The organism is Streptomyces gossypii (assembly GCF_025165795.1).
In the GTDB taxonomy this organism is placed as follows: domain Bacteria; phylum Actinomycetota; class Actinomycetes; order Streptomycetales; family Streptomycetaceae; genus Streptomyces; species Streptomyces gossypii.
Genome location: NZ_JAJAGO010000005.1, coordinates 1 through 57,671, shown reverse-complemented (window position 1 = coordinate 57,671; position 57,671 = coordinate 1). Strand labels below are relative to the sequence as shown.

Genomic DNA, 57,671 nt, shown 5'->3' with positions numbered 1-57,671 from the left:
ACAGTGAGTTCTCCACCAGGACGCCCGCGTCGGTGAGGCGGTTGAGCAGCGAGGACTTGCCCGCGTTGGTGTAGCCGGCGATGGCGACCGAGGGCACCTTGTGACGCTTGCGGTCCTGGCGCTGGATGTCGCGGCTGGTCTTCATCTCCGCGATCTCCCGGCGCATCTTCGCCATCTTCTCGCGGATACGCCGCCGGTCCGTCTCGATCTTGGTCTCGCCAGGTCCGCGGGTGGCCATCCCGCCACCGCCCGCGGCGCCGGAACCACCGCCGCCCATCTGCCGGGAGAGTGACTGACCCCAGCCTCGCAGCCTCGGCAGCATGTACTGCATCTGGGCGAGGGCCACCTGGGCCTTGCCCTCACGGGACTTGGCGTGCTGCGCGAAGATGTCCAGGATCAGCGCGGTGCGGTCCACCACCTTGACCTTGACGACATCCTCGAGATGGATCAGCTGGCCCGGGCTCAGCTCGCCGTCGCAGATCACGGTGTCGGCACCGGACTCCAGCACGATGTCCCGCAGCTCCCGCGCCTTGCCGGAACCGATGTACGTCGCCGGGTCCGCCTTGTCCCGGCGCTGGATGACGCCGTCGAGCACCTCGGCGCCCGCCGTCTCGGCGAGGGCGGCAAGCTCCGCGAGGGAGTTGTCCGCGTCCTGCGCCGTGCCCGTGGTCCAGACACCGACGAGCACCACGCGCTCCAGGCGGAGCTGCCGGTACTCGACCTCGGTGACGTCCTGAAGCTCGGTGGAGAGCCCGCCCACCCTGCGCAGGGCCGCGCGGTCGGACCGGTCGTACTGATCGCCGTCCCGCGCAACGTCGGCCTCGTCACTCCAAGCAACGTCCTCTTCCATCAGGGCGTCGGCTCGGCGGTTCGTCTCGGCGATGCGCTGGCCGTTGTACGGAAGGGAAGAAGAGGAGGTCATTGGATCCTTACTCGAGAGAGACAGGTGGCTGCTTACAGGCGAACGCCTGATACGACGGGATGATTCCCCCCGAAGCGGGTGCTGATTCGCCGTCGCCACAGATGGTGGCACGGCCGACGCGGCGCGTCATCCGGATTTGCGGTGCGAAAGCGTGGGGTTCAGCTCGCCGAGAGATGGTGTGCGGCGCGGGTGACGTCGTAGACGCCGGGCACGCGGAGCATGGCGCGCATCAGCGCGGGCAGACCGGTCGGGTCGGGAAGCTCCAGCGTGTACGTGTGGCGAACGCGTTGTTCCCTCGGCGGTTCGACGTCGGCGGAGACCACGGCGGCGCCCTCGGCGGCGATGGTCTCGGTGAGGTCGGCGAGCAGCTGGGGGCGGCCGAACGCCTCCGCGAGCAGGGTCACGCGGGAGTCCGCCACCTTCTCCTCCGCCTCGCTGCCCGCGCCCCGGGGCACGGGAGGTACGGACGGCGGCCCGGGAGTTGCAGGCGGCGCCGGGGTGAGCGGAGCGGCTTCGTCCCCGCCGGGGCTCTCCGGACCGCCGGAGGAGGTCCCCACCGCGGACGGGGCCGCCGGATGTGCCGCGAGCCACTTGCGGATGGCGATGCGGGCGGCGGGGGTACGGGCGTGGTCGAGCCACTCGGGGGCGGGTGCGTACGCGGTGGCGGCCGTCGCCGGGGCGAGGAATAGCTGCACCGTGTCCGCGTCGCGCAGGACCGTGCTCAGAGCCGTCAGCCGTCCGTTCACCCTAGCGCCGATGCACCGGTGGGCGGCCTCGCCGTGCTGGGCGTAGGCGGCGTCCACACAGCTGGCGCCCGCAGGGAGGGGCAGGGTGGCGCTGTCGGCGCCGGGGCTGCCGTCGGTGCAGTACACGGTGATCTCGTGGTCCTCGGCCAGCTCGTCACGCAGCTCGCTCCAGAAGGTGTCGGAGTCGGCGGTGTGGCTCTGCCACTCCAGGAGTCGGGACAGCCAGCCGGGCCGGGTGGGGTCGGCCCGCTCGCCGTCCGGGACCGTCGCGGCCTCCCCCGCACCGCCTGCCGGTGCGGTGTGCGGATCGCCCAGGGCGATCACTCCGGCCTCGGCGACGTGGTGCATCTGCTGGGTGCGCACCAGCACCTCGGCGACCCGGCCCCCGGTGTCGGCGACAGCGGTGTGCAGCGACTGGTAGAGGTTGAACTTGGGCACCGCGATGAAATCCTTGAACTCGGACATCACCGGCACAAAGCAGGTGTGCAGTTCGCCGAGGGCCGCATAGCAGTCGGCGTCCTCCTCGACCAGGATCAGCAGCCTGCCGAAGTCACAGGGCCCCAGATCGCCCCGTTTGCGCCCGAGGCGGTGCACGGAGACGAGGTGCCGTGGCCTGATGAGCACCTGGGCGTCGATCTCCGCCTCGCGCAGCACCGCCCGTACCGAGGCGGCGACCTGGGTGAGCGGGTCCGAACGGGTGGTGTGCTCGCGGATCAGCTGCTGGGTGCGGGCATGCTCGTCCGGCCGCAGGATGGCGAAGACCAAGTCCTCCAGCTCGCGCTTGAGCGCCTGCACTCCCAGCCGCTCGGCCAGGGGGATGAGCACGTCGCGGGTGACCTGGGCGATCCGGGCCTGCTTCTCGGGGCGCATCACCTTGAGGGTGCGCATGTTGTGCAGCCGGTCGGCGAGCTTGATGGACATCACCCGCACGTCGCTGCCGGTGGCGACGAGCATCTTGCGGAAGGTCTCGGGCTCCGCGGCGGCGCCGTAGTCGACCTTCTCCAGCTTGGTGACGCCGTCGACGAGGTGGCAGACCTCGGTACCGAACTCCGATCGGACCTGGTCGAGGGTGACATCGGTGTCCTCGACGGTGTCGTGCAGGAGGGACGCGGTGAGCGTGGTGTGCTCGGCGCCGAGCTGGGCCAGGATCAGCGTGACGGCGAGCGGATGAGTGATGTACGGCTCGCCGCTCTTGCGCGTCTGCCCTCGGTGCGAGGACTCGGCAAGGAGGTAGGCGCGGCACAGCGCGTCCAGGTCGGCGCCGGGGTGGTGGGCCCGGTGTGCCTGCGCGACATGCTCGATGGCGTCCGGCAGCGCGCCGCGTGACGCGGGCCGGAGCAGGGCGGCCCGACTGAGCTTCCGAAGGTTACGCACCGCACCCATGGGCACCTCCCGCTCCTGGACACCCCGGGTCCCGGGACTCCGATGCTACCGACCCCACCGCGGTCGGCCGACCGGCTCTTGCCCACCGTGAGATGGATCACCCAATCGAGGGATGTTTAGCGAGCCGCCGCCGGTGGTTCAGTCGACCGTGAGCGGCAGCGCGGCCGGGTCCAGAACACCCTCCGCGACGATGACGGCGGGGCCGGTCATCTCGATCCGCCCGTCGGTGTCCTCCGTGATCAAGAGCCTGCCACCGAGCACGTCCACGGTGTAGGTGACCGGGACTCCGTCGACCACGGGGTCGGCGCCGTCCCGCCGGGCGGCGGCGACCATCACGGCGCAGGCGCCCGTACCGCACGAGCGGGTCTCGCCCGAACCTCGCTCGTGGACCCGGAACGCGACGTGGCGCGGCCCGCGGTCGACGACGAATTCGACGTTCGCCCCGTCCGGGTAGGCGGCGGCGGGCGCCACGGAGGGCGCGTCCAGGAGCCGCCCCGCATGCGCGAGGTCCTCGACGAAGGCGACGGCGTGCGGATTGCCCATGCTGACCCGGCGCGCGGGCCAGTGGCGTTCACCGACGGTGACGGTGACCTCGCCCGCCGGGAGATCCGCCCGGCCCATGGCCACGGTGATCTCTCCGCCGATGCCTCCGGCGGGGCCGTCAGATGTGTCAGAGCCGGTGGCTGCGCGCTCTCCGGCCAGCCGCACCCGCCGCAGACCCGCACGGGTGGCCACCGTCAGCTCACCCGGCTTCACCAGCCCGGCGCGTTCCAGATAGCGGGCGAAGACGCGCACCCCGTTCCCGCACATCTCGGCGACGCTGCCATCGCTGTTGCGGTAGTCCATGAACCATTCGGCCTCGGCGGCCATGCTCCGGCCTTCCGGATGCCGGGCGGACCGGACGACCCGCAGCAGCCCGTCGGCACCGACCCCGGCGTGGCGGTCGCACAGCCGTGCCACCGCCTCGGGGGACAGCCGGAGCGTGCCCTCCGGGTCGGGGAGGATCACAAAGTCGTTCTCGGTGCCGTGCCCCCTGAGGAAGGGCACCGGATGCGCGCTGGTCACCCCACCGATGGTACGGGAGCCACCGGCTCCGGCCGCAAACGGCCGGAGCCGGACTCAGGTCGTCAGCGGAGTCGGGGGTCGTCAGCTGAGTCGGGCGACGCGCCAGACTGCCAGCACGGCGAGGGTGCCGAGGACCACCGTGTAGAGCAGGATCACCCGCCAGTCGGCGCGCTGCCCGGTGCCGGGCGACGGCAGTCCGGGCCAGGTGTGGCCCACCCGCCGGGCGGCCATCACGCCCCAGCCCGCGGCACAGCCGCAGATCAGCAGCCCGAGCATGGAGACGACCGCACCCGAGCGGCCGCCCGGCTCGAAGGCCAGCGGAAAGGCGAACATCAGCGAACCCAGCGCCCCGAGAATCACGATGGGCACCAGCTGCCACAACCTCAGCCGCCGCTGGGGACGCAGCTCCTGAGGTTCCACAGGCGGCTCGCCGTCGGGTCCGTCCGCGCCGTCGAGGCTGCCGACGCCGTCCAGGTCGCCCGCGGCGTGGACGTAGTCGACCCGGGACTCTTCGTTGTCGCGAGGGCTGGCCTCCATCGCCACCCACCCTCCCAACTCCGGCTACTCGGCTCGAACGAGGTTGATGATGGCACGGCCGGACAGCACCCCAGGACGCCCAAGACGTCCCGATGCCATCACGTGATCAGGCTGTGACCGCTCGTTCGAGCAACGTCAGCGCCCGGTCCGTGAGTTCCGCCCGGTCCGCGGCGGCGCCGCTGAGCCAGTGCACCCGCGGATCGCGGCGGAACCAGGAGTCCTGGCGGCGGGCGAAGCGCTTGGTGGCCCGGATGGTCTCGGCCCGCGCCTCATCCTCCGTGCAGTCGCCCGCGAGCGCCGTGAGCACCTGCTGATAGCCGAGCGCACGCGAGGCCGTACGGCCCTCGCGCAGGCCCGCCGCCTCCAGCTCCCGCACCTCATCGACCAGGCCCGCCGCCCACATTCCGTCGACACGGTCGGCGATCCGCCGGTGCAGTTCGGGGCGGCCGACGTCGACACCGATCTGCAACGTCGGGTACATCGACTCGTGTCCGGGCAGGTTCGCGGTGAACGGGCGTCCGGTGATCTCGATCACCTCGAGGGCGCGTACGACACGCCGCCCGTTGCTGGGCAGGATGGCGTGTGCGGCAGCCGGATCGGCGTGCGCGAGACGGCCGTGCAGCCACCCGGAGCCGCGCTCGGCCAGTTCGCCCTCGAGCCGGGTCCGTACCGCCGGGTCCGTACCGGGGAATTCCATGACGTCGATGGCCCCGCGCACATAGAGCCCGGAGCCCCCGACGAGCACCGGGGTGCGGTCACGGGCGAGCAACCGGTCGATCTCCTCGCGGGCGAGCCGCTGGTACTCGGCGACGCTGGCCGCGACCGTGACGTCCCAGACATCCAGGAGGTGGTGCGGAACGCCGCGCCGCTCGGCCGGCGACAGTTTCGCGGTGCCGATGTCCATGCCTTGATAGAGCTGCATGGAGTCGGCGTTGATGACCTCACCCCCCAGCTGCTGGGCGAGGGCGACGCCCAGATCTGACTTTCCGGCCGCGGTGGGGCCGACGACTGCGATGACCCGGGGGGTGGGCGTGGGGGTTTTCACGGCGCAAGTCTCCCAAACCTCCCCCGCCATCTGAGCCGACCTGGATTTATGGCGGAGACTCACCCGTCACGGAGAGTGAATTCACGGTTCCGACGGGGCGTCGCGCCCTTGGAACGTTGCGTACGGGACTGCTGGGCGGCGGCGAAAATTCACCCACACGGGTATCGTCAGAAGTGGATATGGGCGTATTTGCCATGTCCTGCCGGTTTCTTGACGAGAGAAGCGGCGGACAGCGGGAGACCCAGCGAAGCGCCCGCAGTAGCAGCCACGACGGAAGGTGACCGCCATGGGCTTCATGGACAAGGTCAAGGGCATGCTCGGTCAGCACGGCGAGAAGGTCGAACGGGGGGTCGACAAGGGGTCGGACACGTTGGACGCCAAGACCGGCGGCAAGCACTCCGACAAGATCCAGAAGGGTACCGGGAAGGCCAAGGGCGCCATGGAACGCGCGCGTGACGAGCGCCGCGGCGGAGAAACGGGTGGCGGAGCGTCGCACGGCGGAGAGCACCGCGGCGGAGAGCACCGCAGCGGAGAGCACCGCAGCGGCCCAGGCGGCGGCGACGCCGCCTGAACCAGGCGCCCGGGCGGGCTACGGCCGCGTCGGACGCGGCCCCCGCCGCCTCTGACGCGGCCGACCCGCCTGCCTGGGAGGAAGAGCGCGCCCAGCCGCCGCCAGCTTTGCCCTCCGGGAGGACGGAGCTACTTCGACGCCCCCCTAGTCCGCGTGAACAACCCAGCGGGTCAACACACCTAGGCCCAGCTCGCGACCATGTAGCCGACGCCGTACGGGGCCGCGTCGTAGAGCAGCCGCCCGCTGAGCCCGGCACCCTCCGCCGCGCCCGCGAGGACCTGCCAGGACGCACGGCCCGCAGCCTTGAGCTCGTACGCCAGTTCCTCGTCCAGCGCGAGCAGCCCGGCGAGGTCCGCCGCGCCGAGTGCCGTGCCCGCTGCGGCGTCGAAGGCGGCTGCGCGCTCGTCGAAGTAACCGGGAGCCTTCAGCGTCCGGCATGCGCTGCCGTCGCCCATGACCAGCAGCGCCACCCGGGGCGCGCTCTGGGCGACCTCCCGCCCGGTCGCGGCGCACCGCTCGCGGGCCAGCAGCTCCCCCACGCCCAGCCCCTCCACGGGGGCAAAGTTCCAGCCGGTACGCGCGAGCAGCCAGGCGCCCACGGCCAGCGACGGCGGCAGCTCGCGTACGCCGCCGCCAGGGGCCGGGCTGCCACCCGTGCCCGGACCGGCCGGGCCTTTGGCAGGCCCCGGACCGAGGGTCACCTGGAGATCGGTGCCGAAACCACGGAAGGAACCTCCAGCCCCCTGCGGATGCGGCCCACGGCCCGGCTGGTCGGCGGGGCCCACGACGACCAGCCGGTCCACCCTCGCGGCCGTGAGGACGCCGATCGCGTCGAAACAGGCCGCGCGGGCGTCGTCCATCTCATGAGCGGCGCCCCCGGCGACTTCGGGCACCAGCAGCGGCGGGCAGGGGCATACGGCGGCGGCGACGAGCATGGCGCGCAGCTTAGACGAAGCGGCGGACGGCCGCGCCGGGCCGCTACTTGGCGGCCGAGTCCCACTCCAGCTCACACACCCGGAAGTGGTACGGATACGACCTGCCGAAGGCTCCGTCGCCGACGAGCAGCCATCCGTCCGCGGTGCGGTAGAGGCGCTTCCGCTTCGGTGACGTGGGATGCCGCGGGTTGTAGTAGCGGATGTGATGGCGCATCCGCTCCTCCGCCTCCTCCCGCGTCCCGTCCACCTCGTCCAGGACCTCGACCAGCCCGGGCACGTTCCCCCCGAGGTCCTTGTGCACAAGCAGTCCCCAGCGCGCCATCCCCGCCCCCTTGTCCGTCACATTCTTCGGATCCGCCGCGTCCCTCGCTTCCCGTCCGCCTCAGCGCGGCTCAGTGCGGCTCAGCAGACGCTGCAGCCCCCGGTCGCGGCCGGCTGCTCCGGCGGAGCGCCTACGGTCGGCAGACCGAGCAGGACGCCCGTCAGCCCGTCCTCGGGGGCAGCGGTGCGCGCCTCCCAGGCGTCACCGGCACGGGTGCGCCGCACCGAGTGCGCGGGCGCTTCCGCGAGCAGATGGTGCGGCGCGGCGTAACTGATCCCGACCGTGGCGACGTCTCCCGGGCGCACGGCCTGCTCGGGACGCCCGAAGTGCACCAGCCGGTTGTCCGGCGCCCGCCCGGAGAGGCGCCGCGTCGCGCCGTCCTTACGGCCCTCGCCCTCGGCGACCAGCACCTCCACGGTGCGGCCGACCTGCTTCTTGTTCTCCTCCCAGGAGATCTCCTCCTGCAGGGCCACCAGCCGCTCGTAACGCTCCTGGACGACCGCCTTGGGCAGCTGTCCGGGCATCTCGGCGGCCGGGGTGCCGGGCCGCTTGCTGTACTGGAAGGTGAACGCCTGCGCGAACCGTGCCTCACGCACCACGTGCAGGGTCTCCTGGAAGTCCTCCTCGGTCTCGCCGGGGAAGCCCACGATGATGTCGGTGGAGATCGCGGCGTCCGGCATCGCCGCGCGCACGCTCTCGATGATGCCCAGGAAGCGCTCCTGCCGGTAGGACCGGCGCATCGCCTTGAGCACCCGGGACGAGCCGGACTGCAGCGGCATGTGCAGCTGGGGCATCACGTTCGGCGTCTCGGCCATGGCCGCGATCACGTCGTCCGTGAAGTCGCGGGGGTGCGGCGAGGTGAAGCGGACCCGCTCCAGGCCCTCGATCCGGCCGCAGGCACGCAGCAGCTTGCCGAACGCCTGGCGGTCGCCGATGTCGCTGCCGTACGCGTTGACGTTCTGACCGAGCAGGGTGATCTCGCTGACGCCCTCCGCGACCAGCGCCTCCACCTCCGCGAGGATGTCCCCGGGACGGCGGTCCTTCTCCTTGCCGCGCAGCTGCGGCACGATGCAGAAGGTGCAGGTGTTGTTGCACCCGACGGAGACCGAGACCCAGGCCGCGTACGCGCTCTCGCGCCGCGTCGGCAGTGTGGAGGGGAATGCCTCCAGCGACTCGGCGATCTCGACCTGCGCCTCCTCCTGGACGCGGGCGCGCTCCAGCAGCACGGGCAGCTTGCCGACGTTGTGGGTGCCGAAGACGACATCGACCCAGGGCGCCTTCCGCACGATGGTGTCGCGGTCCTTCTGCGCCAGGCAGCCGCCCACGGCGATCTGCATGCCGGGGCGGGCCGCCTTGCGGGGGGCGAGCTGGCCCAGGTTGCCGTACAACCGGTTGTCGGCGTTCTCCCGCACCGCGCAGGTGTTGAACACGACGACGTCGGCTCCGTCGGCGCCCTCGGGCGCCCGGACATAGCCGGCGTCCTCCAGCAGGCCCGCCATCCGTTCGCTGTCGTGGACATTCATCTGGCAGCCGAACGTGCGGATCTCGTAGCTTCGGTGAAGGCTGTCCTGCGCGGTCATGGCACCAGGGTAGGCGGTGCCTGTGACAGTCCCCGACCCCGGCGTACGCCGCGGGCTCGGTGCGCGGAGCGCGACGCACGCCGCGCTGCCTTGTTCGCTCCCGTCGGCGCCCCTGCCGTCGGGCCGCGCACAGGGGTGCTGGCAGGATCGGGACATGGTCCGCCTCCCGGTACGCAACGGCACGGCCCTGCGCGGTGTGCCCGGAAGATGGCGGGCCGCGGGCGCCGTGGCCCTCGTGCTCGGAATGCTGCTGTGGTGGCTGCTGCCGGATGGCGGCACGGCGCCCTCCGGGAAGATCACGTTCGCCACCGGCGCGCCGACCGGGGTGTACGCGCGGTACGGCACGCTCCTCCAGCAGCGAATGGCCCGCGATGTGCCCAAGCTGCGGATGGAACTCGCCTCCAGCCAGGGTTCCGTGCAGAACATCGACATGGTGGTGGCCGGCCGTGCGGACTTCACCATCGCCCAGTCCGACGCCGTCGCGGCCTATCTGGACGCAGGGGGCGAGGACGCGGAGCGGCTGTCCGCGTGTGCTCGGCTGTACGACGACTACATGCAGCTGATCGTGCCCGCCGGATCCCCGGTGCGCAGCGCGAAGGACCTGGGCGGGCTGCGGGTCGGGCTGGGATCGGAGCGGTCCGGGGTGAGCCTGGTCGCCGGGCGGCTGCTGAAGGCAGCCGGACTGGACCGGGACAAGGACATCGAGGAGGTGCCTGCGGGCATCGACCGGCTGCCGGGAATGCTGGAGCGCGGCGAGCTGGACGCGTTCTTCTGGTCGGGCGGCCTGCCGACGACCGCGATCGAGCGGCTGGCCGAGAAGACCGGCATACGGTTGGTCCAGCTCGGCGACCTGATGCCGCGGCTGCACGCGATGGAGCCGGAGACCCGCTACTACCGCGCCGCCGTGATGCCCGCGGACGCGTACCCGAGTGTGCAGCAGGGCGAGCCGGTCAACACGGTGGCGGTGGCGAATCTGCTGGTCACCACGGACCGTACGGACCCGGAGGTGGCCGAGGCGCTCACCCGCTCGCTGATCAACAGCCGGGACCAGATCGGCAACGAGGTGCACGCGGCGCAGAAGGTCGATCTGCGCACGGCCATTTACACCGACCCGCTGCCGCTGCACCAGGGTGCCGAGCGCTACTACCGGGCGGTCAAGCCCTGACGCGGGTCGGCGGGCCGTCCGGGTGCCGGGGGCCGTCCAGTTGCTGCGGTCCGTCCGGGAGATCGCGCAGCGACCGGAGCGGTGAGAGCAGCACCGGCAACCAGACCAGCGCCAGGCATATCCCGCCGGCCCACAGCGCGGCGCGCACCGAGACGTATGCGCCGAGGAGCCCGGCCAGCCCCGAGCCCACCGCCAGCGCGCCGGTCAGCAGGAACCGGAAGGTGGCGTTCATCCGGCCGAGCAGTCCGTCCGGGGTCATGCGCTGCCGCAGGCTCACGGCGAGGACGTTGTCGACACCCACCTTGGCGGTGGTCAGCAACCAGCCTGCCCCCGCGGCCCACAGCCACCCTCCGGTGTCGAGCAGAGGCAGCAGCAGGCCCGCCGGGGCGACGACGAGGCCCACCACGCCCAGCGTGCGGCCGTAGCCGAACCGTCGGGCCAGCGGCCGGGCACAGCGCGAGCCGAGCAGGACACCGACTCCTCCGGCACTCCAGAACAGACCCAACGCCGTCGCGGAGAGGCCCAGTTCCCGGGTGAACAGCACCGGCAGCATGGTGTTGACCAGCTGCGCGCCCAGGTTGGTGAGTGCGCCCCCGAGCGCGAGGGCGCGCAGCCGCGGGCTGCCGAGCACGTGGGAGAGCCCCTCCCGGATCTGCGGCCACAGCCCCGGTCCGCCGCCCTCCACCGCCGAGCGGGGCGGTGGCGCCGGTTCGGGCTTCCGGATCCGGGCGAGGGACAGCGCGGAGACCAGGTAGCTGACGGCGTCGGCGGCGACCGCAGCGGGGGCCGAGACCAGCTGCACGAGAGAGCCACCGGCGCCGCGCCCCGCCACGCTGCCCGCGGCGTCGAGCCCGACCATGCCCGCGTTGGCGGCGACCAGCGCGTCCCGGTGCACCAGTTGCGGAAGGTGGCTGAGCGCCGCGACGTCGAAGAAGACGGTGGCGCAGCCGCTGAGCAGCACGACCACGTAGAGCTGGGTGAGAGTGAGCAGGTCGAGCGCCCAGCAGGCCGGTACGGACGCCAGCAGGGCCGCTCGCAGAAGATCGGCCAGGATCATCAGCCGGCGCCGCCGGAGCCGGTCCACCCAGGCGCCGGCGGGCAGGCCGATCAGCAGGAAGGCAACGGTGCTGAGCGTCGCCAGCATGCCGACCTCGCCGGGCCCGGCGTCCAGCACGAGCACCGCGACCAGCGGAAGGGCAACGTAGCCGATCTGGGTGCCCAGCTTGCTGACCGCCGCCGCGGCGAAGAGCCGGCGGAAGTCGGGGTCGCGCCAGGGCGACGGGGCGGGCGGGGCGGGCGTTACGGGCGGGGCCGAGGGGGCGGGTGGTGGGGTGGGAGGGTCCACAGACATGGCCGCGACAATGCCGACGCCATGCCCCTTCACCGAATGATTTAGCCTCAGCTGAATGCTGGAACTCGAGTTCACGGCCGCCGATCTGGCCCGCACGCGCTTCGCGCTCTCCCCGCTGTGGGAGGTGGTGGCGAGCGTGCGGGTGCTCAAGCGTCCCGCCGAGCATCCCCTCCTCCGGCCGTGGAGCGCTCTCGCCGGACCGGCGCTGGCGGCCTCGGGAGTGGACTGGGGGCTGTTGTCCGGGCTGGTGCCGGTCCCCACCCGGCTGATCCCCGGCTTCGTGTGCCCGCCGCCGTCGACCCCCGTGCCCGATCTCGGGGTGGAGCTGGCCACCCTGCGGGCGACACCGCCCGAGGCCGTGCGCGAGGGCGTCGACGCCCTCCCCGCACCGCGCACCGCCGAGATCGCCGCGCTGCGCGAGAACCCCGGGCGGGAACTCGGCAGGCTCGCCGACGGCATCGCGCACTACTGGGACGTGGCCCTCGCCCCGCACTGGCCGCGGATCCGCACTCTGCTGGAGTCCGATGTGCTGCACCGGGCCCGGCGGCTCGCCGAGGGCGGCACGCAACGTCTGTTCGACGACCTCGATCCACAGGTCAGCTGGGAGGAGGGCACGCTGCGGCTCGCACACCGGCACGTCTCGGGCGTCCGCGGCTTGGGCGGACGCGGCCTGCTGCTGGTGCCCTCGGCCTTCATCTGGCCGCGCATCTTCTCCGTCACCTCCCTCGCCGGCTCCGGAGGGCAGCCCGCGCTGCGCTACCCGCCGCGCGCCGTCGGCACGCTGTGGCAGCCGGCGCACACCACCCCTTCGGAGGCCCTTGCCCAGGTACTGGGCCGGTCGCGGGCGACGCTGCTGGCCGAGTTGGAGTCCCCGGAATGCACCACCGAGCTCGCGCGCCGCTCCGGCCTGTCCCCGGGCGGCGTCTCCCAGCATCTGAAGCTGCTGCACGCGGCGGGCCTGGTGTCCGCGCACCGTGCGGGGCACCGGGTGCTGTACGCCCGCACCGTACGGGGCGAGGCACTGCTCACCGGGTGACGCAGGCGGAGGCCGTACGCCTGCCGTACGCGCCCCGCGTACGGCCCTGCGCACCCGGGTAGATCTGCCCCGGCGGGCCCGCACGGGTGCGCCGGGCCCTACGTCAGCCGTGGGCACGGAGGGGGACGGCGGGCCGGCCACGGTGATACGGATGCCCGGGGATGCCCCACCGAAGGAGCCGCCGAAATGCACGACGACCGCAGCATTGTCGAAGCCCGACTGCGCCGCGTCCTGGACGAGCGGGTGCGGCCCGCCGTCTACAGCTCCCCGCTGCCACTGACCGTCCAGCGCTGGGACGCTCCCGGTGAGCCGGTGCCCGTCGGTGAGGGGATCGCCGCGCCGTACGGGCCCGCGGCGGCCGGGGAGGAGTGGGGCCCCGCGTGGGGGACCACCTGGTTCAGGGTCACCGGGCGGGTGCCGGAGCAGTGGGCAGGCCGGACCGTGGAGGCGGTTCTCGATCTGGGGTTCGAGCTCGACATGCCCGGCTTCCAGTGCGAGGGGCTGGTCCACCGGGCGGACGGCGGGGTGGTGAAGGCGCTCAACCCGCGCAACACGTGGGTGCCGGTCGGCCGTCCCGCCGCCGGGGGCGAGCCGGTGGAGCTGTACATCGAGGCGTCCGCCAACCCGGTGCTCAACCACCCGCAGACGCCAACCGCCGAGGGCGACCGGCTCACCTCGGGCAACCGCCCCCTGTACCGGCTGCGCCGGATGGACCTCGCCGTCTTCGAGACCGAGGTCTGGGAGCTGGTCCAGGACCTGGAGGTGACCGGCGGACTGATGCGTGAACTGCCGCTGGAGGACGCACGCCGCTGGGAGCTGCTGCGGGCGGTGGAACGGGCGCTGGACGCGGTCGATCTGACCGATGTGCCCGGTTCGGCCGCCGGCGCCCGCGCCCGCCTGTGCGGGGTGCTGTCCACCCCCGCGCGCCCCTCCGCGCACCGGATCAGCGCCGTGGGCCACGCCCATATCGACTCGGCCTGGCTGTGGCCGCTGCGCGAGACCGTACGGAAGGTCGCCCGTACCACCGCCAACATGGTCGGCCTCATGGACGACCACCCGGAGTTCGTCTTCGCCATGTCGCAGGCGCAGCAGTTCGCCTGGCTCAAGGAGCACCGGCCCGAGCTGTACGAGCGGGTGAAGCGGAAGGTTGCCGGCGGGCAGTTCGTGCCGGTGGGCGGTATGTGGGTGGAGTCGGACACCAACATGGTCGGTGGCGAGGCCATGGCCCGGCAGTTCCTGTACGGCAAGAAGTTCTTCCTGGAGGAGTTCGGCATCGACACCGGTGAGGTGTGGCTGCCGGACTCCTTCGGCTACACCGCCGCCATGCCGCAGATCGTCCAACTCGCGGGCGCCAACTGGTTCCTCACCCAGAAGATCTCCTGGAGCCAGACGAACAGGTTTCCGCACCACACCTTCTGGTGGGAGGGCATCGACGGCACCCGGGTCTTCACGCACTTCCCGCCCGTCGACACCTACAACGCGACGCTGAGCGGCCGGCAACTGGCCCACGCCGCCCGCAACTACCGGGAGAAGGGCGGCGGCTCCCGTTCCCTGGCGCCCTTCGGTCACGGAGACGGGGGCGGCGGGTCGACCCGCGAAATGCTGGCACGGGCGAAGCGGCTGCGGGACTTGGAGGGCTCGCCCCGCGTGACGGTGGAGAGGCCGGCCGCCTTCTTCGAGAAGGCGCACGCGGAGTACCCGGACGCGCCGGTGTGGGCGGGTGAGCTCTATCTGGAGCTGCACCGGGGCACGTACACCTCGCAGGCGAAGACCAAGCAGGGCAACCGGCACAGCGAGTCGCTGCTGCGGGAGGCGGAGCTGTGGGCGGCCACCGCGACGCTGCGCCGGGCGGATCAGCCCGCCCCGTACGCCTATCCGTACGAGCGGCTGGAGCGGCTCTGGAAGACGGTGCTGCTGCACCAGTTCCACGACATCCTGCCCGGCTCCTCGATCGCCTGGGTGCACCGCGAGGCGCGGGAGACGTACGCCCGGGTGCGCGAGGAGCTGGAGGAGGTCATCGGCTCCGCTCAGCGCGCGCTGGCGGGCGGAAGTGCCGAAGGCGGCGGCGTGGACATGGTGTTCAACGGCGCACCGCACGCCCGCGGCGGTGTTCCCGCGCACGGTGCCGGCCCCCGGACCCGTACGGGCGATCCCGTCAGCGTGGCGGAGCGGGAGGGCGGCGGCTGGGTGCTGGACAACGGTCTGCTGCGGGTGGGGATCGACGCGCGGGGTCTCGTGCTGTCCGCCTACGACATCGGCGGCGGGCGCGAGGCCATCGCGCCGGAGCAGGCCGCCAACCTTCTCCAGGTGCACCCGGACTTCCCGAACATGTGGGACGCCTGGGACATCGACGCCTTCTACCGCCGCAGCGTGACCGACCTGACCAGCACCGACGAGGTGACGCTCACCGAGCGGGCCGAGAACGCCGCCACGGTGCGGGCGACCCGCAGCTTCGGCAGGTCGACCGTCGTGCAGTCGCTGACACTGCGGGCGGGCGCACAGGCGCTGGACATCGTCACCGAGGTGGACTGGCGGGAGTCGGAGAAGCTCCTCAAGGCGGCTTTTCCGCTGGATGTGAAGGCGGAACGGTCGGCGGCCGAAACGCAGTTCGGGCACGTGTTCCGGCCCACGCACACCAACACCTCGTGGGACGCGGCGAAGTTCGAGATCTGCGCGCATCGCTGGATCCATGCCGAGGAGCCCGGCTGGGGCGTGGCCGTCGTCAACGACTCGACCTACGGGCACGACGTCACCCGCGACATCCGCGAGGACGGCGGCCAGACCACCACGATCCGGCTCTCCCTGCTGCGCGCCCCGCGCTACCCGGACCCGGAGACCGACCAGGGGCGCCACCGGCTGCGCTACGCGCTGGTGCCCGGTGCCACGGTGGGCGACGCGGTGCGGGAGGGCCACTGGATCAATCTGCCGGAGCGTACGGTGCGGGGCGGCGGCGCGCCGGTCGCGCCGCTGGTCTCGGTCAGCGGGGACCAGGTGGTGGTGGAGGCGGTCAAGCTGGCGGAGGACCGGAGCGGCGATGTGGTCGTACGCCTCTACGAGTCGCACGGCGGCCGGGCCCGTACGACGGTGACGGCGGGATTCCCGCTGGAGTCGGCGGCCGTGACGGACCTGCTGGAGCGTCCGCTGACGGAAGCCGGGACGGCACCCAAGTCCGCCGTGGTGCACGGCCCCTCTGCGGACGGCGCGCTGGAGATCCTGCTCCGCCCCTTCCAGATCCTCACCCTTCGGCTCACCCCCGCGGGCATCCGTACGGAGGCGGATCGGCACCCGGCCGGCTGAGCGGGCCGACTGAGTAGGTGTACTCATGCCGTCGCCGGTGTGCGGCGGCGATGCTGCCCGCATGACGCTTCAGAGTCGAACACAGGTACAGGCGATCCATTCCGGGTTCGCACCGGCACGGGCCGGGATCACCTCCGTCGGCACCCGGCTGCCCGGACAGTCGCATACCTCCGGCGAGCTGTGCCGGCGCATCGCCGGCAACACCGGCCTGCCGCTCCCCCACGACATCCTGGAGAGGGCGACCGGCATCCGTACCCGCAGGATCGCCGCCGACAGCGAGTACGCCTCCACACTCGCGGCGGACGCCGCCCGCGAGGCGCTGGCCACCGCCGGACTCGACGTTCTCGACATCGACCTGCTGCTGTTCGCCTCGGCCACCCGCGATGTCGCGGAACCGGCGACGGCGCACATCGTGCAGGAGGCACTGGGCTCCCGCGCACACTGCCTGGACGTCACCAACGCCTGCAACAGCTTCGTCAACGGCATCGACCTGGCGCGGGCGATGATCCTGGCGGGCCGGACCCGCCGCGCCCTCGTGGTGACCGGTGAGACCCCGTCACGGGCGACGAACCTCATGCCGGACGGCATCCGGCAGTTCCGGGAGGGATTCGCGGGCTACACCTTCGGCGACGCCGGCGCGGCGGTCGTCGTCGAAGCCGTCGGACGCGGCGGCATCCTCGACATCGACACCGAGACCCAGTCGGAGCACTGGCGGGTGGGCGGCATCTCCGGCGGCGGCTCGCGGAATCCACGCGGCGACGAGCACACCTACTTCCACGGCGACGGACACGAACTGCGCGCCGTCTTCGAGAAGGTCGGCACCGCGATACTCGACCGCGTCCGGCACCGGACGGGGCTGGAATGGGCCGACTTCACCCACGTACTCGTCCACCAGGTGACGGTGCCCTACCTGGAGCGCTTCGCCGAGGTCACCGGGGTACCCAGGGACAAACTGGTGCTCACCGTCGACGAGCTGGGCAATGTCGCGAGCGCGTCGCTGGGGATACAGCTGCACCGCGTGCGGCCGGAGCTGGAGCCGGGCGACCGGCTGCTGTTCGTCGGGCTCGGCGGAGGCGTCAGCATGATGACGATGGTCTGGGAGCAGTCGTGAACCAGCTGTGGGTCGTCATACCCGCCTACCAGGAAGCGGACCGGATCGGCGCCACCCTGGACGCCCTCGCCGCGCAGCAGGACCTCGACTTCACCCTCCTCGTCGTCGACAACGCCTCCACGGACGGCACCGCCGCGGTGGTACGCGCCTTCGCGGCCCGCGCCCCGTTCCCCGTACGGGTGCTGACGGAAGACGACAAGGGCGTGGGCTGCGCCGTCGACTCCGGGTTCCGCTGCGCGATCGGGCACGGTGCCACGCTCCTCGCCCGTACCGACGCGGACTGCCTGCCCCGGCCCGGGTGGACGGCTGCCGCCAGAGCAACGCTGGAGGCGGGCGCGGACATGGTGTGCGGGCACCTCGAAGCCCGCCACGACGAGCACGGGCCACTGGGCCGCGCCGGGTTCCGCGCCCTGGTGCGCGCCGCGGGCGCCTTCGGCCGTATCCGCCCCGCGCACCGGCGGCGGCACGGCTACCTGGCGCCCTACCGGATGCACGCGGGCAACAACATGGCGATCAGCGCCCCCGTCTATCTCGCGGCCGGCGGCATGCCCCGGCGCCCCTCCCCCACCGACCGGGCCTTCCTCAACCGGGTGCGACGGCACACCGCCGCCATCGCCCGGTGCCGCGACATGGTGGTGGAGAACTCCACCCGGCGGCTGCGTACGTACGGCCTGGTCCGGACCGCCCGCTGGTATCTCGACAAGGGCAGCGGCCGACTCGTGGAGGACCCTCGCTGATGCTCAACCGACTCCCTCACACGCTGCGCGCGAACGCCCACCGGCCCGCCGTGCTGACCACCCGCCGCGACGGGACCGTACGGGTGGCCGCCACCTGCGGCGAACTCGCCGCCCTCGCCGACACGTACGCCGCCGCGCTGCACCATCGCGGCCTCGCCGCCGGGGACACCGTCGGGCTCGCGGTACGGCCTGGCCCCCGCGCGCTGGCGGTGCTGCTCGCGGTGCACCGGCTGGGGCTGTGCGCCGCGGTGCTCGACCCGGCGGCGGGCCCCGACGTACTGCGCGCCCGGCTGGCGCTGGCCCGCCCAGCGCTGGTGCTGGCCGACGCGACAGCGCAGGCCGTGGCGGGCTGGGCGCGACCGCTGGCGCGGCGGGCCCGGCTCGCACTGCCCGAACTGGCCGGGCTGGGGCCGGTGGCGACACTGGGACGGCGACTGCCCGGCTGTGCCCCCGCCCTGGCCGCGGGCCCCACCGGCGCGCCGCTGCCCGCCGGGCCGGAGGCGGACGGTGACGCCGTCATCGTCTTCACCTCCGGCACCACCGCGAAGCCGCGCGCCGTGGTGCACTCCCGCTCCTCGCTCGCCGCCGGGATGGACGCCGTCTCGGATCTTGTCCGGCCACGTGCCGGCACCCCCGTCCTCGGGGGCACCTTCTTCGTACTGGTGCCCTCCCTCGCGGCCGGGGCGCCGGTGGCACTCCCGGCCCGTACGCCGCGGACCCTAGCCCGGCAACTGCGTCGGCTCGCCCCGCAGGCCACCTATCTGACACCGCCGCAACTGCGCGGCGCGCTGGCGGAGTCGGCACGCTTCACCGGACGGGTGTGGACCGGCTCCGCGCCCGCGAGCACCGGGCTGCTGACACGGGTGCGGGAGGCGGGCGCGGCGGAGGCGTGGGGGGTGTACGCGCTGACCGAGCTGTTCCCGGCGGCAGCGGTGGAGCAGGCGGAGAAGGCCGCGTACGAGGGGGCCGGCGATCTGGTGGGCACGCCCCTGCCCGGCGTGACGGCGCAGACGGACGGCGCAGACGTGGGCGGTGGCGGTGGCAGTGGCAGTGGCGGCGAACTGCTGCTGTCCGGGCCCGCCGCCCGGCACCGCTATCTCGGTGAGGAGCCCGACCCCTGGATACGCACGGGCGACCGCGGCCGTCTCGACGGCGGGCGGATCGTCCTGGCGGGACGGTGCAAGGACATGGTGCTGCGTGGGGCCGAGAACATCTATCCGGGCCTGTACGAGCCCTCCCTGGAGGTCCCCGGGGTCGAACTGGCGCTGCTGGTCGGGGTGGCGGACGCGGACGGCGACGAGCGCCTCGTCGCCGTCGTGCAGCCTCGGGCGGGCAGCGGCCCGAAGGCGGTTCGGGCGGCCCTGGCCGGTCCGCTGGGCCGGATGGGCGACGCCCGGCCGGACGTGGTGCTGCTGGGCGAAATACCGCTGGCGGGGCGGTCGCGCAAGCCCGACCGGGCCGCCGCCTGCCGCTGGGCCGCCGCCCGGCTCTCGACGGGAGGGAAGAGATGAGTGAGGCGCGGCAGGCGGAGACCGGCGTCGTGGTGCCCGCGTACAACGAACAGTCGCTGATCGGTGGCACGCTCGCCGCGCTCGCCGCACAGACCGACACCCGCTTCACCCTGGTCGTGGTGGAGAACGCGTGCACCGACGGGACCGCCGCCACGGTGCGCGCCTTCGCCCGCACCGCACCGTTCCCCGTACACCTGGTCAGCGAACCGGAACGGGGCGCCGGGACCGCCGCCGACACCGGTTTCCGGCACGCCATCGCCCTCGGCGCGGAGCGCCTCCTGCGCACCGACGCCGACTGCCTGCCCGCGCCGGACTGGGTGGCCACCGGCAAGGCCGAACTGGCCGCCGGCGCCGAGATGGTCTGCGGGCGCAGCGTGCCCCGCCGCGACGAGCGACCCACCCGGGCCGAGCGGCTGCTGCCGGTGGTGACGCGGCTGACCGCGGTGTACGGGCGCTTCCGCAGGGCGCACCGGGATGCGCGCTACCGCACCCCCTACGTGCTCTGTCACGGCCACAACCTCGCTCTGACAAGTGCGCTCTATGTCCGCTGCGGGGGCGCGCCCAGGGTGCCGCTGCGGGCGGGCTCCGAGGACGTCACGCTGCTCAACAGGGCGCGGGAGCACAGCGACCGGATCGTGCGCGCCGAGCATCTACTGGTGCACCACAGCCTGCGCCGAGTGCGCGCGTGGGGTGCCCGCCGCACCCTGCTGTGGCACTGGGACCGGCGGTACCTGCCCCGGCACGACGACGAAGCGCACGTCCGGTGAGCCGCGCCCGGCGTCGTGACCGGCGCGTGTATCTGCGCAGCCATCCCGTGCTGTTCGCTCTGCTCGCCGCCACCCGGCGCATCCCGGTGCTGCGCGTCGGCCGCACCGTGCTGGTGCACGGCACCGACGCGTACCGGGAGGCGCTGACCCGGCTCCCGCTGGACCGTACGGCGCCGGGGACCACGGGCGGGGCCGCCCGGCGGATCTCCTCCGGGGGCGAGCTGCTGTTCGACCAGGAGGGCGGTGCGCACCGCGCCGCTCGCCGGGCACTCGCCGAAAGCCTGGGGGCGGCCGGGGTGGAACGGCTGCGTCCGGTGTGGCGCGCCGTCCTCGCGCGGCGGCTGGCACCGCTCGCGCGGGGGGAGCACGTCGATCTCAGCACGCTCACGCGGGAACTGGCGGGCGCCACCACCTGTGCTCTGCTGCGCTGTCCGGCCGATCCGCTGGAGTTGGCGGAGGCGGCAGCGCAGGCCGCGGCGGCCGCCGTACGCGACCATCTGCCCGTACCCCTGCCTGGCGGACGCCGCCGGGCGGCGGCCGCGGGTGCGGCCGCCGCCCGGCTGGAAGCCCTGGTACGGGGCGGGCCGGACACGGCACAGCGCGCCATGCTCGCCGCGGCGGCCGTCAACACCACCGTCGCCGCGCTGCCCAGGGCAGCCGCCCTGTGCGCCGACGACGGGCTGTGGACTCAGGCCTCCTCGGGGCGGACGCGCCCGGCACTCGTGACCGAGCTGCTGCGGGTCACCGCCGCCTCGCCGCTGCTGCCCCGTACGGCGGCGTCCGACGGTGCGGTGGGCGGTTACCCGGTACGCGCGGGAGACCGTCTGCTGCTGGTCGCCCGTCATGCCGCCGAGGCACACCGCCGGGCCCCGGACGCGGGATGCCCGGCGGGGGCCGCCACCGCACAGCTCGTGTTCGGTGCGGGGTCGCACGCCTGTCCGGGCGCCCCGCTGGCCAGAGCGCAGCTGGACGACACCCTCGCGGCGCTGGCACCGCACCGGCCGGTGGTGGTGCGCGCCCGCGCGGACGGCGCCGCCGCGCTGCCCGGCTGGCGGACGCTCGTCGTCCGTGCCGGGACGTCCGCAGACGGCGCAGCGGGCGCGGCGTGGTGAGCGCAGAGGGGAGCGGGCCGGTGAGTGGGCCGGTGAGCGGGCCGGTGAGCGGGCTGGGCGGGGCACCGGCGGACGCCTCGTTCGTGCCGCCCGACCTGGCAGGGGTGCGGATCGCGGTGACCGGGGCGAGCGGCTTCTGCGGCACCCACATCGCCGTCGCCGCTGCCGCCGCCGGGGCCGAGGTGGTGTGCCTGGGACGGCGTCCGGGACCGGTCGGGCGGCAGCTGCGCTGGGACGCGGCCCGTACGGTGCCCGCACTCGGTGCGGCTGATCTGGTGGTGCACTGCGCGGCGGCCGTGGGCGACCCGGTGGGCGCCGCGGCGGAGGCCGCGATGCGGGCAGTCAACGTCGACGGCACCGCCCGGCTGCTGGAGGCCGCTGGGGGACGGCCTCTCGTATGGATCAGCAGCGCCAGCGTGTACGACCCCCGCGTGGACCGCCGTACGGTGCGCGAGGGGCATCCGGTTGCCGGTCAGCTGAACGCGTACGGCCGCACGAAGGCGGCGGGCGAGCGTCTCGCCCTGGCGGCCGGTGCGGTGGTGCTCCGGCCCCGCGCCGTGTACGGGCCGGGCGACCCGCATCTCGTCCCCCGGCTCCTCGCCCGGGTCCGGGCCGGTGCGCTGCTGCTGCCGGGCCCGGACGTGGAACTGAGCCTCACCGCCGTGGAGAACCTCACGGACGCCGCGCTGGCCGCCGGCGGCTGGCCCGCGGGGGCGTACAACATCGCGGACGGTAGCCCGTACCGGCGGGACAGCGCCGTGCGCGCCGTCCTGCGCGCCCATGGCAGCCGAGCCCGTGTGGGGCATCTGCCGCGCCCGTTCGCCATGGCGGCGGCCCGGGCGGCGGAGGCGTACGCACGGCGCGGCGCTTGGGGCGGCGGAAGGGGTGAGCCCGCCCTCAGCCGCTACGCCGTGGACCAGCTGGCTCATCCCGTGGTCCTGGACGTGTCGAAGGCGCGGGCCCGGGGCTGGGTGCCGCGCCGGACGCTGGCGGCCCATCTGGCCACGCTGGCGGGCGGGGCGGCATCGGAGGGGGCACAGACGGCACGGGACGCACATCACTGACGGGGCGCACCACGACAGCGCACGACAGAACACGCGATGCCCGGCTACCGCGTCCCGTCCGTCGCCGGTGCCACCGGTTCGCCGCGCGGCAGCGTCAGCGTGGCCCGTAGCCCGTGCGGCTCGTTCGGGGCGAAGGCGACAGCCGCCCCGCCTGCGGCCAGCAGGGCCCGGGTGATCGACAGGCCGAGCCCCGACCCGGACACGTTCTGATGACGGCTGCTACGCCAGAAGCGGTCGCCGACACGGGACAGTTCGTCCTCGGTCAGGCCCGGGCCCCCGTCGGCCACCTCGACCGTCACCCGTTCGCCCGCAGCAGCCACGGTGACGGTGACTGCTTCACCCGAAGGTGTGAACTTGACTGCGTTGTCGACGACCGCGTCCAGTGCACTGGAGAGTGCAATCGGGTCGGCCCAGCCAGTCACGGCCGTCGGCCCGGCGCATCCCAGCGCCACTCCCTCCCGCTCGGCGACCGGGCCCCAGGCCGCGACCCGCTCGGCCGCCAGCGCCGCGACATCCGTGAGCCGCAGATCGGCCGCGCTGTGCTCCGCCAGTGCGAGATCCAGCAGATCGTCGAGCACCTGGGCGAGCCGCTTGCCCTCCGCCCGTACGGAGGCGACCTCCGTGTTGCCCTCCGGAAGTTCGAGCCCGAGCAGCTCTATCCGCAGCAGCAGCGCGGAGAGCGGGTTGCGCAGCTGGTGGGAGGCGTCGGCGACGAAGGCCCGCTGCTGTTCCAGTACTTCCTGGACGTTGTCGGCCATCTCATTGAACGAGTGTGCGAGCCGCTGGAGCTCCGGCGGCCCTCCTGACGCCGCGACCCGGGACTTGAGCTGGCCGGTGGCGATCTCGTGGGTGGCCCGGTCCAGGACACGTACCGGCCGCAGCACCCAGCGGGTCAACAGCAGCGCCGCCGCGACCGCGAGGAGCATGGCGGCCGCCTCGCCCGCGGCAAGCGGCAGCCAGCCCTGCAGGATCCGGGAGCGCAGTGCGCCGGTGGGCGAGTCGGTGAAGACGACGGCCGCCACATCGCCGTCCCGGATCACCGGCGAGGCGACGACGATCCGCCCCTGCTGCCACGGCCACACCTGCTCCGGATCATGGCTGCGCCGTCCGGCCAGCGCCTCCTGGAACGTCTTCTCGCCCGCCTCCGAGGGCGGCACCCGCCAGCCGCCGGGGGCGACGGCCATCGCCTGCCCGTCGCGGTAGAAGACCCCGGCACGGATCCCGTACAGGTCGTGGTAGCGCTGCAGCTCCCGGCGCAGCGTGCTGAGGCGTTCGCCGGGTTCGTTGCGTGCCGTCACGAACTGGGCGAGCGAGGCGAAGCGCGCCGTGTCGTCGATCCGGTCCACCACGAGGCGTTGCTGTTCGGCGGCGGCGAGGCTGGCGGCGAGCGGGAATCCGAGCGCGAGCAGGACCCCGGCGAACAGCAGGATCAGCAGCGGAAGAAGACGGGAGCGCATGTCGGTGGATCCGTGCCGCGGCTACGCGGCCGGCGCGACGAGGCGGTAGCCGACGCCGCGTACGGTCTCGATGAGCGCGGTCAGCCCGAGCTTGGAGCGGAGCGAGGCCACGTGCACCTCGAGAGTGCGGCCGGTGCCCTCCCAGCTCGTGCGCCAGACCTCGCTGATGATCTGTTCCCGCCGGAAGACGACGCCCGGCCGCTGCGCGAGCAGGGCGAGCAGGTCGAACTCCTTGCGGGTCAGCGCGACGGCCCGGCCGTCCACCGACACCTGGCGGGTGGACAGCTCGATGGCGAGGGTGCCCAGCCGCAGGTCGCCCACCGTCCCCTGCCCGGTCCGCTGCCCCGTCCGCCGGCCGCCCTCCTCCGCCGGGTGCTCCTCGGCGCCGCTGCGCCGGCTCACCGCATGGATGCGGGCGAGCAGCTCCCCGGTGTCGTACGGCTTGACAACGTAGTCGTCGGCGCCCAGGTGGAGCCCGTGAATCCGCGACCGCACGTCTGCTCGCGCCGTCACCATGATGACCGGAATCGCGCTCATCCTGCGGATGCGCCCGCAGATCTCGAAACCGTCCTGGCCCGGCAGCCCCAGATCGAGCAGCACCACGCCGAACGGCGGTCGGCCGTCCCCCGGCAGCAGCCGCTGCAGCGCGGTCTCGCCGTCGGGGGCGTGCACGACGGCGAAGCCGTGACGGGCGAGTACCGCCGAGAGCGCCGCGGCAACCCGTTCGTCATCCTCGACCAGCAGCAGCCTCATGCGGAGCCCTCCCTTCCAGCCTTCCGGATCCGCTCTGAGCTGTGTACGGTCCAGTTCCTGCGTACGTTTCGACTTCCCGATCACACGGGCCGGCCCGTGTGGACGGGCCGACTCTGCATCCACGCGGATCGGCGCAGGCCGAGTCAAGGCCTCGTGGTCACCGACCGGTTTCCGTTATGCAGCCGGTACGCCTCCGACATGCCACCCTGAGTCCACTTCACCGAGTGTGCCGGGCCGCGACCGGATCGTTATGCTCAATTTCCCCTCAGATGTAATGACGCTGGTGGCGACGGCTCACTAAGGTCCTCGCAACCGACGAGGACGGAGCTACAGGCCGATGAGCAAAGTATCGGTGACCAAGGACGCCGGACCGCCGGAATCGGCACCGAGCGGCCTGGTCGTCCTGGACAACGTCAACAAGCACTTCGGCGCGCTGCATGTGCTTCAGGACATCGACCTGACCATCGCGCGCGGAGAGGTTGTCGTCGTGATCGGACCTTCCGGGTCCGGTAAGTCCACGCTGTGCCGCACGATCAACCGGCTGGAGCCGATCGACTCCGGATACATCGCCATCGACGGCAAGCCCCTGCCCGCGGAGGGCAGGGAGCTGGCCGAGCTGCGCGCCGATGTCGGCATGGTGTTCCAGGCCTTCAATCTCTTCGCGCACAAGACGGTGCTGGAGAACGTGACGCTGGGCCAGCTGAAGGTCCGCAAGACCGAGAAGCAGGAGGCGATCGCGAACGCGCGCAAACTGCTCGACCGTGTCGGTGTCGCCAACCAGGCTGACAAGTATCCGGCGCAGCTCTCGGGCGGCCAGCAGCAGCGGGTGGCGATCGCCCGCGCACTGGCCATGGACCCCAAGGTAATGCTGTTCGACGAGCCGACCTCGGCGCTCGACCCCGAGATGATCAACGAGGTCCTCGAGGTGATGCAGCAGCTGGCACGGGACGGCATGACGATGGTCGTCGTCACCCACGAGATGGGGTTCGCCCGCTCGGCCGCTAACCGGGTGGTCTTCATGGCAGACGGCCGCATTGCCGAAGAAGCTACCCCTGATCAGTTCTTCAGCAATCCCCGCAGCGACCGTGCGAAGGACTTCCTGTCGAAGATCCTGCACCACTGAGCCCGGTTCAACGGACCACGTACCACGTACCACATCGATCGTAGGGATGCGCATCATGAACCTCCGCAAGGCCAGCATGTCGGCAGCCGCCGCTCTCGCCCTCGCTCTCACCGCCACCGCCTGTGGTGGTGACAGCGACAGCGGCAGTGACGGCGACAGTCTCACCATCGGCATCAAGTTCGACCAGCCGGGACTGGGCCTGAAGACCCCCGACGGCAAGTACGAGGGCTTCGACGTCGATGTCGCCACCTACATCGCCAAGGAAATGGGCGTGAAGGCGGGAGACATCACCTGGAAGGAAGCTCCCAGCGCCGACCGCGAGAACCTGATCTCCAACGGGGACGTCGACTTCATCGCGGCCACCTACTCCATCACGCCGGAGCGCAAGGAGAAGGTCAGCTTCGCCGGTCCGTACCTGATGGCGCACCAGGACCTGCTCGTCCGCAAGGACGACGACAGCGTCGGCAGCGAGAAGGCACTCCGCGACAGCAAGCTGAAGCTGTGTTCGGTCACCGGCTCCACCTCGGCGCAGAACGTCAAGAAGGACGTCGCCCCGAAGGCGGACCTGCTGGAGTACGGCGGCTACTCAGAGTGCCTCACCGGCCTGGAGAACAAGGCCGTTGACGCCCTGACCACCGACGACTCCATTCTGGCCGGCTATGCCGCGCAGAAGGCCCATCAGGGCAAGTTCAAGCTCGCCGGTCTCAGCCTGAGCGACGAGCCCTACGGCGTCGGCATCAAGAAGGGCGACACCAAGCTCCAGAAGCAGATCAACGACGCCATCACCAAGATGGTCGACGACGGCTCCTGGAAGAAGGCGGCCGACAAGCACTTCGGGCCCGCCAACTACGAGTACGACGACGCTCCGAAGATCACCGAGACCAGCTGACGGCTGCCGACCGCAGATGGCAGGGTGGTGCGCCGCCTGAATCAGGCGGCGCGCCACGCCATCCGACGAAGCGAGAGCGCGGGAGAGCGTGTTCGACTTTCTTGATCAGTACGACTTGTGGGACGCCTTCTGGGTGACGATCAAGCTCACCATCTATTCCGGAATTGGTTCTTTGATCTGGGGCACGGTCCTGGCCGCCATGCGGGTCAGTCCGGTTCCGGTGATGCGTGCCTTCGGCACCACCTACATCAACACCGTGCGGAACACCCCACTGACGGTCATCATGGTGGCCACTTCACTGGGGCTCTTCCAGACCATGCAGATCGAGCTGGGCGGCGGAGACTCGTCGGAGACCGGCTTCAGACTGGCGGTCCTGGCCCTGATCGCCTATCACGCGTGCTTCGTCTGCGAGTCGCTGCGCTCGGGGATCAACACGGTGCCGGTCGGACAGGCCGAGGCGGCGCGGGCGCTGGGGCTGAGCTTCTTCCAGGTACTCACCCTGATCGTCCTGCCGCAGGCGTTCCGTTCGGTGGTCGCGCCACTGGCGAACGTGCTGATCGCGCTGACCAAGAACACCACCGTGGCGGCTGCCATCGGGGTGACCGAGGCGGCGGCACTGATGTCGACCATGGTCGAGAATGAGAGCGACGTCATCCTCCTCGTCTTCGCGGTGTTCGCCTTCGGCTTCATCTGCCTCACCCTCCCGGTCGGGCTGCTGCTCGGCTGGGTGAGCAAGCGCGTGGCGGTGAAGCGATGAGCGACCTCTCTGTTCTCTACGACGCGCCAGGACCACGTGCGAGGGCCCGCAACTGGCTCTACACCGTCCTCTTCTTCGCCCTCCTCGCGCTCGTCCTGTGGTGGGTGCTGTCCGCCATGGCGGACAAGGACCAGCTGACCGCGGACAAGTGGCGTCCGTTCGTCGACGACTCCCGGGTGTGGACGACCTATCTGCTTCCCGGACTGCTCGAAACGCTGAAGGCCGCGGCGCTGTCCATCGGCATAGCGCTGCCGCTGGGTGCGGTGCTCGGTATCGGGCGCCTCTCCGAGCACCGCTGGGTGCGGATACCGGCCGGTGTGGTCGTGGAGTTCTTCCGCTCCATCCCGGTACTGCTGATGATGGTCTTCGCCAATCAGATATACGCGCAGAGCACCGACATCGAACCCGAGATCCGTCCGCTGTACGCCGTGGTGACCGGGCTCGTGCTCTACAACGCCTCCGTCATCGCGGAGATCGTCCGCTCCGGCATCCTGTCGCTGCCGCTGGGCCAGTCCGACGCGGCCAAGGCCATCGGTATGCGCAAGTGGCAGGTCATGTGCTTCGTGCTGCTGCCGCAGGCGGTCACGGCGATGCTGCCGGCTCTGGTGAGCCAGCTGGTGGTGATCGTGAAGGACACCGCGCTGGGCGGGGCGATGCTCGGCTTCGGTGAACTCCTCAACCAGCACCGGGAGATCACCGCGAACTACGGGGCGAACACCATCGCCACCTTCACGGTGATCGCAGTGATCTTCATCCTGCTGAACCTGCTCCTCACCACGTTCGCCAGCTGGCTGGAGGGCTATATCCGGCGCGGCAAGAAGACGACCGGAGCGGTCGTCCACACCGGGGCCACCGACGACATGGGGTTCGACGAGCCGCTCGGCAAGCACTGAGCGGCACGCGTAGCACGCTGCCCGTCCCCCCGTCGCTTGACGGGGGGACGGGCAGTGGGTTGCATACGATCTGTGATCGTGTACCAGGTTCCCTCCACACCAACTCCCAGCTCTCGTACGAACCATGAGAACTGCGAGGTCCCCCTGCCGTGGACCCGGTGATCATCGTCGGTGCGGGTCCCGTCGGCCTGGCACTGGCACTGGGGCTGGCACGCCACTTGGTCCCCTCCGTCGTGCTGGACTCCGGAGACGGCGCGGTCGTGCCGCGGGCGGCGCGCACCTGTGTACTGCGCCCCGAAACGGCGGCGCTGCTGCCGCCGATGGAAGGCGCGCGGTGGCACGGCTGGCGCACGCAGCGGCGGCACCAACTGCTCCAGCGGGTGGAGCTGGACGACGAGACCTCGCCGTTCCATGTCACGCAGCACGAGCTGGCCCGCGGGCTGCGCGCCGCGCTGGCCGACGAGAAGCTCGTACGCCTCATCCCCCACAGCCACCTGGACGAACTGGAGCAGGACCCAGGCGGCGTCAGCGCGCACACACGCGGCACCAAGGGCACCTGGTGGCGGGGCAGCTATCTGGTGGGCTGCGACGGCGCGCGGTCGACGGTGCGCAAACTGCTCAAGATCCGCTTCGCCGGGCGCACCGCGGTGGAACGGCACGCCGTCGCCACCCTGCGCACCCGGCTGCCGTGGCCTGATGACGCCCTGCTGCACCGCGATCCGGGCGGGCGGGGAGCGGGAGAGGTGACGGCACGTCCACTGCCGCACGGGGCCTGGCGGCTGGACTGGCTGCTGCCTCCGCGCGGCGAGCAGGTCACGCCCGAGCAACTGCGCGAACGCGTGCACGCCACGCTGAAGGGCTGGTACCAGGCCGGCGGCGACGGCTCCGCGCCGCCCTCGTACGAAATCCTCGACACCGGAGTGCACCTCACCCATCAGCGGCTCGCGCGGCACTGGCGGCGGGGGCGCGCCTTCCTGGCGGGCGACGCCGCTCATCTGGTCGGCGCGCTGGGGCTCCAGTCGGCCGACGAAGGGCTGCAGGACGCGGCCAACCTCGCCTGGAAGCTGTCGCTCGCCTGGCATCACGGTCACGAGACCGCCGCCGGGACGCTGCTGGACAGTTACGAGGCGGAACGGCGCACGGCGCTCGGCACGCGGCTGCGCGCCGTCGACCAGGCGATGCCGCTGGTGCGGCGTGGCGGCGGGGTGCGCTCGCTGCTGCCGGGCGGCGGGGCGCGGGCCCCGCTGGTGCTGCTGACGGACGGGCACCTGGGCCGGGGGCTGTTGGGAGCACCGCCCGCGTATGTGCGCTCGCCACTGGCACCGGCACGCGGCGAAGTGGTGACGGCGCCGGTCGGTACGGCTCCCGGAGCTGCCGTGCATGACGTGGCCGTGATCGCGCTGGACGGGGCCCGCTGCCGGCTGCGTGAGCGACTGGGCGGGATCGGCGGTGAACTCCTGGTGCTGCTGATCGCGCCCGGCACAGGGGTCTGGGACAGCCGCCACTGGCTGTCGGCCGGGCTCATGCCGACACTCGCGGCAGCCGTGGAGACGCTGCCGCTCCGCACCGAGTTGCTGGTCGCCGAGGGCTACCCCGGAGCGGCCGCCCATACCGTGCTGGTGATCCGGCCGGACGGCCGTCTGGTGGCTTCCCTGCCCGGTCTCCGGCCCAAGGAGCTGCGGCTGTGCGCGGAGAGCGTGCTCGGCAGAGGGGTACGGCAGCAGGGCCAGGACCCACCCAGCCGGTCCGCCCGCCAGACGCCCCGGAGCTGACGCGGGCCAGGGCCTGTCCGGTGGATCTTCTCGGGCCCCGTGACGCCCGGCATGATCCAAACGACAGGGCCTGAGGGCTGTCCCGTAGTCCCTGGTGGATCAGCGCGCGGCGTCAGATGCGGTGCTTCGCAAGGCGGAGGGGCGTCCTCTTACGGGACAGCCCTTAGTCGTCGGGCAGATGGTGCTCCAGCAGTTCCGGATCCTCGCCTTCCTCCGCCAGCGCCTGCCGGACCACCCGCAGGGCGAGCCCCTCGGCATACCCCTTGCGGGCCAGCATTCCGGCCAGCCGCCGGATCCGCTTGTCCCGGTCGAGCCCCCTGGTCGTGCGCAGCTTGCGCTCCACCAGGGCGCGGGCAGTCTCCGCTTCCTGCTCGGCGTCGAGCTGCCCGACCGCATTGTCGATGATGGAGGGCTCCACGCCTTTGGTGCGCAGCTCGCGGGCGAGCGCGCGACGGGCGAGGCCCCGGCTGTGGTGCCGGGACTCCACCCAGGCTCCGGCGAAGGCGACGTCGTCAATCAGCCCGACGTCCTGGAAACGGGCCAGCACCTCCTCGGCGACGTCCGGTGGTATCTCCCGCTTGCTGAGCGCGTCCGCGAGCTGCTGCCGGGTACGCGGGGTCCCGGTGAGCAGTCGCAGACAGATCGAGCGAGCCCGCTCGGCCGGGTCCTGCGGCTGGCGCGGTGGTCCCGCCTCGGCCCTCGACGGGGCGGGACCACCGCTGTCTACGCGCTGCTGGCCGGACGGGCCATCCGCGTCCGGCCAGTCACTGCGGCGGGTCATCCGCTAGCTCTTGGCGGCGGTGGCCCTGGCGGTCTTGGCTTTCGCCGCCGGCGCGGGCACCGTCTTCGCGTCCGGCGTCTTCGCCTCCGGCGCCTTGACCTCCGGCGTCTTGGCGTCCGCCGCCTTCGGGTCCGGCTTCACCTCGGGAGCCTTCACGCCCGCAGTCTTCGCCTCCGAGGTCTTCGGGTCTCCTGCCTTCGGGTCCCCCGCCTTCGGCTTCGCTCCGCCGGCCCCGTCCGCGCCGGGCTCGGCATCCGCCGCCTGCATTCCGCCGATCCCCAGCTTCTCCTTGATCTTCCGCTCGATCTCGTTGGCGAGATCCGGATTGTCGCGGAGGAAGTTGCGGGAGTTCTCCTTGCCCTGCCCCAGCTGATCGCCCTCGTACGTGTACCAGGCGCCGGACTTGCGGACGAAACCGTGCTCCACGCCCATGTCGATCAGACCACCCTCACGGCTGATGCCGCGGCCGTAGAGAATGTCGAACTCGGCCTGCTTGAAGGGCGGCGCGACCTTGTTCTTGACGACCTTGACGCGGGTGCGGTTGCCGACCGCCTCCGTGCCGTCCTTGAGGGTCTCGATCCGGCGGATGTCCAACCGCACCGAGGCGTAGAACTTCAGCGCCTTGCCACCGGTGGTGGTCTCCGGCGAGCCGAACATCACTCCGATCTTCTCGCGGAGCTGGTTGATGAAGATCGCGGTGGTCTTGGAGTGATTGAGCGCCCCCGCGATCTTCCGCAGCGCCTGGCTCATCAGCCGGGCCTGCAGACCGACATGGGAGTCGCCCATCTCACCCTCGATCTCCGCGCGCGGCACCAGGGCGGCGACGGAGTCGATGACGATCAAGTCCAGGGCACCGGAGCGGACCAGCATGTCGACGATCTCGAGCGCCTGCTCGCCGCTGTCCGGCTGGGAGAGGATCAGGGAATCCACGTCGACGCCGAGATTCTTCGCGTACTCGGGGTCGAGCGCGTGCTCGGCGTCCACGAAGGCGACGGTGCCGCCCCGCCGCTGTGCGTTGGCCACCGCGTGCAGCGTGAGGGTCGTCTTACCGGAGGACTCCGGCCCGAACACCTCCACCACACGGCCGCGCGGAAGGCCGCCGACACCGAGCGCCACATCGAGCGCGGTCGAGCCCGTGGGGATCACCTCGATGGGCTCGTTCGGCCGTTCGCCGAGCCGCATCACGGCGCCCTTGCCGAATTGCCGTTCAATCTGGGCGAGAGCGGCGTCGAGTGCCTTCTCGCGGTCGTTTCCTGCCATGGGTGCCACCCGGTTACTTGCTTGAGTCGATCGCTTCACGTCCATGACGCTAGCGCCTGCCACTGACAATCGGCCCGGACTTCATCCGCAGCGCCCCGGCTCCCCCATAAGAATGGCTGTTCGATTTTTATGTCAAGCCGCCCGCGCCAGCTGTGGACAAGCCAAGAACGCCCAGCTCAGGAACGCCTCCAGGGCCACCGCACCCGCCGTGACCGGCGCGGCTGCCCTTGGACCCGCGGGTCGGTCACGTCGTACCGCCTCACATACGCGCCGAGAAACGCCTGCAGCGTCGCCGTCGCCGGAACCGCGATCAGCGCGCCGGGCACCCCCATCAGCGCGGTGCCCGCGACCACCGAGCCGAAGGCGACCGCCGGATGGATGTCCACCGTCCTCGCGGTGATCCGCGGCTGCAGCAGGTAGTTCTCGAACTGCTGGTAGAGCACCACGAAGCAGAGCACCCACAGCGCCGACCACGGGTCCTGGGCGAAAGCGAGCAGCATCGGCAGTGCGCCCGCCAGGTAGGTGCCGACCGTCGGGACGAACTGGGAGACCACTCCCACCCAGAGCGCCAGCGCGGGCGCGTACGGCACCCCCAGCACCTCGAGGAAGACGAAGTGGGAAAGGCCGGAGACAAGAGCCATCACCCCGCGCGAATAGAGGTAACCGCCGGTCTTGAGCACGGCGATCTCCCAGGCACGCAGCACCTCGGCCTGCCGGGCCGGCGGCAGCACGGAGCACAGCGCACGGCGCAACCGGGGTCCGTCGGCGGTGAGGTAGAAGGCGAAGAGCAGGATGGTGAGCAGCTGGAAGACCCCGCCCAGCACGGTGGCGGACAGGCCCCAGACGTTGCCCGCGTTCTCCTGCAGATACTTCCTCACCCAGTCGGAGTGCAGCACCCCGTCCTGAAGTCGGCCCGCGCTCAGCTCGGTGTCGAAGTTCCTGTTGATCCAGTCCACCACGTCGTCCACATAGGACGGCAGGTTCTCGATGATGCGGGTGATCTGGTCGGCAAGCACCGACCCGAGCGCGGCGAGGAAGCCGACGACCGCCGCCAGCACACCGAGGAAGACCAGCCCGGTGGCGGGCCCGCGCCGCAGCCCGCGGACCGCCAGCCAGTCGACGGCGGGTTCCATCGCGAGGGCCAGGAAGAACGCGATCAGTACGTTCAGCAGAAGCGCCGTCAGCTGGCCGAAGGCCCAGCCCGCCAGCCTGAAACATCCCAGCAGCACGAAGGCGAGCACCATCGCCCGAGGCAGCCAGGGCGGCATTCCGCCGCCCCCCGCGGCGCCCCTCCCGGTGGCCCGCTCCGGTGGCGGGAGGGAACGGCCCCGGCCACCCGCCTCCGGCTCCTCTGCTGTCGGCGACACATGCGAAATTGTGACGCATAGCGGCAAAAGGGATGGGAACGGCTCACCTCTTGTCGGCCGGGACCTCCACCGCGGCACACACCTCGCGCCAGACGTCCCCCGCCGCCCAACCGGCGTCCAGCGCCTCCCGCACCGTATGGCCGCCGAGCCCGGACATCACATGGTCGCGGGCGAACGAGTCGGCGTAACCCTCGCCGAAGTGATCCGCCATCCGCTGCCAGAAATCCGTCAACCGCATGTGCCCCAGTATCCCGCTCCGCGCCCACGGCTCCGACCGGACTCCCCTCAGCGGACCCGAGGGCCCTGCGGGCGCCTCCCGAGCCGTCCCGGCCCCGCTACAGCGCCGAGCGGCTCAACCAGACAGCAGCCCACCGCCGTGATCCCGATGGCTCTCCCGAACCGCTGTCGAACTCATGCGCCATTCTTCCGCACACCCTCCGTGTCCGCCCGGTGCTCCGTGGTCAGCGCGCCCTCGGTGTACGCCGCGCGGCCCACAGTGCGCGGCCGTGGAACAGCAGGACCGCCCGGCGGCGTCCAGTCCCAGGCGCCGGCACCGTGCCCACTCCCCGGTCGCCGTCGCCCCCTTCTCGGCGTTGCGTCAGCCAGTGGCAGGCCACGACCACCGGGACCTGAGTATCAGCATCAATGTCAGTGGCGGGGTGCACGATAGGGGCATGGCTGAGGAAAAGGGCGCCGCAGCCCTGGGCATGTTCTCCCCCGCGACCCGTGCGTGGTTCTCGGGTGCCTTCCACGCGCCCACCTCCGCGCAGGAGGGCGCCTGGCGGGCGCTCGCAGCGGAGTCGGACGCCCTGGTCGTCGCGCCGACGGGCTCCGGCAAGACCCTCGCCGCCTTCCTGGCCTCGCTGGACCAACTCGCCTCAGCACCGCCCCCCGCCGACCCGCTCGCCCGCTGCCGCGTTCTGTACGTGTCGCCGATGAAGGCGCTGGGCTCCGATGTGGAGCGGAATCTGCGCAGCCCGCTCACCGGCATCCGGCAGGAGTCGGTGCGGCTCGGTCTGCCGGAGCCGGACATCCGGGTCGCCATCCGCTCCGGAGACACCCCGGCCAGCGAGCGGCGCTCGATCGCCCGGCGTCCGCCGGACATCCTGATCACCACTCCCGAGTCGCTGTTCCTGATGCTCACGTCATCCGCGCGGCAGGCCCTGGCGGGCGTGGAGACAGTGATCCTTGACGAGGTCCACGCCGTCGCCGGGACGAAGCGCGGCGCGCACCTCGCCCTCTCCCTGGAGCGGCTGGACGAACTGCTGCCGCGCCCCGCCCGCCGGATCGGCCTTTCGGCCACGGTGCGTCCGGTCGACGAAGTCGCGCGCTTCCTCTCCCCGCAGCGGAAGGCGACGATCGTGCAGCCGCCCTCGGGCAAGAGGTTCGATCTGTCGGTCGTCGTGCCGGTGGAGGACATGGGTGAGCTGGGAGGCTCCCCCGCCCGGGATTCCGGTGCCCCGGGGGAGCCTGGCGCAAAACCCTCGATCTGGCCCTCGGTCGAGGAGCGGATCGCCGATCTCGTGCAGGCCCACCGCTCCACGATCGTCTTCGCCAACTCCCGGCGCCTCGCGGAGCGGCTCTGCAACAGACTCAACGAGATCGCGTACGAGCGGGCGACGGGCGAGCCGTTGCCCGAGCACCACTCCCCCGCCGAACTCATGGCCGAGTCCGGCGCCGCGAAGGGCGCGCCGCCGGTCCTCGCCCGCGCCCACCACGGGTCGGTCTCCAAGGAGCAGCGCACCCAGGTGGAGGAGGAGCTCAAGGCAGGCCGCCTGCCATCCGTGGTGGCCACCTCCAGCCTGGAGCTCGGCATCGACATGGGTGCGGTGGATCTGGTCATCCAGGTCGAGTCACCGCCCTCCGTCGCCTCCGGTCTGCAGCGGGTGGGCCGTGCCGGGCACCAGGTCGGAGCCGTCTCGGCCGGGGTGGTCTTCCCCAAGTACCGAGGCGACCTGGTGCAGGCCGCCGTGGTCACCGAGCGGATGCGCGAGGGTGCGATCGAGTCCCTGCGCATCCCGGCCAACCCTTTGGACGTCCTCGCGCAGCAGCTGGTCGCCATGACCGCCATGGACACCTGGGACGTCGAGGAGCTGCTCACCCTCGTCCGCCGTGCCGCTCCCTTCTCCGCACTGCCGGAGTCCGCGTACTCGGCGGTGCTGGACATGCTCGCGGGCCGCTATCCCTCCGACGCCTTCGCCGAGCTGCGTCCGCGCGTCGTCTGGGACCGCGTCGCGCAGACGGTCAGCGCGCGGCCCGGCGCGCAGCGGCTGGCGGTCACCTCCGGGGGCACCATCCCGGACCGCGGCCTGTTCGGCGTCTTCCTCGCGGGAGCCGACGCGAAGGCCGGCGCCCGCCGGGTGGGCGAGCTGGACGAGGAGATGGTCTACGAGTCGCGGGTGGGCGACGTCTTCACCCTGGGCACCACCTCATGGCGGATCGAGGACATCACGCGGGACCGCGTCCTGGTCACCCCCGCCCCCGGGGTGCCCGGCAGGCTGCCCTTCTGGAAGGGCGACCAGCTGGGCCGGCCGCTGGAGCTGGGGCGCGCGCTCGGGGCCTTCCTGCGGCAGGTCGGCGCCCTCACTCCGGAGGCCGCCCGTACCCGCCTCACCGCCGCGGGGCTGGATGAACTGGCCGTCGGCAACGTCCTGTCCTATCTGGAGGAGCAGCGCGCCGCCTGCGGTCATGTCCCCGACGACCGCACGATCGTCGTGGAGCGCTTCCGGGACGAGATGGGCGACTGGCGGGTGGTCGTCCACTCGCCCTTCGGCGCCCAGGTGCACGCCCCGTGGGCACTTGCCCTGGGCGCCCGGCTGACGGAGCGCTACGGGATGGACGCTCAGGTCATGCACGCCGACGACGGCATCGTGCTGCGGCTTCCGGACGCCGGGATGGCGGGTCTCGGGCTGGACTTCGACCCCGGAGGCGCCCCCCTCCCCGAGCCGTCCGGCGATGACGCCGGATACGACACGGCGGCCGACGCGGAGGTGGCACCGGTAGGCATGGCCGACGTCCTCTTCGACAAGGGCGAGGTCGACGGCATCGTGACGGACCAGGTCGGCGGCTCGGCGCTGTTCGCCGCCCGCTTCCGGGAGTGCGCAGCGCGTGCGCTGCTCCTCCCGCGCCGCTCCCCGGGTAAGCGCACCCCGCTGTGGCAGCAGCGCCAGCGCGCCGCCCAGCTGCTCCAGGTGACCAGTGAGTTCGGTTCCTTCCCCATCATCCTGGAGGCGGTCCGGGAGTGCCTCCAGGACGTCTTCGACGTCCCCGGGCTGACGGAGCTGATGGGAGACATCGAGGCCCGCCGCGTGCGCCTGGTCGAGGTCACCACGACGGAGCCGTCCCCGTTCGCCCGGTCCCTGCTGTTCGGCTATGTGGCGCAGTATCTGTACGAGGGCGACTCACCGCTGGCGGAGCGCCGTGCCGCCGCGCTCTCCCTCGACTCCCGGCTGCTGGCGGAGCTGCTGGGCCAGGCCGAGCTGCGCGAACTGCTGGACCCGGAGGTGCTGGCCCAGCTGGAGAGCGAGCTGCAGTGGCGCACCGAGGAGCGCCGGGTCAAGGACATCGAGGGTGTCGCCGATCTGCTGCGCGTGCTTGGCCCGCTGACCTCCGCGGAGCTGACCGAGCGCGGTGCGGAGCCGGGCTGGGCGTCGGAGCTGGCGGATGCCCGCCGCGCCCTCCGCGTGCGCATCGCCGGTGAGGACCACTGGGCCGTCATCGAGGACGCCGGGCGCCTGCGCGACGCGCTGGGTGCCGCGCTGCCGGTCGGTGTGCCGGAAGCCTTCACCGAGCCGGTGGCCGACCCGCTGGGCGACCTCCTGGGCCGGTACGCCCGCACTCACGGCCCCTTCACCTCGGCGGCGGCCGCCAAGCGCTTCGGCCTCGGTACGGCGGTCGCGGACGGCACGCTGCACCGGCTCGCCGCCGCGGGCCGCCTGGTGCAGGGCGAGTTCCATCCGTCCGGAATCAGCCAGGAGTGGTGCGACGCCACTGTCCTGCGCCGGTTGCGCCGCCGCTCGCTGGCCGCGCTGCGCCAGGAGCTGGAGCCGGTGCCCCCCGCCGCGCTCGCCGCGTTCCTGCCACGCTGGCAGCATGTGGACACCGGCAGCCTGACGGGGGTCGACGGGCTGCTGCGTGCGATCGAGCAGCTGCAAGGAGCGCCGGTGCCGGCCTCCGCGCTGGAGAAGCTGGTGCTGCCCAGCCGCGTACGGCACTACTCACCGGAAATGCTGGACCAGCTCACCGTCTCCGGCGAGGTGGTCTGGGCCGGGGCAGGTTCGCTGCCAGGCAAGGACGGCTGGGTGTCGCTGCATCCGGCCGACTCGGCGCCGCTGCTGCTCCCGCCGCCGCTGCCGCTCGAGATCTCCCCGCTGCACCAGTCCGTCCTGGACGCCCTGCGCGGCGGATACGGCCTCTTCTTCCGCCAGATCGCCGACCAGGTGCGCGCCGCACATCCCCAGTGCACGGAGCCGCAGCTCGCCGACGCCGTCTGGGAGCTGGCCTGGTCGGGCCGGTTGACCAATGACACGGTGGCGCCGCTGCGTGCGCTGCTCGGCTCGGGCCGGACTGCGGGCTCCACCGCGCACCGCGCCAAGCGTGCGGTGCCACGCGGCCGGTACGGTTCGCTGACGGGCGCGGCACGGCCCACCGCCTCCCGGAACGGCCCGCCCACCGTGGCCGGCCGCTGGTCTCTGCTCCCGGCTTCCGAGCCCGATCCCACGCACCGCGCGCACGCACTGGCCCGTACCCTGCTCGACCGGCACGGCGTGGTCACGCGGGGTGCGGTCGTCGCCGAAGGGGTGGTGGGCGGGTTCGCGGCCGCCTACCGGGTACTGGCCGCCTTCGAGGAAAGCGGCAAGGCCCGGCGCGGCTATGTGGTCGAAGGACTGGGCGCGGCCCAGTTCGCGATGGACGGAGCGGTGGACCGGCTGCGGGCGGTGAGTCAGGCGAGGGAGCGCGGCGCGCCGGCCTATCCGGGCGGGGAGAGCGCGGCGGGCCGGCCCGTGGTCATGGCCGCGGCCGATCCGGCGAACGCCTTCGGCGCCGCGCTTCCCTGGCCCGAGCCGCCCCCGGGTGCGACACACAAACCCGGCCGCAAAGCGGGCTCGGTGGTGGTCCTGGCCGATGGTGAGCTGGTCCTCTATCTGGAGCGTGGCGGCAAGACCCTGCTGGCCTGGCCCGGTGATGGAGAGGCCGGACCGGAGGAGGACGCAGGCGTGCTGCGCGCGGCCGCTGACGCGCTCGGGCGGGCGGCGCAGGCCGGCACGCTGGGCGCACTGACCGTGGAGCGGGTGAACGGCGCTCCCGCCCTGTCGTCCCCGCTGGGCGCCGAGCTGGAGGCGGCGGGCTTCCACGCCACGCCACGCGGCCTGCGCGTCCGCGCCTGACCGAAGTGGCCGGGTGGCCGGGCCGCCGGGTGGCTCCCGCTGCACCGTCCGGTGCCGCATCATGGAATGCATGCCCGAAGGAGACACGGTGTGGCGGACGGCGCACCGGCTGCACGCCGTACTGGCGGACGCGGTGCTGACCCGCAGCGATCTGCGGGTGCCGAAGCTCGCCACCTCCGACCTCACCGGACGCCGCGTCCTCGCCGTCATCCCACGCGGCAAGCACCTGCTCACCCGCGTCGAGGGAGAGCTGACCCTCCACTCCCATCTGGGCATGGAGGGGTCCTGGCGCGTCCATGCCTCCGGCGAGCGCGGCCGCGGCGGCCCGTCCCACCAGGTGCGCGCCATCCTGGGCACCGAGGCGCACACGGCGGTCGGCCTCCGGCTGCGGGTGCTCGAACTGTTGCGCACCCCGGATGAGGACCGAGCCGTCGGGCATCTCGGCCCCGACCTGCTGGGCGCCGACTGGGACGGAGCGGAGGCCGTACGGAGGCTGCTGGCCGACCCGGCCCGTCCCCTCGGCGAAGCCCTGCTGGACCAGCGCAACCTCGCGGGGATCGGCAATGTCTACCGCTCCGAGCTCTGCTTTCTGGCCCGGGTTCCGCCCTGGACGCCCGTCGGCGAGATGCCCTCCCCGGAGCGGCTGGCCGCGCGGCTGGTCACACTGGCTCAGCGGCTGCTGGAAGCCAACAAGGCCCGCGCCGGCCGCAGCACCACGGGTGAGCTGCACCGCGACCGGCTGCTGTGGGTGTACGGGCGCGGACACCGCCCCTGTCGCCGCTGCGGCACCGCCGTACGGGCCGCCGAGCTCGGTCCGGCGGGCGAGAAGCGGATCACCTACTGGTGCCCGCGCTGCCAGCCTGCCTCCGGCTGACATCGCCCCGCACCAGAGAGACCCCGCCCAGGCGTCGTGCCGGACGGGGTCTCATCAGGTCAGGTATTCGGCTGGCTCAGGCGGCGACGACGTCCACCGCTTCGCTCGGCGTCTTGATCGTGACGCGCTCCTCGGGAACCCCTGTGACTGATGTCACGGGAGTCATCCGCTCGATCGGGTTCAGCATCGGACGCATCGGCCCAGGCACCGTATCCCTCGCCGCGGACTCGGCCAGCTCAGCGAGCGCCAGTTCGTCACTGACCTCGCGCATGACCTCTGACATCCGCACTTCCAGCGCGTCGCAGATCGAGGAGAGCAGCTCCGAGGAGGCTTCCTTCTGGCCGCGCTCGACCTCGGACAGATAGCCGAGCGACACCCGTGCCGACGAAGAGACTTCGCGCAGGGTACGCCCCTGGCGTTGGCGCTGCCGACGCAGCACGTCACCCAACAGGCGACGGAGCAGAATCATCGGTGCTCCTCCCTCTACAACGCGCGGCGTCTTCTGCGTGCCCCGATACTGCGTGGTCTGCGGCTGGGCCGGGTGACCCGCATCCTTCATGCTCCACCGTACAGCCTCAGGCACTGCCCGTGCGGGGAGCGATGTCGTGTTCACTCAGGGCTGCAAACATCCATTCTCCCCGTGTTGTTCCGTATCATTTGCCCGCGCGTTGCCGAGGAGTTCGTCCCGCAGCAAGGCGAGCACGGCCTTGACCGTCTCTTCCCGGATGCCCGCCCGGTCGCCGTTCAACCTCAGTCCGCGTGACGACGCCGGACGATCACCGGGGCCGGCCACCGCGATGAACACCGTCCCCACGGGCCGGCCGTCCTGCGGCTGCGGTCCGGCCACTCCCGTCGTGGCGAGGCCCCAGTCGGCACCCAGTGCGCCGCGTACGCCCCCCGCCATCTGGCGCGCGACCCCTTCGTCCACCGCGCCCCTGGCATGCAGCAGCGCGCCGTCCACGCCGAGCAGCTCCCGTTTGAGCTCGCTCGCGTAGGCGGTCACCGAACCGCGGAAGACCCGCGAGGCGCCGGGCACCTCGGTGAGCCGTGCCGCCACGAGCCCGCCGGTGAGTGATTCGGCCACCGCGAGCGTCTCCCCCCGGTCCGTGAGCAGCTCCAGTACCCGTGTGGCGAACGCGTCCTCGCTCACGACTGCTCCGCCGTACGGCCGGCCTTCCGCAGCACGATGGCCTGCCGTACGTAGTCCAGGCCGGTGCCCAGCGTCAGCACCACCGCCAGGCCCATCACCCACCAGCGGAGCGAGGCCAGCGGTCCGGTCAGTGCCAGCACGTACATGCCCACCGCGATGCCCTGGGCGAGCGTCTTCATCTTGCCGCCCCGGCTGGCCGGGATGACGCCCAGCCGGATCACCCAGAAACGCATCAGCGTGATCCCGAGCTCCCGCGCGAGGATCACTCCGGTCACCCACCAGGCGAGGTCGCCCAGCGAGGAGAGGCAGATCAGCGCGGCGCCCATGATCGCCTTGTCGGCGATCGGGTCGGCCAGCTTCCCGAAGTCGGTGATGAGGTTGTTGCGCCGCGCCAGCTCGCCGTCGAACAGGTCGGTGATCATGGCGACCGTGAAGGCGGCCCAGGCGAAGGAACGCCACGCGGGATCGTGCCCGCCCTCAGCGAGCATGAGCGCCACGAAGCACGGCACCAGCAGCAGCCGCACCATCGTCAGGATGTTGGCGATGTTCCACAGGCTCACCTGCGGTGCCCCGGCGGGGGCCTTCTGCTTGGCCACCGGACCGCCACCGGCCGCAGAGGCCGGCGCTCCGCTCATCTGGCCGCCTCCTCACTCCCGGTGCCGAACGGCGCGGCGACGAGGTCCACTCCCTCGGATGCCATCACCCTCGCCTCGACAATACTTCCGACCACCCACTCCGGGGAGCCCGTGCCGGTGAGCCGCACCTGCCCGTCCGTCTCGGGGGCCTGGTGGGCTCCCCGGCCCAGCGGCCCTTCGCCCTCGGCGTCCGTCCCCTCCTCCGCGCCGGTCGACTCCATCAGCACCCGTACGACCTCGCCGATACGCTCCTCGGCGCGCTGCGCGGTCAGCTCTTCGGCGAGTCGCGACATCCTCTCCAGCCGCTCGGCCACCGCCTCAGGTGCGTTCTTCCCGTCATAGCCGGCCGCCTCCGTGCCGTCCTCGTCCGAGTACCCGAAGACGCCGATCGCGTCCAGTCGCGCCGCGCTGAGGAAGCGCTCCAGCTCCGCCACGTCCGCCTCGGTCTCGCCCGGGAAGCCCACGATGAAGTTGGACCGGACACCGGCGTGCGGCGCCTTGACCCGGATCGACTCCAGTAGCGCGAGAAAGCTGTCCGTGTCGCCGAACCGGCGCATCGCGCGCAGCACGCCGGGCGCGGAGTGCTGGAAGGAAAGATCGAAGTACGGCGCCACCTTGTCCGTGCCGGTCAGGACCTCGATCAGCCCCGGCCGCATCTCGGCGGGCTGCAGATAGCTGACGCGCACCCGCTCTATTCCGTCGACCGAGGCCAGTTCGGGCAGCAGCGTCTCCAGCAGCCGGACGTCACCCAGGTCCTTGCCGTAGGAGGTGTTGTTCTCCGAGACCAGCATGATCTCGGAGACGCCCTGCTCGGCGAGCCAGCGGGTCTCGCCCAGCACGTCGGAGGGGCGGCGGGAGATGAAGGAACCGCGGAAGGAGGGGATGGCGCAGAAGGTGCAGCGGCGGTCGCAGCCGGATGCGAGCTTCACGGAAGCGACCGGGCTGTGGCCGATCCGCCGCCGCAGCGGTGCCCGCGGCCCGGAGACGGGGGCGACACCCTCGGGCAGGTCCGCGGGGGCCACGTCGGCTCCGCCCTCCGCGACTCCCGCACCCGCCGGCTCGGCACCGTGGCCCGGCAGTGCCACGGCGGCCCCGGCACCCTGCCGTGCGGCGGGGCTGACGGGGAGCAGTTTACGCCGGTCGCGCGGGGTGTGCGGCGCGTGCACGCCGCCGGAGAGGATGGTGTTGAGCCGGTCGGAGATGTGCGAGTAGTCGTCGAAACCCAGCACGCCGTCGGCCTCGGGCAGCGCTTGGGCCAGCTCCTTGCCGTACCGTTCCGCCATGCAGCCGACGGCCACCACGGCCTGGGTTCTGCCGTGCTCCTTCAGGTCGTTGGCCTCGAGCAGCGCGTCGACCGAATCCTTCTTGGCGGCCTCGACGAAACCGCAGGTGTTGACCACGGCGACATCGGCTGCGGCTGCGTCCTCGACGAGATCCCAGCCGTCGGCGGCCAAACGGCCGGCGAGTTCCTCGGAGTCCACCTCATTGCGGGCACATCCGAGCGTGACAAGGGCGACGGTACGCGGTTCGGGCATGGGTTCAGCCTACGTTGTCCCACGCCGCCGCCCGCCCGGAGGAGGCACACGCCGCCCAGGCGGCGGGCCCAGGCGGGTGCCGCGAACGCGGTCGGCGGCTTCCGGAGAAGGTCAGCCCTGCTCCGGGTCGCCCCGCGTGTAGCTGACCCGCTCCACGTTGTCTACCTCGCCGAGCCGCTCGACCTCCTTGCCGTTGACCCAGAGCTTGACCGCTCCGGCGTTGCCGAGCACCAGGTCGAGCCGCTTGTCGTCGGTGAACGTCTTGGTCGCGCCCTCCCTCAGCTGCCCCTCGAAGACCAGCTTGCCGCTGTGGTCGAGGGCGGAGACCCAGCTGTTGCCTCCGTCCGCCTCCATCCGGACCGTGACCTTGTCGGCGGGCACGCCCGCGACGGCGCTCTCGGAGGGGTCGGGCTTGGGGTCGGCGGGCTTCGACTGCTCGGGATCGGGCTTCTCGGTGGCCGGGCTGCTGGACGCCGCGTCCTCGGCGACCTTCGTACCGGAATCGTTGTCCTCGCCGTTGAACAGCGTGAAACCCACGAAGCCCACCACCGCGACGATTGCCGCGACCATGGCCGCCGTCCAGTTCGGCCGGCGGGGCTCGGACCGGATCCGCTCGGCCTCGAAGAGGGTGGCCGCAGGAGTGGGCTCGGGACGCCCCCCGTGCTCCGCATCGAACTGCTCGACGAGTACGTCGGCATCGAGCCCGACCGCGCGTGCGAGCGTGCGGATGTGGCCGCGGGCGTAGACATCTCCACCGCACCGCGAGAAGTCGTCTGCTTCGATCCCGTGCACGATGGGGACGCGGACGCGGGTCGACGTACTGACCTCGTCCACGGTCAGGCGGGCGTCGATCCGGGCCTTCTGGAGGGCTCGACCGACCGAGGGCCGGTCCTCTTCGGGGGAGTTGCCGATGGACACGGGAGCGCCTTTCGAGCGTGCAGCCACCTGCTGGAGGTTCAGTCTAGGGGGGTAGCAAAAGGGTGGGGCAACCGGGCGGACGAACTTTGTCCGCCATCAGGATTGCCATACCGACTGACAGTGAGACATCCATCCCTCCCGCTTATCCAGTTGACGTGACGACAGGCAGAACGGTTGCCCGATTCACCCTTACGGCTCAGTCTCCCCTCGGATCACGGCAAGCACGCCATCCAGTTCGTCCGGTTTGATCAGCACGTCCCGCGCCTTGGATCCCTCACTCGGACCGACAACCGCGCGTGACTCCATCAGATCCATCAGCCGCCCCGCCTTCGCGAAGCCGACCCGCAGTTTGCGCTGGAGCATGGAGGTGGAGCCGAACTGGGTCGAGACGACGAGTTCGGCCGCCTGGCACAGCAGATCCAGATCGTCGCCGATCTCCTCGTCGATCTCCTTCTTCTTCGTCTGACCGACAGTGACGTCCTGCCGGAAGACCGGCGCCATCTGCGCCTTGCAGTGGTCGACGACCCCGCCGACCTCCTCCTCGGAGACATAGGCCCCCTGCATCCGGACCGGCTTGTTCGCCCCCATGGGCAGGAACAGGCCGTCCCCCTTGCCGATCAGCTTCTCGGCACCGGGCTGGTCCAGGATGACCCGGCTGTCGGCGAGGGAGGAGGTGGAGAAGGCGAGCCGCGAGGGCACGTTCGCCTTGATCAGGCCGGTGACGACATCGACGGACGGCCGCTGCGTCGCCAGCACGAGATGGATGCCCGCAGCCCGTGCCAGCTGGGTGATCCGGACGATCGCGTCCTCGACATCACGGGGTGCCACCATCATGAGATCCGCCAGCTCGTCCACGATGACCAGCAGATACGGGTACGGCGACAGCTCTCGCTCGCTGCCCTCCGGAGTCCGGGCCTTGCCGCTGCGCACGGCGGCGTTGAAGTCGTCGATGTGCCGGTAGCCGAACGCCGCGAGGTCGTCGTAGCGCAGGTCCATCTCGCGGACCACCCACTGGAGCGCCTCGGCCGCCCGCTTGGGATTGGTGATGATCGGCGTGATCAGGTGCGGGATGCCCTCGTAGGCGGTCAGCTCCACCCGCTTGGGGTCGACGAGCACCATCCGCACGTCCTCCGGGGTGGCGCGCGCCATGACCGAGGTGATCAGACAGTTGATGCAGGACGACTTGCCCGACCCGGTCGCACCGGCGACCAGCAGGTGCGGCATCTTCGTCAGGTCGGTGGAGACATAACCACCCTCCACGTCCTTGCCGAGCCCGACCAGCAAGGGGTGGTCGTCGCCCCCCGCCTCGGCCGAACGCAGCACGTCGCCGAGGTTGACCATCTCCCGGTCGCTGTTCGGAATCTCGATTCCGACGGCTGACTTGCCGGGGATGGGGCTGATGATCCGGATGTCCGGGCTCGCCACCGCATAGGCGATGTTCTTGGCCAGCGCGGTGATCTTCTCCACCTTGACGGCGGGGCCGAGCTCGATCTCGTAGCGGGTCACGGTGGGGCCACGGGTGAATCCGGTGACCGCGGCGTCGACCTTGAACTCACCGAAGACGGTGGTCAGCGAAGCGACGACCTGGTCGTTGGCGGCGCTCCTGGTCCGCCCCGGGCCGCCGCGCTCCAGCAGGTCCAGCGAGGGCAGCGCGTAGCTGATGTCACCGGCGAGCTGGAGCTGCTCCGCACGCGACGGGAGCGGCTCCGCCGGCGGGCCCGCGGACGCCTTGGTGAGGTCGGGTACCGGCGTCGGGGTCCGCTCCGTCAGCTCGTCGTCGCCGCGTGCGCCGGGCACGGTCACACCGCCGGATTTCTCCTTCCTCCGGCGTTCCGCCGAGACCCCGCTGGTGAGGTCCGCGACCAGCGGCGAGGGCTGCACACCGTGCAGCACCGCACCGTCCAGCGAGGCCGCAGCCGCTGCGGCCACGTCCACCGCGTCCGGTTCGCGCCCCTGGCTGCGCCTGCGCGAGCGGCGGTTCGCCAGCGCCTCCCGCTCCGCGCGCTCGGGGCCGGGGTCGAGATCAGGATCGGGGTCGGCTCGGGCTCCGTACCTCTTGCGCATGCTGTGCCGGCGGCGGGGGTACGCGCCCTCGTCCTCGCTCCCCTCCTCGCCGTCCGTGTCGGCGGCACCGTGCGCATCCGCGTACGGACCGTCGTAGAACTCCTGCGACGGCGCAGTCAGCACACCGAGGCGTACGAGGAGCCCGCGCAGCCGCTGAGGGATGGCATTGACCGGGGTCGCTGTGACGACCAGCAGCCCGAAGACCGTGAGCAGGGCCAGCAGCGGCACCGCCAGCACCTCACCGACCGTGAAGGTCAACGGCGCGGAGAAACCCCAGCCGATGAGCCCGCCCGCGTCGCGTATCGGCTCGGTGCCCTCGTCACGACCGGGCGCGCCACAGGCGAGGTGCACCAGCCCGAGCACGCCGATGACCAGAGCCGACAGTCCGATGATGATCCGCCCGTTGGCCTCCGGTTTCTCGGGGTGCAGGAGCAGCCGTACGGCCATTCCGCCGAGCAGGACCGGAACCAGCAGGTCGAGTCGTCCGAAAGTGCCGGTGACCAGCATCTCGACGAGTTCCCCGACGGGACCGCGCAGATTGGACCAGGTGCCCGCCCCGACGACCAGCGACAGACCCAGCAGGAGCAGGGCGATGCCGTCCTTGCGATGCGCCGGGTCCAGCCCCCGGGCACCCCGGCCTATCCCGCGGAACATCGCGCCGAGCGCGTGCGCCGTACCGAGCCAGCAGGCACGCGCCAGCCGGTACACGCCGTTCGTCGGTGAGGGTGCGGGCTTGGGGGCGGGCTTTCCCACCGGCTTCTTCGCGGCGGCCTTCTTCGCCGGTGCCTTCTTGGGCGCGGCCTTCTTGGCCGGGGCCTTCTTGGCCACGGCCTTCTTCGCGGGCGCCTTCTTGGCCGCCTTGCCGGGCGTTCGTGAGGCCATGTGCTGAGATTACCGAAGTTGTTTCCCGGGGGCACGGACGACCAGCGTGACAGCTGGGCCCAGCGGCGCCCGTGACGCACCCTCAGCGAGCTCGCGAGGGTGACTCCCCCGCAGCTGCTTCGTTCCGGTCAGTTCTGGGACGGGAGTTGCGCCGCCGAACCGTCCGCACCCGGCTCCAGCGCGTCAAGTGCCCTGCGCAGGCCGGTGAGTTTGCGCTCCAGATGCGCGGCAGTGGCCACCGCCGCAGCGTCCGTTGAGTCGTTCAGATGCTTGGAGAGGGCCTCAGCCTGCTCCTCCACCGCCGCCAGCCGCGCGGACAGTTCAGCGAGCAGCCCGGCAGGCTCGCTTCCCGCGGCCACCTCCGGCTGTCTGCTTCCCTCCAGCTGCAGCCGCAGCAGCGAAGCCTGCTCGCGCAGCTGGACGTTCTTCATGTACAGCTCGACGAAGACGGACACCTTCGCGCGCAGCACCCAGGGATCGAACGGCTTGGAGATGTAATCCACCGCACCCGCCGCATAGCCGCGGAAGGTGTGATGCGGACCGTGGTTGATGGCCGTGAGAAAGATGATGGGGATGTCGCGAGTCCGCTCGCGGCGCTTGATGTGCGCAGCGGTCTCGAATCCATCCATACCCGGCATCTGCACATCCAGCAGAATCACCGCGAAATCATCCGTCAACAGCGCCTTGAGCGCTTCCTCCCCTGACGATGCCCGCACCAGCGTCTGATCGAGCGCCGAGAGGATGGCCTCCAGCGCCAGCAGATTCTCCGGCCGGTCATCGACCAGGAGGATCTTGGCCTTCTGCACCATGGCCCGTCCTCCTCGCCCCGGCGGCCCACCGGACGCCGCCCCTGGGAGCGGCTCCGGAACGCCGCCGCCCGTCCTTGTGCCGGTCATGGTAGCCGCACCCAGCGGTCCACCACACCCTGTCACCGAAATGTCACTGTGCACACAGAAAAAACGCCCCGGGACACCGGATCGTTCCCGGTATCCTACGTTTTCACACGCGCCCGACCACACTGCGTCGCCGGGCCCGTTTCTTGAGACATCCTCACCGTTTCACATCAACGCGCCTCCATCCACTGCCCCATGACGGACAGCAGGTGATCAGTGTCCACCGGTTTGGCGACGTAGTCGGAGGCTCCGGACTCGATGCTCTTCTCCCGGTCGCCCTTCATCGCCTTCGCCGTCAGTGCGATGATCGGCAGCCCGGCGAACTGCGGCATCCGCCGGATCGCCGCCGTCGTGGCATAGCCGTCCATCTCCGGCATCATGATGTCCATCAGCACCACGGCGGCGTCGTCGTGCTGCTCCAGCACCTCGATGCCCTCCCGGCCGTTCTCGGCGTAGAGCACCTGCAGGCCGTTCTGCTCCAGCACGCTGGTGAGCGCGAAGACGTTGCGGATGTCGTCGTCGACAATCAGCACCTTCTGGCCGGTGAAGTCGGCCCGCGGCCCGGGACGCACCAGATCCTGGCCGTTGTTGCGCCACTCCTCACCTTCCTGGTGCGAAGCGTGCGTGGCCTCCTCGTCGGCTTCCGCCTGCCGGCCGTCCTCCGCTTCCGCACCGCCCGCCGGCGTACCCGGCTCGGCCGGGCGCTGTTCCAGCTGGCGCTGCTCGGACAACCGTCCGGGCCGCTGCCCGGACGCCGCGGCACGCTCACGGCGGCGCCGTACGAGCGAGCTGGCCGCACGGCCCGCGTCCGAGGACGCCGCGTCCAGTGCGGTCGGGCCGGGCCTGGGCGGGTCGCTGTCCGTCGCGCCGGGCTCCAGGGCCGCGCGGCCCTGCAGGGCTTCGGGGGAAGCACCTGACGGCCCGGAGACGGCCGGCGGGCCGTACTCTGCGGTCGCCGCGGCCAGGGTGCCCGCGTCGAGCGGCAGATATCCCTGCGGCGGCAGCTCGGCCGGCTGGAGCGGCAGGTAGAGGGTGAAGGTGGAGCCACGCCCCGGCTCGCTGGCCGCGTGGATCTCACCGCCGAGGAGCCGGGCGATCTCCCGGCTGATCGACAGGCCCAGGCCGGTGCCGCCGTACTTCCGGCTGGTGGTGCCGTCGGCCTGCTTGAACGCCTCGAAGATCACCCGCATCTTGCTCGCGGCGATCCCGATGCCGGTGTCGGTCACCGAGAAGGCGATCAGGTCGGCGTCGGCGTCCCGCAGCGAACCGTGTTCGAGCATCTGCTCGCGGATGTAGTCGGGCACGGTGTCGCCCGACGACCGGATGACCAGTTCGACGGCGCCCGAGTCGGTGAACTTCACCGCGTTGGCCAGCAGGTTGCGCAGGACCTGCAGCAGCCGCTGCTCGTCGGTGTGCAGGGTGGCGGGAAGCTCGGGCGAGACCCGCACCGAGAAGTCGAGCCCCTTCTCCGCAGTCAGCGGGCGGAAGGTGGCTTCCACGTAGTCCACGAGCTGGACGAGCGCGATCCGCGTCGGGCTGACATCCATCTTGCCCGCCTCCACCTTGGACAGGTCGAGAATGTCGTTGATCAGCTGGAGCAGGTCCGATCCGGCACCGTGGATGGTCTCGGCGAACTCCACCTGCTTCGGGGAGAGGTTCCCCTCCGCGTTGTCCGCGAGCAGCTTGGCGAGAATGAGCAGCGAGTTGAGCGGGGTCCGCAGCTCGTGCGACATGTTCGCCAGGAACTCCGACTTGTAGCGCATCGAGACCGACAGCTGCTCGGCACGCTCCTCGAGCACCTGCCGGGCCTCCTCGATCTCCCGGCTCTTGATCTCGATCTCGCTGTTGGTCTGGGCGAGCTGCTCGGCCTTCTCCGCCAGCTGTGCGTTGGACTCCTGGAGGGCCTTCTGCCGGTTCTCCAGCTCCCCCGAGCGCTCCTTCAGCTGCTTGGTCAGCTCCTGCGACTGCCGCAGCAGCACCTCGGTCTTGGTGTTGACGCTGATGGTGTTGACACTGGTCGCGATGACCTCGGCGATCTGGGTCAGGAAATCCTTCTGGATCTGCGTGAAGGGCTGGAAGGCGGCCAGCTCGATCACGCCGAGCACGGTGCCCTCGAAAATCACCGGCAGCACGATGACATGTGCCGGCGGCGCCTCGCCCAGCCCGGAGGAGATCTTGAGGTAGCCGGGCGGCGTGTTCTCCACCAGGATCGTCCGCTTCTCCTCCGCCGCGGTGCCGACCAGGGACTCGCCGGGCCCGAAGACCGTGGGCATGTTGCCCTGGACGCAACCGTAGCGGCCGACCAGCCGGAGCTCGTACGAGCAGCTTCCGGCCTCACCCGCTCCGACCACGCCGACCACGCCGCCCTCACCCGCGTCTCCGCCGACCGGAGTGGCGACGAAGAACGCGCCGTGCTGGGCCGCGATGACCGGAGTCAGCTCGCTCATGATCAGCCCGGCCACGTCCGAGAGCTCACGGCGGCCCTGCATCAACGCGGAGATGCGGGCGAGGTTGCTCTTGAGCCAGTCCTGTTCCTTGTTGGCGAGGGTGGTCTCGCGCAGGTTGGTGATCATGGAGTTGATGTGACCCTGGAGCGCCAGGATCTCGCCGACCGCGTCCACATCGATATGCACGTTGTGGTCGCCCCGGGTCACCGCTGTGGCGACGTCCGCGATGGCGCGCACCTGACGGGTGAGGTTGCCCGCCATCTCGTTCACGGACTCCGTGAGGTCCTTCCACGTCCCGGCCACGTCACGGACCCGTGCCTGGCCGCCCAGGATGCCCTCCGTGCCCACCTCGCGGGCGACACGCGTCACCTGCTCGGCGAACGACGACAGCTGGTCGACCATCGTGTTGATCGTCGTCTTCAGCTCCAGAATCTCACCGCTGGCCTCGATGTCGATCTTCTTGGTCAGGTCGCCCTTGGCGATGGCGGTCGTCACCTGCGCGATGTTGCGGACCTGGCCCGTCAGGTTCGACGCCATCGAGTTCACGGACTCGGTGAGGTCCTTCCAGGTGCCCGCGACACCCGCCACCCGTGCCTGACCGCCAAGGACGCCGTCCGTGCCCACCTCACGGGCGACCCGGGTGACCTGCTCCGCGAAGGACGAGAGGGTCATCACCATGGTGTTGACGGTGTCGGCGAGCTGGGCGACCTCGCCGCTGGCCTTCACCGTGACCTTCTTGGTGAGGTCGCCGTTCGCGACCGCTCCCGCGACCTGCGAGATGTTACGGACCTGGCCCGTCAGGTTGTTCGCCATCAGGTTGACGTTGTCGGTGAGGTCCTTCCAGATGCCCGACACGTCCCGCACCCGTGCCTGGCCGCCCAGGATGCCCTCCGTGCCCACCTCGCGGGCGACGCGCGTCACCTGCTCGGCGAACGACGACAGCTGGTCCACCATGGTGTTGACCGTGGTCACCAGCGCGAGGATCTCGCCCTTGGCGTCGACGGTGATCTTCTTCGACAGGTCGCCCTGGGCCACCGCCGTCGTCACCTCGGCGATGTTGCGGACCTGCGAGGTCAGGTTGTTCGCCATGCCGTTCACGGACTGCGTGAGGTCCCGCCACGTACCGGCGAGGCCCTTGACCTCGGCCTGGCCGCCGAGGATGCCCTCGGTACCGACCTCCCGGGCCACCCGCGTGACCTGCTCCGCGAACGAGGACAACTGGTCGACCATCGTGTTGATCGTCGTCTTGAGCTCCAGGATCTCACCCCGGGCGTCCACGCCGATCTTCTGCGACAGATCACCGCGGGCCACCGCGGTGGCCACCTGCGAGATGTTGCGCACCTGGCCGGTGAGGTTGTCGGCCATGCCGTTCACGGAGTCGGTGAGCTCCCGCCAGACACCGGCAACTCCCGGTACCTGGGCCTGACCGCCCAGGCGCCCCTCCGTACCTACCTCGCGGGCCATCCTGGTGACCTGGTCCGCGAAGGCGGAGAGCTGGTCGACCATGGTGTTGATGGTGCTCTTGAGCTCCAGGATCTCGCCCCGCGCGTCGACCTGGATCTTCTGGGAGAGGTCACCGCGCGCCACCGCCGTGGTGACCTGGGCGATCTGCCGCACCTGGTCGGTGAGGTTGCCGGCCATCGAGTTGACCGAGTCCGTCAGGTCCTTCCAGGTGCCCGCAGCGCCCGGCACCTCGGCCTGGCCGCCCAGCCGTCCCTCCGTACCGACGTCCCGCGCCATGCGCGTGACCTGCTCGGCGAAGGCGGAGAGCTGATCGACCATGGTGTTCACGGTGTTCTTCAGCTTGAGCATCTCGCCCGAGACATCGACGGTGACCTTCTGCGACAGGTCGCCGTTCGCCACCGCCGTCGTCACCTGCGCGATGTTGCGCACCTGTCCGGTGAGGTTGCGGAAGGCGGTGTTGACCGAATCGGTCAGGTCCTTCCAGGTGCCCGCCGCACCCGGCACCTCGGCCTGACCGCCCAGCTCGCCCTCGACGCCGATCTCCCTGGCCACCCGGGTGACCTCGTCGCCGAACGAGCGCAGCTGGTCCACCATCTTGTTGACGGTGTTCTTCAGCTCCTGCATCTCACCGGAGACATCGACGGTGACCTTCTGCGACAGGTCGCCGTTCGCCACCGCCGTCGTCACCTGCGCGATGTCCCGCACCTGCGCAGTGAGATTCCGGAAGGCGCTGTTGACCGAATCGGTCAGATCCTTCCAGATTCCGCCGGCACCGGGCACCTGCGCCTGACCACCGAGCACGCCCTCCGTACCGACCTCGCTCGCCGCTCGGGTGACCTCGTCGGCGAACGTACGCAGCGTCTCGGTCATCGCGTTGATCGTCTCGGCGAGCTGGGCGACCTCGCCGCGGGCGTTGACCGTGATCTTCTGTGACAGATCGCCGTTCGCGACGGCCGTCGTGACCTGGGCGATCTCCCGCACCTGCGAGGTGAGATTCCCGGCCATGGTGTTGACGGAGTCGGTCAGGTCCTTCCACACCCCGGCGACACCCTGCACTCTCGCCTGGCCGCCCAGCTCCCCCTTGGTGCCCACCTCACGGGCGACCCGGGTGACCTCGGACTGGAAGGACGACAACTGGTCGACCATGGTGTTCACGGTGTTCTTCAGTTCGAGCATCTCGCCCGAGACGTGCACCGTGACCTTGCGGGAGAGATCACCCTTGGCCACGGCGGTCGTCACCAGGGCGATGTCCCGCACCTGAGCGGTCAGCCGGGACGCCATCGTGTTGACCGAATCCGTCAGGTCCTTCCACGAACCGGACATCCCGCGCAGCTTCGCCTGGCCGCCCAGCTTCCCTTCCGTGCCCACCTCGCTCGCGACCCGGGTGACCTCGTCGGTGAACGTCGACAGCTGATCAACCAGCCCGTTGACGGTGCGCCCGACCTTGAGGAACTCCCCTCGCAGCGGGTGCGCCGCCCCGTCGGCGGCCTGTGCACGCAGATCCATCCGCTGCTCGAGATCGCCGTCCGCGACCGCCGACAGCACCCGGCCAACCTCGGAGACCGGCCGTACCAGGTCGTCGACCAGCGCATTCGATCCGTCGATGGCTGCGGCCCAGGATCCCTCGCAGGCTCCGGTCTCCAGCCGCTCGGTAAGCTTGCCGTCCCGGCCGACGACCCTGCGGACCCGGGCCAGCTCATTCGTCAGATGGAGATTGCGGTCCGCCACCTCGTTGAAAACCGCGGCGATCTCCGACATCGGTCCTTCACCGGTGACGGTCAGCCGTTTACGGAAATTACCGTCCCGCATGGCTGTGAGCGCGGTCAACAACTTGTTGACCGACGCCACATCGATTTCGACCGTCCCGTCCTTCCGGGAGCGTCCGCCCTTCGCGCGCGTGTTCGTACGCGCTGCTGCGCCAGACTCCACCGTTTCCCTCCCGTAGGGTCGACCGCCTAGTACGGGCCGTGCTTCGCACTCTGCCCCAGTGTTTCACCCCGGCGGAAGCAGGCGATAACAGTTCGGCAGCATGGCACACCAGGCTCCCATCCGGTCGCGTAGCGAAAACACCGGTAACCGGCACCCGCTCACCCTGGGAACGTAAGTAACCTGGCATCCGGCTGTCCATTCGCCCCGGTACGCGGGGACGGGGCGGTGGTGTGAGCACAACGGCAACGGAGGGGCGCCGGGAATGCACGAGCAGAGCGCCGAGCGAGCGGGGCAGACGGCGGCGATCGGCGCCCAGCGCGCACCCGTACGCACGGGCACACCCGCGGCTACGGGCAGCGAACAGACATTCTTGGGGAGACCAGTGATCACCGCACGGGCCGCAGCCACCTTCGAGCCGGTCGGGCGATCCGTCGCGACCGCCCGCGGCTTCGTACGCGACACCCTCCAAGGCTGGGGGCTGGGCGACATCATCGACGACTCCGTCGTGCTGACCAGCGAACTGGTCACCAACGCCGTCGTCCATGCGGGCACCGCCGCGGAAGTGCTGTGCCTGCGGAACACCGACGGAGTGCGCATCGAGGTCGTCGACCGCTATCCGGAGCGGGAACTGCCACTGCACGACGCCGGGCAGCCACCCGGCAGCCCCGACCGCGAGGGCGGCCGCGGCCTGCTCCTCTGCGCGGCGCTGGCCACCCGCTGGGGCGTCGACTACACGGCGTCCGACAAGCGCGTCTGGTTCCAGCTCTCCCTGCCCGACCGCCCCGTCGGCACCCGCTCCGCCGGTCCCGCCGTACCGGATGCCGCGCTCCCCGTCGCCGCCACCCGCGTACACGTCGCCGTCGTACAGGTGGACAGCGGCGGCACCGTCGCCGCGTGGAACGACGACGCCCAGTCCCTCTTCGGCTACGCCGCGGAACAGGTCGTCGGCAAGCCGCTGACCGACCTCGCCGCCTGGCCGCACACCCCCGGCACCGGCACCGGCATCGCCGAGGCCCTCCAGCTCTCCCGCTGGGAGGGCTCCTACGGCGTACGGGGCGCGGACGGCCGGACCATCCCCGTCTACGCCTCCCACCTCCGGGTCCGCGACAGCGGCGGAGAACCCTCCACCGTCTGCCTGCTCGTCCCCGACCACGAGCGCGCCGTACTGCAGACCCCGCCCCGCAGCCCGGCCCCCGACGCCGCGAGCGGCTACGACGGCCAGGAGCACCGGGCCGCCGACCCCTTCGAGGTCTTCATCGGCTCCCCCGCCCCTGACGACCTGGACGGGCTGCTGCAGCGTACGGTCGAGCGCGCCCGCGACATGCTCGACGGCGACGCCGCCTATCTGCTGCTGGCCACCGACGATGAGACGGAGCTGGAGGTGCGCGCCTCCACGGGCCTGCCCTCCGCACGCCAGCGGTTCGCCCGGGTGCCCGTCGAGCTGAGCAGCGGCCGGTACGGCTCGGCCCGGATGCCCTCCGTGCACGAAGACCTCAGCGTCGTGCCCGGTGCCGTCCCGCTGCTGACCGAGACGGGCATGCGCTCGGTGGTGACCGTCCCGCTCAAGGTCGAGGGCCGGCTCACCGGCTCCCTCGGTGTGGCCACCGAAGCTCCGTCGCGCTACACGAACGAGGAAGCGCTGCGTCTTCAGTTCGCCGCCGACCGCATCGCCCTGGCAGTCGAGCGTGCGCGGCTCACCGAACTGGAGCGGCTGCGCCGCGGCTCGCTCTCCTTCCTCGTCGAAGCCTCCGATCTGCTCGCGGGAACCCTGGACCGGGACCAGACCCTGGCCCTGATGGCACAGATGACCGTACCGACGCTCGCCACCTGGTGCGCCGTGTACACCGTTGCCGACCAAGGTTCTGATCCCACGCTCTCGTACGTTCTGCACGAGGACGAGGAGCGCATCGACAGCCTCAAGGCGCTGCTGGGCAGGATCGACCCGCCGGACCCGGTGCCCGCCCCGGGCGCCAGAGTCTGGAGCGCACCGACCGACGCGGCGCAGTCGGCCGTCCTGCGCACCACGCCCCACGACGTCGCAAGGGCAGCGGGCGAGCTCCCGCTCCCGCCCAGCTCCAACTACACCACCGCGGCGGCGGTCGGCGGCGAGACCGTCGTCCTGCCCCTGGTCGCCCGTAACCGGGTGATCGGCATGCTGACGCTCGGCAAGCCCACCGACGAACGCTTCCGCCAGGAGATCCTGGAGTTGGCCGAGGACCTCTCCCGCCGTGCGGCTCTCGCCCTCGACAACGCACGCCTCTACTCCGAACGCACGGCCATCAGCCAGTCCCTGCAGCGGAGTCTGCTGCCGCCGGAGTTGCCGCTCGTACCGGGTGTCGAGGTCGAGGTCATCTATCGCGCGGCCGGCGAGGGCAACGAAGTCGGCGGAGATTTCTACGACTTGTTCGAAATCCGTGACGGCGTGTACGGATTCGCCATCGGAGACGTGTGCGGCACCGGTCCGGAGGCCGCCGCGGTCACCGGACTCGCCCGGCACGCCTTGCGGCTGCTGGCCCGCGAGGGATTCGGCGGCCCCGCGGTACTCGAACGCCTCAACGCCGCGATCCTCGACGAGGGCGCCCGCAGCCGCTTCCTGACCCTGCTGTACGGAGAGTTGTGGCCGCAGCCGGGCGGCGGCGCCGAACTCAAGGTCGTCTGCGCGGGGCACCCGCTGCCCCTGCGGCTGCGTCCGGACGGCAGTGTCGAACCAGCTGCCGAACCTCAGCCGTTGCTGGGTGTCATGGACGACTTGGAGCTGTACGAGCAGCGGGTGATGCTCGACCCCGGGGATGTCCTGCTGTGCGTTACCGACGGCGTCACGGAGCGGCGCGAGGGCATTCGCATGCTCGGCGACGACGGCCTCGTCGACGCGCTCACCACCTGCACAGGCCTCACAGCGGGTGCGGTCGCCGCCCGCATCATGCGCACAGTCGAACGCTTCGCCAGTGACGCGCCGTCGGACGACATGGCCATCCTCGCCATGCGTGTCCCAGCCGTGGGGATTCCCGCCTGAACGGCCCCTAGAGGCACGAAGGGCTTCCACCGTGCGGTGGAAGCCCCGAGCTGAGGCGGAGCCACGCCGCGATCAGCAGGCCGGTTCCAGCAGCAGCCCGCCCAGCGCGTTGCACGCGGAGGCCATCCGCTGGAGCTCGCGCTGCGTCATGGACGCGTCGATCGGCAGTGCCAGGCACTCGTCCGCCGCCCGCTCGGCCTCCGGCAGCCGCACTCCCGCACGGAAATCCGGCATCCAGTGGACGGGGATCTTCACAGGCACCCAGCACCGCACGCCTTTGGCCCGCAACGCGTGCTTGAAGGCATCACGGTCCGGGCGCCCGTTGCCCGGCACCCGCACCACGTACTCGCTGTAGGTGTGGGCCGCGCCCTCAGCAACGGAAGGCACGATGACGCCCGTGAGCCGCGAGCCGAGGTACGCCGCATAGCGTCGGCGACGCGCGGTCTCCAATGTCTGTCCCACGGCCGGCGCGCCGAACTCGACCGTCCGTACCCCGAAACGCTCCGCCAGCTCTCCCAGCCGGACCGTGTCCGCGGTATGACCGAAGAGGTGTACGGGCGCGAGCGCCGCTGTCCGGTCGGTCACCGCAGCCGCAGCAGCCGCCGGATCGAGGCAGAAACTGCGCGGATCGATGTCGGCAATCACCGGCCTGCCACCCACGGCACGCACGGCCTCGGCCACTTCGCCCCCGCCATAGGCGGGCACAACAACCTCGTCACCGGCACCGATGCCAGCGTCCCTCAACTGTGTTGTCGCCATGCAGCGGATACTGACGGCGGCACGTGAACTCCCGGTGACGCCACGCAAAAAAGCCGGGTTCCCTGAAATGAATTCAGGGAACCCGGCTCAAAAACTGTTCGGCGGCGTCCTACTCTCCCACACACTCCCGCATGCAGTACCATCGGCGCAACAAGGCTTAGCTTCCGGGTTCGGAATGTAACCGGGCGTTTCCCTCACACTATGACCACCGAAACACAACGAAACACACACACCAGCAGCACCACACCCCAACAAAAAGAGCATGTGCCAGCACAGTTTGCTGTTTCAGAACAACACAGTGGACGCGAGCAGAATCTATGGTCAAGCCCTCGGCCTATTAGTACCGGTCAACTCCACCCCTCACGAGGCTTCCATATCCGGCCTATCAACCCGGTCATCTACCGGGAGCCTT

General features: G+C 71.3%; 42 protein-coding genes and 2 rRNA genes (1 of these 44 running past the window's edge). 18 read left to right on the top strand and 26 right to left on the bottom strand.

Annotated features, from left to right (window positions below):
• The 5 genes from hflX to miaA all read right to left on the bottom strand — a co-directional run.
• Positions 1–922, bottom strand: partial view of a GTPase HflX gene (gene hflX / locus LHJ74_RS11880; protein WP_260217924.1) — the 5' portion only. The gene continues 578 nt to the left of window position 1, outside the view; 922 of the gene's 1,500 nt are visible here — the first part of the coding sequence; the start codon lies at positions 920–922; its stop codon lies beyond the left edge, outside the window.
• Between the two features lie 158 nt (positions 923–1,080).
• Positions 1,081–3,051: a RelA/SpoT family protein gene (locus LHJ74_RS11875; RefSeq protein WP_260217923.1), complete on the bottom strand. Its 1,971-nt coding sequence runs from the start codon at positions 3,049–3,051 to the stop codon at positions 1,081–1,083.
• Between the two features lie 138 nt (positions 3,052–3,189).
• Positions 3,190–4,116 carry a diaminopimelate epimerase gene (gene dapF, locus LHJ74_RS11870; protein ID WP_260217922.1) on the bottom strand — a complete coding sequence of 309 codons (927 nt, stop codon included), beginning with the start codon at positions 4,114–4,116 and terminating at the stop codon, positions 3,190–3,192.
• Positions 4,117–4,197: 81 nt separating this feature from the next.
• A complete protein-coding gene (locus tag LHJ74_RS11865; protein ID WP_260217921.1) occupies positions 4,198–4,653 on the bottom strand; it encodes a hypothetical protein in 456 nt (151 codons plus the stop codon).
• Positions 4,654–4,759: 106 nt separating this feature from the next.
• A complete protein-coding gene (miaA, locus tag LHJ74_RS11860; RefSeq protein WP_260217920.1) occupies positions 4,760–5,728 on the bottom strand; it encodes a tRNA (adenosine(37)-N6)-dimethylallyltransferase MiaA in 969 nt (322 codons plus the stop codon).
• A gap of 256 nt (positions 5,729–5,984) precedes the next feature.
• Between miaA and LHJ74_RS11855 the strand changes: the two genes are divergently transcribed.
• Entirely contained in the window at positions 5,985–6,269 is a 285-nt protein-coding gene (locus LHJ74_RS11855) for an antitoxin (RefSeq protein WP_260217919.1), read from the top strand.
• A gap of 179 nt (positions 6,270–6,448) precedes the next feature.
• On the opposite strand, the gene LHJ74_RS11850 is transcribed toward LHJ74_RS11855, so the two are convergent.
• The 3 genes from LHJ74_RS11850 to miaB all read right to left on the bottom strand — a co-directional run bounded on the left by LHJ74_RS11850 (position 6,449) and on the right by miaB (position 9,106).
• A complete protein-coding gene (locus tag LHJ74_RS11850) occupies positions 6,449–7,204 on the bottom strand; it encodes a class III extradiol dioxygenase subunit B-like domain-containing protein (protein ID WP_260217918.1) in 756 nt (251 codons plus the stop codon).
• Between the two features lie 43 nt (positions 7,205–7,247).
• The gene (locus LHJ74_RS11845) at positions 7,248–7,526 is read right to left on the bottom strand and encodes a hypothetical protein (protein WP_260217917.1); all 279 of its coding nucleotides are present in this window, start codon (positions 7,524–7,526) and stop codon (positions 7,248–7,250) included.
• A gap of 80 nt (positions 7,527–7,606) precedes the next feature.
• Positions 7,607–9,106 (bottom strand): tRNA (N6-isopentenyl adenosine(37)-C2)-methylthiotransferase MiaB, encoded by a 1,500-nt coding sequence (gene miaB, locus LHJ74_RS11840; RefSeq protein WP_260217916.1) that lies wholly within the window; start codon positions 9,104–9,106, stop codon positions 7,607–7,609.
• A gap of 154 nt (positions 9,107–9,260) precedes the next feature.
• On the opposite strand from miaB, the gene LHJ74_RS11835 reads away from it, so the two are divergent.
• A complete protein-coding gene (locus LHJ74_RS11835; protein WP_260217915.1) occupies positions 9,261–10,271 on the top strand; it encodes a TAXI family TRAP transporter solute-binding subunit in 1,011 nt (336 codons plus the stop codon).
• Here LHJ74_RS11835 and LHJ74_RS11830 read toward each other — a convergent pair.
• Positions 10,261–11,622 (bottom strand): MFS transporter, encoded by a 1,362-nt coding sequence (locus LHJ74_RS11830; RefSeq protein ID WP_260217914.1) that lies wholly within the window; start codon positions 11,620–11,622, stop codon positions 10,261–10,263. The genes LHJ74_RS11835 and LHJ74_RS11830 overlap by 11 nt on opposite strands.
• Before the next feature lie 55 nt (positions 11,623–11,677).
• On the opposite strand from LHJ74_RS11830, the gene LHJ74_RS11825 reads away from it, so the two are divergent.
• The 8 genes from LHJ74_RS11825 (at position 11,678) to LHJ74_RS11790 (ending at position 22,257) form a co-directional block, all read left to right on the top strand.
• Positions 11,678–12,658 (top strand): ArsR/SmtB family transcription factor, encoded by a 981-nt coding sequence (locus LHJ74_RS11825; RefSeq protein ID WP_260217913.1) that lies wholly within the window; start codon positions 11,678–11,680, stop codon positions 12,656–12,658.
• A 186-nt stretch (positions 12,659–12,844) separates the two neighbouring features.
• A complete protein-coding gene (locus LHJ74_RS11820) occupies positions 12,845–15,955 on the top strand; it encodes an alpha-mannosidase (RefSeq protein ID WP_260217912.1) in 3,111 nt (1,036 codons plus the stop codon).
• A 61-nt stretch (positions 15,956–16,016) separates the two neighbouring features.
• Positions 16,017–17,066 (top strand): 3-oxoacyl-ACP synthase III family protein, encoded by a 1,050-nt coding sequence (locus tag LHJ74_RS11815; protein WP_260217911.1) that lies wholly within the window; start codon positions 16,017–16,019, stop codon positions 17,064–17,066.
• Positions 17,063–17,803 carry a glycosyltransferase family 2 protein gene (locus LHJ74_RS11810; RefSeq protein ID WP_260217910.1) on the top strand — a complete coding sequence of 247 codons (741 nt, stop codon included), beginning with the start codon at positions 17,063–17,065 and terminating at the stop codon, positions 17,801–17,803. The genes LHJ74_RS11815 and LHJ74_RS11810 overlap by 4 nt, the downstream gene beginning before the upstream one ends.
• Positions 17,803–19,314: a class I adenylate-forming enzyme family protein gene (locus LHJ74_RS11805; RefSeq protein ID WP_260217909.1), complete on the top strand. Its 1,512-nt coding sequence runs from the start codon at positions 17,803–17,805 to the stop codon at positions 19,312–19,314. The genes LHJ74_RS11810 and LHJ74_RS11805 overlap by 1 nt, the downstream gene beginning before the upstream one ends.
• Positions 19,311–20,081 (top strand): glycosyltransferase family A protein, encoded by a 771-nt coding sequence (locus LHJ74_RS11800; RefSeq protein ID WP_260217908.1) that lies wholly within the window; start codon positions 19,311–19,313, stop codon positions 20,079–20,081. The genes LHJ74_RS11805 and LHJ74_RS11800 overlap by 4 nt, the downstream gene beginning before the upstream one ends.
• Positions 20,078–21,193 carry a cytochrome P450 family protein gene (locus LHJ74_RS11795; protein WP_260217907.1) on the top strand — a complete coding sequence of 372 codons (1,116 nt, stop codon included), beginning with the start codon at positions 20,078–20,080 and terminating at the stop codon, positions 21,191–21,193. Before LHJ74_RS11800 ends, LHJ74_RS11795 begins: the two co-directional genes overlap by 4 nt.
• 20 nt (positions 21,194–21,213) lie before the next feature.
• The gene (locus LHJ74_RS11790) at positions 21,214–22,257 is read left to right on the top strand and encodes an NAD-dependent epimerase/dehydratase family protein (RefSeq protein ID WP_311203285.1); all 1,044 of its coding nucleotides are present in this window, start codon (positions 21,214–21,216) and stop codon (positions 22,255–22,257) included.
• Between the two features lie 44 nt (positions 22,258–22,301).
• Here LHJ74_RS11790 and LHJ74_RS11785 read toward each other — a convergent pair whose 3' ends face one another.
• Both LHJ74_RS11785 and LHJ74_RS11780 read right to left on the bottom strand, forming a co-directional pair.
• Positions 22,302–23,714 (bottom strand): sensor histidine kinase, encoded by a 1,413-nt coding sequence (locus LHJ74_RS11785; protein WP_260217906.1) that lies wholly within the window; start codon positions 23,712–23,714, stop codon positions 22,302–22,304.
• 21 nt (positions 23,715–23,735) lie between these two features.
• On the bottom strand, positions 23,736–24,467 hold the full coding sequence (locus LHJ74_RS11780; RefSeq protein ID WP_260217905.1) for a response regulator transcription factor: 732 nt from the start codon (positions 24,465–24,467) through the stop codon (positions 23,736–23,738).
• A 337-nt stretch (positions 24,468–24,804) separates the two neighbouring features.
• Here LHJ74_RS11780 and LHJ74_RS11775 point away from each other — a divergent pair, with 337 nt between their 5' ends.
• The 5 genes from LHJ74_RS11775 (at position 24,805) to LHJ74_RS11755 (ending at position 29,901) form a co-directional block, all read left to right on the top strand.
• Positions 24,805–25,590 (top strand): amino acid ABC transporter ATP-binding protein, encoded by a 786-nt coding sequence (locus LHJ74_RS11775; protein WP_260217904.1) that lies wholly within the window; start codon positions 24,805–24,807, stop codon positions 25,588–25,590.
• Positions 25,591–25,645: 55 nt separating this feature from the next.
• On the top strand, positions 25,646–26,479 hold the full coding sequence (locus LHJ74_RS11770) for a glutamate ABC transporter substrate-binding protein (RefSeq protein ID WP_260217903.1): 834 nt from the start codon (positions 25,646–25,648) through the stop codon (positions 26,477–26,479).
• Positions 26,480–26,567: 88 nt separating this feature from the next.
• Positions 26,568–27,236 (top strand): amino acid ABC transporter permease, encoded by a 669-nt coding sequence (locus tag LHJ74_RS11765; RefSeq protein WP_260217902.1) that lies wholly within the window; start codon positions 26,568–26,570, stop codon positions 27,234–27,236.
• The gene (locus tag LHJ74_RS11760; protein WP_260217901.1) at positions 27,233–28,129 is read left to right on the top strand and encodes an amino acid ABC transporter permease; all 897 of its coding nucleotides are present in this window, start codon (positions 27,233–27,235) and stop codon (positions 28,127–28,129) included. Before LHJ74_RS11765 ends, LHJ74_RS11760 begins: the two co-directional genes overlap by 4 nt.
• 149 nt (positions 28,130–28,278) lie before the next feature.
• Positions 28,279–29,901, top strand: a complete 1,623-nt coding sequence (locus tag LHJ74_RS11755) for an FAD-dependent monooxygenase (protein WP_260217900.1) — start codon at positions 28,279–28,281, stop codon at positions 29,899–29,901.
• Positions 29,902–30,064: 163 nt separating this feature from the next.
• Here the strand turns inward: LHJ74_RS11755 and recX are convergent, their stop codons facing one another.
• The 4 genes from recX to LHJ74_RS11735 all read right to left on the bottom strand — a co-directional run bounded on the left by recX (position 30,065) and on the right by LHJ74_RS11735 (position 33,547).
• On the bottom strand, positions 30,065–30,682 hold the full coding sequence (recX, locus tag LHJ74_RS11750) for a recombination regulator RecX (RefSeq protein ID WP_260217899.1): 618 nt from the start codon (positions 30,680–30,682) through the stop codon (positions 30,065–30,067).
• 3 nt (positions 30,683–30,685) lie between these two features.
• On the bottom strand, positions 30,686–31,942 hold the full coding sequence (recA, locus tag LHJ74_RS11745; RefSeq protein ID WP_311203284.1) for a recombinase RecA: 1,257 nt from the start codon (positions 31,940–31,942) through the stop codon (positions 30,686–30,688).
• Positions 31,943–32,118: 176 nt separating this feature from the next.
• Positions 32,119–33,309: an AI-2E family transporter gene (locus LHJ74_RS11740; RefSeq protein ID WP_260217898.1), complete on the bottom strand. Its 1,191-nt coding sequence runs from the start codon at positions 33,307–33,309 to the stop codon at positions 32,119–32,121.
• 43 nt (positions 33,310–33,352) lie between these two features.
• A complete protein-coding gene (locus LHJ74_RS11735) occupies positions 33,353–33,547 on the bottom strand; it encodes a DUF3046 domain-containing protein (protein ID WP_260217897.1) in 195 nt (64 codons plus the stop codon).
• A 436-nt stretch (positions 33,548–33,983) separates the two neighbouring features.
• On the opposite strand from LHJ74_RS11735, the gene LHJ74_RS11730 reads away from it, so the two are divergent.
• Entirely contained in the window at positions 33,984–38,696 is a 4,713-nt protein-coding gene (locus tag LHJ74_RS11730) for an Lhr family ATP-dependent helicase (RefSeq protein WP_260217896.1), read from the top strand.
• Positions 38,697–38,766: 70 nt separating this feature from the next.
• Positions 38,767–39,570, top strand: coding sequence for a DNA-formamidopyrimidine glycosylase family protein (locus LHJ74_RS11725; protein WP_260217895.1), 804 nt, complete (start codon positions 38,767–38,769; stop codon positions 39,568–39,570).
• Positions 39,571–39,646: 76 nt separating this feature from the next.
• Here the strand turns inward: LHJ74_RS11725 and LHJ74_RS11720 are convergent, their stop codons facing one another.
• From LHJ74_RS11720 to LHJ74_RS11685, 8 genes are all read right to left on the bottom strand, one after another.
• Complete coding sequence (locus LHJ74_RS11720) at positions 39,647–40,039, bottom strand: helix-turn-helix domain-containing protein (protein ID WP_260218220.1); 393 nt, start codon at positions 40,037–40,039, stop codon at positions 39,647–39,649.
• Positions 40,040–40,183: 144 nt separating this feature from the next.
• A complete protein-coding gene (locus LHJ74_RS11715; RefSeq protein ID WP_260217894.1) occupies positions 40,184–40,720 on the bottom strand; it encodes a CinA family protein in 537 nt (178 codons plus the stop codon).
• Positions 40,717–41,355 (bottom strand): CDP-diacylglycerol--glycerol-3-phosphate 3-phosphatidyltransferase, encoded by a 639-nt coding sequence (gene pgsA, locus LHJ74_RS11710; RefSeq protein WP_260217893.1) that lies wholly within the window; start codon positions 41,353–41,355, stop codon positions 40,717–40,719. Before pgsA ends, LHJ74_RS11715 begins: the two co-directional genes overlap by 4 nt.
• On the bottom strand, positions 41,352–42,890 hold the full coding sequence (gene rimO, locus LHJ74_RS11705) for a 30S ribosomal protein S12 methylthiotransferase RimO (RefSeq protein WP_260217892.1): 1,539 nt from the start codon (positions 42,888–42,890) through the stop codon (positions 41,352–41,354). Before rimO ends, pgsA begins: the two co-directional genes overlap by 4 nt.
• Before the next feature lie 111 nt (positions 42,891–43,001).
• On the bottom strand, positions 43,002–43,808 hold the full coding sequence (locus LHJ74_RS11700; RefSeq protein ID WP_260217891.1) for a helix-turn-helix domain-containing protein: 807 nt from the start codon (positions 43,806–43,808) through the stop codon (positions 43,002–43,004).
• Between the two features lie 189 nt (positions 43,809–43,997).
• Positions 43,998–46,754: a DNA translocase FtsK gene (locus tag LHJ74_RS11695; protein ID WP_260217890.1), complete on the bottom strand. Its 2,757-nt coding sequence runs from the start codon at positions 46,752–46,754 to the stop codon at positions 43,998–44,000.
• A gap of 128 nt (positions 46,755–46,882) precedes the next feature.
• Complete coding sequence (locus LHJ74_RS11690) at positions 46,883–47,563, bottom strand: response regulator (protein WP_260217889.1); 681 nt, start codon at positions 47,561–47,563, stop codon at positions 46,883–46,885.
• A gap of 254 nt (positions 47,564–47,817) precedes the next feature.
• Complete coding sequence (locus LHJ74_RS11685) at positions 47,818–53,487, bottom strand: HAMP domain-containing protein (RefSeq protein WP_260217888.1); 5,670 nt, start codon at positions 53,485–53,487, stop codon at positions 47,818–47,820.
• Between the two features lie 382 nt (positions 53,488–53,869).
• On the opposite strand from LHJ74_RS11685, the gene LHJ74_RS11680 reads away from it, so the two are divergent.
• Positions 53,870–56,500, top strand: a complete 2,631-nt coding sequence (locus tag LHJ74_RS11680) for a SpoIIE family protein phosphatase (protein WP_260218219.1) — start codon at positions 53,870–53,872, stop codon at positions 56,498–56,500.
• A 72-nt stretch (positions 56,501–56,572) separates the two neighbouring features.
• Here the strand turns inward: LHJ74_RS11680 and LHJ74_RS11675 are convergent, their stop codons facing one another.
• The 3 genes from LHJ74_RS11675 to LHJ74_RS11665 form a co-directional block, all read right to left on the bottom strand.
• On the bottom strand, positions 56,573–57,259 hold the full coding sequence (locus tag LHJ74_RS11675) for a DegT/DnrJ/EryC1/StrS family aminotransferase (protein ID WP_260217887.1): 687 nt from the start codon (positions 57,257–57,259) through the stop codon (positions 56,573–56,575).
• A gap of 96 nt (positions 57,260–57,355) precedes the next feature.
• A 5S ribosomal RNA gene (gene rrf, locus LHJ74_RS11670) occupies positions 57,356–57,472 on the bottom strand.
• A gap of 104 nt (positions 57,473–57,576) precedes the next feature.
• A 23S ribosomal RNA gene (locus LHJ74_RS11665) occupies positions 57,577–57,671 on the bottom strand; the annotation flags it as partial.

Bases quoted from the DNA above. Each gene is read 5' to 3' on its own strand.
- pgsA (WP_260217893.1), bottom strand. From the start codon at position 41,355: ATGAGCGGAGCGCCGGCCTCTGCGGCCGGTGGCGGTCCGGTGGCCAAG.
- LHJ74_RS11820 (WP_260217912.1), top strand. From the start codon at position 12,845: ATGCACGACGACCGCAGCATTGTCGAAGCCCGACTGCGCCGCGTCCTG.
- LHJ74_RS11805 (WP_260217909.1), top strand. From the start codon at position 17,803: ATGCTCAACCGACTCCCTCACACGCTGCGCGCGAACGCCCACCGGCCC.
- LHJ74_RS11875 (WP_260217923.1), bottom strand. From the start codon at position 3,051: ATGGGTGCGGTGCGTAACCTTCGGAAGCTCAGTCGGGCCGCCCTGCTC.
- LHJ74_RS11775 (WP_260217904.1), top strand. From the start codon at position 24,805: ATGAGCAAAGTATCGGTGACCAAGGACGCCGGACCGCCGGAATCGGCA.
- LHJ74_RS11835 (WP_260217915.1), top strand. From the start codon at position 9,261: ATGGTCCGCCTCCCGGTACGCAACGGCACGGCCCTGCGCGGTGTGCCC.
- LHJ74_RS11720 (WP_260218220.1), bottom strand. From the start codon at position 40,039: ATGATTCTGCTCCGTCGCCTGTTGGGTGACGTGCTGCGTCGGCAGCGC.
- LHJ74_RS11690 (WP_260217889.1), bottom strand. From the start codon at position 47,563: ATGGTGCAGAAGGCCAAGATCCTCCTGGTCGATGACCGGCCGGAGAAT.
- LHJ74_RS11735 (WP_260217897.1), bottom strand. From the start codon at position 33,547: ATGCGGTTGACGGATTTCTGGCAGCGGATGGCGGATCACTTCGGCGAG.
- LHJ74_RS11730 (WP_260217896.1), top strand. From the start codon at position 33,984: ATGGCTGAGGAAAAGGGCGCCGCAGCCCTGGGCATGTTCTCCCCCGCG.
- LHJ74_RS11845 (WP_260217917.1), bottom strand. From the start codon at position 7,526: ATGGCGCGCTGGGGACTGCTTGTGCACAAGGACCTCGGGGGGAACGTG.
- LHJ74_RS11785 (WP_260217906.1), bottom strand. From the start codon at position 23,714: ATGCGCTCCCGTCTTCTTCCGCTGCTGATCCTGCTGTTCGCCGGGGTC.
- LHJ74_RS11815 (WP_260217911.1), top strand. From the start codon at position 16,017: ATGACGCTTCAGAGTCGAACACAGGTACAGGCGATCCATTCCGGGTTC.
- miaB (WP_260217916.1), bottom strand. From the start codon at position 9,106: ATGACCGCGCAGGACAGCCTTCACCGAAGCTACGAGATCCGCACGTTC.
- LHJ74_RS11675 (WP_260217887.1), bottom strand. From the start codon at position 57,259: ATGGCGACAACACAGTTGAGGGACGCTGGCATCGGTGCCGGTGACGAG.
- LHJ74_RS11770 (WP_260217903.1), top strand. From the start codon at position 25,646: ATGAACCTCCGCAAGGCCAGCATGTCGGCAGCCGCCGCTCTCGCCCTC.
- rimO (WP_260217892.1), bottom strand. From the start codon at position 42,890: ATGCCCGAACCGCGTACCGTCGCCCTTGTCACGCTCGGATGTGCCCGC.
- recA (WP_311203284.1), bottom strand. From the start codon at position 31,942: ATGGCAGGAAACGACCGCGAGAAGGCACTCGACGCCGCTCTCGCCCAG.
- LHJ74_RS11850 (WP_260217918.1), bottom strand. From the start codon at position 7,204: ATGCTCGTCGCCGCCGCCGTATGCCCCTGCCCGCCGCTGCTGGTGCCC.
- LHJ74_RS11780 (WP_260217905.1), bottom strand. From the start codon at position 24,467: ATGAGGCTGCTGCTGGTCGAGGATGACGAACGGGTTGCCGCGGCGCTC.
- LHJ74_RS11760 (WP_260217901.1), top strand. From the start codon at position 27,233: ATGAGCGACCTCTCTGTTCTCTACGACGCGCCAGGACCACGTGCGAGG.
- LHJ74_RS11825 (WP_260217913.1), top strand. From the start codon at position 11,678: ATGCTGGAACTCGAGTTCACGGCCGCCGATCTGGCCCGCACGCGCTTC.
- LHJ74_RS11865 (WP_260217921.1), bottom strand. From the start codon at position 4,653: ATGGAGGCCAGCCCTCGCGACAACGAAGAGTCCCGGGTCGACTACGTC.
- miaA (WP_260217920.1), bottom strand. From the start codon at position 5,728: ATGGCGGGGGAGGTTTGGGAGACTTGCGCCGTGAAAACCCCCACGCCC.
- LHJ74_RS11725 (WP_260217895.1), top strand. From the start codon at position 38,767: ATGCCCGAAGGAGACACGGTGTGGCGGACGGCGCACCGGCTGCACGCC.
- LHJ74_RS11800 (WP_260217908.1), top strand. From the start codon at position 19,311: ATGAGTGAGGCGCGGCAGGCGGAGACCGGCGTCGTGGTGCCCGCGTAC.
- LHJ74_RS11855 (WP_260217919.1), top strand. From the start codon at position 5,985: ATGGGCTTCATGGACAAGGTCAAGGGCATGCTCGGTCAGCACGGCGAG.
- LHJ74_RS11830 (WP_260217914.1), bottom strand. From the start codon at position 11,622: ATGTCTGTGGACCCTCCCACCCCACCACCCGCCCCCTCGGCCCCGCCC.
- LHJ74_RS11695 (WP_260217890.1), bottom strand. From the start codon at position 46,754: ATGGCCTCACGAACGCCCGGCAAGGCGGCCAAGAAGGCGCCCGCGAAG.
- recX (WP_260217899.1), bottom strand. From the start codon at position 30,682: ATGACCCGCCGCAGTGACTGGCCGGACGCGGATGGCCCGTCCGGCCAG.